The following is a 55,187-nucleotide window of genomic DNA, read 5'->3' on the forward strand; positions in this document are numbered from 1 at the left end:
CGCTCTAGCCGGAAGGTGTCGATGGGTCCTTCAAGAGGGTGCACGATGGTGGCATACCCAATCTCGGCAAATTTGTGGGTGAGGAATTCCGCCCCGGTCATGCGCCCGCCGTTGGTGAGGTTGAGCTCGATTTCATCACCCTCGCCGTTAATGATCTGGTCCAACTCGTTCAACGTGACGATGACTTGGGTGCGCACCGCAGGCTTGGAACCGCCTGCTTTGTTGAAGAAGATGTCGTTGGCGGCTTGAAGCAGGTCGGTGGTGTTGGTGGATTCGAGGACACCGCGCATGTTGGCGATCGTGGTGGCATCGTCGGTTATGGAGAGGGTGTTGGGGCCTTGCGTGCGGTAGGTGATGCGCACGCCTGGTTTGGCTATGCGTTTGGAGCGGAGTTCTTTCAGTCGTGTGGCGGCGACGGTGGGGATGCGGTGTGCGGGGGTGGCGGCGAGTTTGATTCGCAGGTTCCAGGCGTCGAGGGTTTTCTTCACCTTCGCGGTGTAGGACTCGATGAGGGTGAGGGTGCCCAGGCTGTGGCGTTGTTGAAGGGCTGCGGTCCGGGCTTTGCGTTGCTTGCCGCTAAAGCGGGTGGGCCCGAAATACACCTGGTTAAGGTTTGCAAGCTCGGCGGCATCGGAAGCAGAAGCGCCGAGTGCGCGGAGCTCGTCGGGTGAGCCAGGAATGTTTTCCACCAGCGCAATCCCCGAATTGCGGAGGCGGATGTAGGTTTCGATATCCCCCATGGGCACAGAGACTAAAACAGCACCGTGGGCCCCGCAACCGGAGGAATTAAATTCCTGCTCAGAGGCAGGGTTAACGCCGACTAAGGGCAGGGAAAGGGATTGGTTGGGGGAACGGCAGCTGTGGGGAGGGACGGAACGAGAAAAGCCCCTCAGGGAGGGGCTAGACGCGGTGTTAACCGCGGTCGACGGCGCGGTTGCGCAGGGCGCGGGCGAGGCGGTCACGCTGCTCGGTCACGGCGCGACGCAGGCCACCGGCCAGGTCGCGAGAGAGGAATTCATCGGCGCGGTCGAGGGTCTCCTGGCTGACATCCCAGCGCGGGAACAACCCGGTCACCGTGGTCAGAGCAATCTCGTTGGACTGCGCGGACCAAATCTTTTCCGCCACGTCGAAGAACTCCGCACTCGGCAGGAGCTCGTCGGCGCCTACGAACGTCAGGCCCGCGAGCTTGGACTCCAAGTCGCGGTTGCCCAGTTCGCCGGCGACAATCTCGTCCCACACCGCGCGCTTGTTGTCCTCGGTATTAACCGCGGCCAACGCCTTAAGCGAGGCCTGGTAGCCTGTCGCGGTGTTATCGCGCTTGAGTTCCTCAGCCACCGCCGTCATGGCGGCGCCGGCGGCTTCGGGACCGGTGACGTCGGCAAGCGAGCCATCAGCGATGAGCGCGGTGAGCGCCTTCCAGCGCAGCCTCGCATCCGAGGAGGTCTTGAGGAGCTCCTGGAAGAAGGTGCGGGAGGCGTCGTGAAGCTTGATGCCAGCCAGCGCCTGGGTGAAGACGATGGAGCGCGCGGTGTTATCGGAGCGGGCGCCTTCAAGGAGGGCGTCGGCAAGCTGCGTATCCTCCTTTGCCCACTCTGGGTCGGCGTAAGTGGACTGGGCCATGGCAGCTTGGGAGAGGATGCGCTCCAGCACGGCGAGCTCGGTCTCCGCTGCCGCACCGCGGGCCACGAGCGCCACGAAATCGCGGGCGCGCATCGAGCCCGCGCGGGTCATCTCCCACGCGGTGGACCAGCACAAAGTGCGGGCCATGGGGTCCTCGAACTTCTCGATATTCTCCAACAGGAACTCAAGGGAACCCGCATCCAGCTCGATGAGGCAGTAGGTGAGGTCATCGTCGTTTGTCAGCACGAAGTCGATGTCCGCCTGCTTGCGGCCGATGAGTTCCGGAACCTCGGTGGAGGCGCCATCGATATCCATCTCGATGCGCTCGGTGCGCACCACCTTCTCACCCTGCAGCGCGTAGACGCCGACGGCGACGCGGTGCGTGCGCAGGGTATCGCCGCGCTGGGTGAGGTGGGCCTGTGTGATGGTGCCGGACTCGTCCGTCTCCAGCGCCACACCCAGCGTGTTGACTCCTGAAGTTTTCAACCACTGCTGCGCCCAGAAGGATAGGTCGCGCCCTGAGGCCTCCTCGAGGTGGCGCAGCAGATCCCCGAAGGTGGCGTTCGACCACTGGTGCTCCTGGAAGTGGCGGCGCACCCCGGCAAAGAAGTTCTCGCGGCCCACGTAGGCCTGCAGCTGCTTGAGCACCGACGCGCCCTTAGCGTAGGTAATGCCGTCAAAGTTCTGCTCCACGGTCTCAATGTCAGAAGCATCTGTGGAAATCGGGTGCGTCGTGGGCAGCTGATCCTGCTGGTAGGCCCAGGCCTTCTCCACGTTGGCAAAGGTCACCCACGCGGTGTCGTACTGGGTCTCCTCCGCCTGAGAAATCGCCGCCGACCACGTGGCAAAGGATTCGTTGAGCCACAGGTCATCCCACCACTGCATGGTCACGAGGTCCCCGAACCACATGTGCGCCAGCTCGTGCAGAATGGTGTCCGCGCGGCGCTCATACTTGTAGTGCGAGGCTTGCGACGTAAAGACGTACTCATCGCGAATGGTCACGCAGCCGGCGTTCTCCATTGCGCCGGCGTTGAACTCCGGCACGAAAATCTGGTCGTACTTGCCAAAGGGGTAGGCAAAGCCGAAGTTGCGGTGGTAGAAATCGAAGCCCTGCTTGGTCTCCGTGAACAGGCGCTCGGCGTCGAGCGATTCCAGCAGGGAGGGGCGGCAGTAAATCCCCAGCGGCACCTCAACGGACTTAGCCGGTGAGCCCTCCGGGTGCTCCGCCAGCGTGCCTGTCCACGTATCCGTCACGCCGGCGTACGGGCCCGCGCACAGCGCAATCAGGTAGGTCGACAGCGGGTAGTCCACCGCCGCGCGCACGGTATTGCCCGAACGCGTGATGGGGGAGTTCGTAATCACGGTCCAGTGCTCCGGAACCTCAAAAGCCAGCGAGTACGTCGCCTTCAAATCCGGCTGGTCAAAGCAAGCGAAGACGCGCTTGGCGTCGGCAGTCTCGAACTGGGTGTAGAGGTAAGCCTCGCCGTCGACCGGGTCAACGAAGCGGTGCAGTCCCTCGCCCGTGCGTGAATAGCGGATTTTCGCCACGACCTTCAGCTCATACTCCGCCACCTGTAAACCCGATAGCGGGATCCCGTACGTCGGGTCATAAGCGCTGGTGGGCAGGGGAGCGCCGTTGAGGCGGACCTCGAGAAGCTCGTCGCCGCGCAAGTCAATAAACGTAGAACCGGCCTTCTTAACTCGGAACTTCACCACCGTGGTGGAGGTGAAAAACTCCTCCCCGGTGAGGTCGAGGGCAACGTCATAGTGGCTTACCTCCACCATGTCGGAGCGCTGCTGGGCTTCCTCGCGGGTGAGGTTAATCGAGGTCATAAGGTGCATCTCCTCTTTCTCTGTACCTAAAGTCTCTGCACCAGCGTAGTCACACGCCTAGGGTGGGGTGCCAAAGACCACAGAAACAAAGGAGATTTACCGTGGCTCAACAAGTGACGTTCTGGTTCGACTGCTCATGCCCCTTCGCGTGGCTGACCTCGCGCTGGATTAAGGAGGTGGAGAAAGTCCGCGATATCGAGGTGACCTTCCAGCCGATGTCCCTCTCCGTTCTCAACAAGGGCCGTGACCTGGATCCGGAGTACATGAAGATGATGGAAGCCAACTGGGGTCCTGCCCGCGTGGCGGCCAAGATTGCCGTGGAGGCCCCGGACAAGGTCGATGCCTTCTACACCGCCATGGGCACCCGCATCCACACGGAGGGCCAGGGCGGCAAGAAGGGTTACGGAGCCTACGACGACATCATCAAGCAGGCGCTTGACGACGCCTCCCTCCCCGCCACCTTCGCCTCCGTGGCCAACACCGAAGAGATGGATGAGAAGCTTACCGAGTTCCACAACCGCGGCATCTCCGAGGTCGGCGATGAGGTCGGCACCCCGGTGGTGAAGTTCGGCGATACCGCCTTCTTCGGCCCGGTCATTACGCGCGTTCCCACCGGCGAGGAAGCTGGCGAGCTTTTCGACGCCTCCGTGCGCCTCGCCCAGTTCCCGTACTTCTTCGAGCTCAAGCGCTCCCGCACCGAAGAACCCCAGGTTTAACGCGTGCGGTTGCGCATTGCCGCCACGATGACGCAGACCAGGACGATAGGGGTGAGCACGAAAGCGGGAAGTCCCGCGATGTTAATGATGGGCAGATAGCTCTGCGCCTGGTATTCCTCCCACTCGGCGGCTAGCCACGTGGCCCACGAAGCGCCCGCAAGTATCGCTAGGACGCCGGCGGTGATTCCGCCGGCGGTGCGTGGCTTATGCAGGAGCCACCACAGACCCACGCCGAGGTGGGCCAGCGTCATCACTGCTGCCAAGAGAAGTGGCAGGATGAAGACGTTGTCGGTGAAGAAACCGGCGGCGAATAAACCTGCGCCGACAAGGATTGCGCCGACGTAAAGAAAGCAGACGCGTGTGGTCATGGGCATAGCGGGGTCCTTCCTAGGGGAGTAGACGTGCCCCACCATATCAATTTTGAGTTATTGCTAAAACGGGTCGGCGGGCGTGCCCGCTGACCGCTAAGATGTGGGCCATGCGCGTTTATTTAGGAGCAGACCACGCAGGGTTCGAGACGAAGAACGTCATCGCCGAACACCTGAAGAAACAGGGCCACGACGTCATTGACTGCGGTGCCCATGAGTACGACGCCGAGGATGATTACCCGGCTTTTTGCATTGAGGCCGCGCTGCGGACCGTCAACGATCCGGGCTCGCTCGGCATCGTGCTGGGTGGTTCCGGCAACGGCGAGCAGATCGCCGCTAACAAGGTGAAGGGCGCGCGCTGCGCCCTGGCGTGGTCCCCGGAGACCGCACGCCTGGCCCGCGAGCACAACAATGCCCAGCTCATCGGCATCGGTGGCCGCATGCACTCTGAGGAGGAGGCACTCGCCATCGTGGACGCTTTCCTTGATCAGGAATGGTCCCGTGCCGAGCGCCACCAGCGCCGCATCGACATTCTTGCCGAGTACGAGCGCACCAACATTCCGCCGGAGCTTCCGGAGGCTTAGTTCATGTCCTTGGGGTGAGTGCCGCCGCGGCCCTCTTCCCCAAGGTCGAGAACGGTGATGGCGGCCATCTCGGAATCATCAAGCTCAAAGCCGAATACATCGAAGTTCTGCGCGATGCGCTCCGGGTTTTCGGACTTCGGGAACACGATGACGCCATTTTGTAGGTGCCAGCGGATGATCACCTGAGCGGGGGAGACGCCGTATTTCTCGGCGGGCTCGGTGATTTCCGGCTGCTCGAAGAGATCCGTCTTGCCCTGGCCTAGTGGGCCCCAGGCTTCGATATGCACCTGGTGGGCGCGGAAGGCATCGAGCTCGCGCCAGCGCTGCAGGTAGGGGTGCAGCTCTACCTGGTTGACCACGGGGGTTTCATCAGTCTGGGTTTCCAGCTGGTCCAAGTGCTCAAGTTCGAAGTTGGAGACACCGATGGACTTTGCCTTGCCGGCCTTCTTCAGCTCGATGAGCTGCTTCCATGCCTCGACGTAGTGGCCGTTGTCCGGACAGGGCCAGTGGATGAGGTAGAGGTCAACGTAGTCGAGCCCCAGTTTCTCCAAAGATTCATCGAGGGCTGCGGCTGCGTCAGTTTGGCGGTCATTCCACAGCTTCGTGGTGATGAACAGCTCCTCGCGCGGGATGCCAGACTTGGCAATCGCGCGGCCCACGCCTTCCTCGTTGCCGTAGATGGCAGCGGTATCGATGTGGCGGTAGCCCACCTTGAGGGCCTCGAGGACCAGCTCTTCGGTCTTGTCGGGGTCAACCTTGAAGACGCCGAAGCCGAGCTGCGGGATGGAGTTTCCATCGTGCAATTTGATATTAGGTACAGTCATGCGGCCCACTCTACGCAGAGCTTGGTCATCCGTGCAGAAAACGATTAAAACCGCACCAACTACCTAAATTAGGTGGTTAGCGCGGCTTTTCCTTGGAGGGAATGACGGGAATCGAACCCGCGTCTTCAGCTTGGAAGGCTGAGGTATTAGCCACTATACGACATTCCCACAACCGGCAATCTTCAACTTTCAAGGTCTTGACTTTGAAAGTCTCAACGTTGAAAGCCGTTGAATCGGCGTGCCGACTACTTTAGCGCACGCGGGCGCTGAAAGGAAAATGGGAACTTAAGCGGGGTAAAGCGCGTTAGTTTGGGTAGGCGTACAAGCAAAACAACACATAGTTCGACACGCAATTCAACTCTGAGATGAAAGTGGTGCTTTCGTGAGCTCGTTATTGCTCCTTATCCTCGTCGTCGGTGGTGGCGCATGGTTACTCTCCTCGAGAAGCGGGAAAAAGCAGCAGGAGCTGCGAGAATCCCAACGTTTTGAGGACGCGATGGCGGATGCCCGCCGGTGGACCGAGCGCCTTGGCGGTCAGGTGATGAACTTGAGTGGCACGGATACTGCCTCCCAGCAGGCCATGGCGGATGCCTCCGAGCGTTTTACCGCCGCCAACTCGGCGATTTCCCGCGCCACAACCGCAAAGCAAGCGCACCTCGCGCGAGAGTCCGCGCTGGAGGGGCTGTACTATGTGGCGGCCGCGCGCGAGATTATGGGCATGGACCCAGGCCCCGAACTCCCGCCGCTGGAGGGTCAGCGCCAGGCCGGCAAGGTCACGGAAACCCGCACGGTGGAAGCAAACGGGGAGACGCTGACGGCGTCGCCAAGCGCATCTGCGCAAACCCCGAACTACTACCCGGGCGGTGTCGTGGCTGGGCGCCCAGTCCCGGCCGGTTGGTACTCGCGCCCGTGGTGGGCTGATGCGTTGACCACCGGCGTGTGGATGGTGGGTTACTCCATGATGTTCAACGCCATGTTCGCGGGCATGTCCGGCGTCGGCTACTCCGCCGCGGCGGCTGAAAGCGGCGACTGGGGTGGAGACCTCGGCGGCGCTGAAGGCATGGACGGCGGTGCCCTGGACGGAGCCGGTGATGTGGGCGCTGGCGATGTTGGGGGAGGCGACGATGGTGGCTTCTTCGATGGCCTCTTTGGCGGCGACGGAGGCGATGGCGGAATGTTTGATTTCGACTTCGACTTCTAAGCGGTTAAACATCCTCTGACATGCATAAATGAACCTAAAATGGGGCCGGTGTTGGGATAGTCAAGCGGCTATCGGTACACTAGCCCCAGTATGAAGCGCAGCTGCGTTCGGAGCTTCCGGGCGCAGAGGCTTTCCATACGGGGCGTGGCGCAGCTTGGTAGCGCACCTGCTTTGGGAGCAGGGGGTCGCAGGTTCAAATCCTGTCGCCCCGACGTATGGGGGCCTGGACACGCATCCAGGCCCCTTCATTACATTTTTAGACGATCACAATCAGGAGAGTTTCTCGTGAAGACCACCGTAGACAAGCTGAGCGATACCCGCGTCAAGCTCACCGTCAACGTTCCGTTCGCTGAGCTGGACAAGGAAATCGCTCAGGCCTACGCGGCGATCGCGCAGCAGGTTTCCATCCCGGGCTTCCGTAAGGGCAAGGCTCCGCGCCAGCTTATCGACGCCCGCTTTGGTCGTGGCCCCATCCTCGAGCAGGTAGTCAACGACATGCTGCCGTCCCGCTACGAGCAGGCCGTTACCGAAAACGATCTCAAGGTTATTGGTCAGCCGGAGATCGACATTGCCAAGCTGGAGGACAACGACTTCGTCGAGTTCACCGCTGAGGTAGATATCCGCCCCGAGTTCGAGGTGCCGGACTTCTCCAAGATTTCCGTTAAGGTGCCGGCGCTGGAGACCTCCGAAGAGGACGTCGACAAGGCGCTCGAAGACCTGGCTTCCCGCTTCGGTGAGCTCAAGGACACCAAGCGCAAGATGAAGACTGGTGACTACGCCATTATCGACATCACCACCGAGGTTGACGGCACCAAGCTGGATGAGGCTTCCCACGAGGGTATGACCTACCGCATCGGCGACGACAACCTGATCAAGGGGCTCGACACCGCTCTGCGCGGCATGAAGACCGACGAGGACAACGAGTTCACCACCACCATCCAGTCCGGTGAGCACGAGGGCGACGAGGCCACCGTGAAGGTCCACGTCCAGCAGACCAAGGAGCGCAAGCTGCCGGATCTCGACGACGAGTTCGCACAGATGGCCTCCGAGTTCGACACCATTGACGAGCTGCGCGAGGACACCAAGACCCGCGTCGAGGAGTCCAAGAAGTCCGAGCAGGCTGCCGCCATCCGCGATGAGGTCCTCAAGGCCGCGCTTGCCGACGTTGACTTTGAGCTCCCCGCCTCCGTGGTGGACGAGCAGGTCCACGCTCAGCTGCACCAGGTCATGGGTCAGCTGGCTCACGACGAGAAGGCACTGGCACAGCTGCTTGAGGCGCAGGGCACCACCCGCGAGGAGTTCGACGCTGACGCTCGCAAGTCCGCTGAGGAATCCGTGCGCACCCAGCTCTTCTTGGACGCACTCGCTGAGGTTGAGGAGCCGGAGGTGTCCCAGCAGGAGCTGACCGACCACATCCTGTTCACCGCCCAGTCCTACGGCATGGACCCGAACCAGTTCATCCAGCAGCTGCAGTCCAGCAACCAGCTGGGCAACCTGTTCTCTGACGTGCGCCGCGGCAAGGCCCTGGCTATGGCTATCTGCCGCGCTGAGGTCACCGACGAGGCTGGCAACAAGGTTGATGTTGACCAGTACTTCGGTGAGATCGATGAGGACGAGGCTGAGGCTTCCGAGGAGAAGTAATCTCCCGCTTGTAAAACGCCGCTGCCACATGTGTGGTGGCGAGCGCGCGTGAAACCCCGGATTCAGGTAACTCAAGGATGAGCCTGAATCCGGGGTTTGTGTCATTGTGAACGCCCTCTAGGAGTCTTTGAGTACTTCGTAGAGGGCGTGATGGGTGTTGGCTGGGGATACCGCTAGCCGTTCGTGGCTCTAAAGGCCTTGTCGGTTAGCTGCAGGAAGCGCATAACGTAATCCTTGACAAAGTCTGCGGTGCGTTCATTGAGATGTCCGGACTCTTCGAAAAGGGTGGGGGATTGACCCAGAAATACTTCGGGCTGACCCGGAAGCGGCATATCGAAGTAGGACAGGGCGAGGCGAAGGTTCTTCTGTGAACTGTAGCCGCCCATACGGCCTACAGAGTGGCTAATGATACCTGCGGGAAGGTTCTTCCACGCCACATCTGAGTTGGGTTTAGAGCCGATGTCCACTGCGTTTTTGAGGCAGGCGGGGATAGTGCGGTTGTTCTCTGGCGTAATGAAGAGGATCCCGCTCGAGTTCTTGATGGACTCGCGAAAAGTGGTGTACTCAGCCGGAGTGGGCTTGTCCGTGACGGCGGGGTCATCGTAGTCGAAGTCATAGAGCGGCAAGTCACGGATTTCCACGATGTTTGCCTCGTAGTCTTCAGGGATCATCGTGAGCACCTCGTGTGCAATCTTGCGTGTAAATGACCCTCGCCGCAGGCTGCCGACGATAACGCTGATACGTGGGGTGGTCATGGTAAACCTTCTTTCTTAGTTGGGTGTAGGGAGACGTGGTCAGGGGAGAAAGGGCTTGCAGCCAAAGGCCGGTGGTGGGCCGGCAGCGTGGGCGGCAGTGAGGAAGCCATCTACTTTGTCTCCTTCTTCATGGCGGAAGTACAGCTCGATGAGCCCTAGAAGCCCCCCGAGGACGGCCTCTCGTGCGGCGGATGTATTCAAAAGCCGCATGGCTGCGGGTTGGTTTCCTTCGCGGATGGCTTCAAACAGCGCGATGGTCTCAAGCCAGCTTCCTTGGTCCGGTCGCGGAAAAGGTTTAGAAATCCCAGTCATCATCACTCGTTTCTTCAGCAGTACCAATGACATAGGAGGAACCAGATCCAGAGAAGAAGTCATGGTTCTCATCTGCTCCGGGGGCTAGGGCGGCGAGGATTTCTGGGTTCACTTCCGTTTCTTCGGGCGGGAAATAATCCGGGTAGCCCAAATTCATGAGTGCCTTGTTGGCGTTATAGCGAACGAACACGGCTACGTCATCCATGAGTCCCAAAGGCTCATATAGCTCGCCGGAATAGTCCAGCTCTAGTGCATAAAGCTCTTCGAGCAAAGAAATGGTGAAATCATGCATTTCCTTCTGCCGTAGCGGGGTCGTGGATTCCAGACCGCGCTGATACTTGTAACCCGAGTAGTAGCCGTGCACTGCCTTATCACGCAGAATGAGGCGAATCATGTCTGCCGTATTTGTCAGGGTGGCGTGGACAGAAAAGTGCAAGGGAAGATAGAAACCCGCGTAGAGAAGCAGCGAGGAAAGCAGCGTCGATGACACCTTGCGTTTGAGTGGATCCGGCCCAAAATAGTGCGCGAGCACTTTCTTGGCGCGTGCCTGGAGAAGGTCATTATTCACCGCCCAGCGGTATGCTTCATCAATTTCCTTTGTACTGCTCAGGGTAGAAAACACTGAAGAGTAAGAACGGGCATGGACTGACTGCATGAAGGCGATGTTGGTATACACGGCCTCCTCGTGTTCGGTGCGGGCATCTTGAATCTGACAGATTTCACCCACGGTGGCCTGGACAGTATCCAGGGTGGTGAGTCCCGTGAACACCCGCATGGTGAGGTTGCGTTCCTCGGGTGTCATCCTCTGCCATGCCGGGAGATCATTAGAAAGCGGGACCTTCTCTGGCAACCAAAAGTTAGCGGTGAGACGGTTCCACACTTCAAGATCCTTGTCATCGCTCACCCGGTTCCAATTGATGGCGCGGATGCGGGCTGAAGGATCATGCCGGTAGCTCGGCGGTGTAACTGAAATGCTGGTTAGTTCAGCACTGTTCGATGTTGAAGACATAGCTTCCTTCTTTCTGAGTGAATGGTTGTAGACAAGGGGAGGACCGTGTTCCTACAGAGCACAGGAAACGCAGCCTTCGACCTCGGTTCCCTGGAGTGCAGGTTGGCGTAAACGGATGTAGTACAAGGTCTTGATTCCGGCTTTCCAGGCATAGATTTGTGCCTTGTTGATGTCCCGCGTGGTGGTATCAGCGGTGAAGAACAAAGTCAGGGAAAGCCCTTGGTCCACGTGTTGGGTGGCCATAGCGTAGGTGTCGATGATTTTTTCGTACCCCACGGTGTAGGAGTCATCGAAATACTCCAAGTTGTCGTTGGTCATTTCCGGTGCGGGGTAGTACACGCGCCCCAAGCGGCCTTCCTTGCGTATTTCAATCTTGGAGGCAATCGGGTGTATGGACGCGGTGGAGTCATTGATGTAGGAAATTGATCCAGTGGGTGGAACTGCCTGCAAGTAGGCGTTGTAGATGCCGTCTTGCATCACTTGGTTCTTGAGGCGTAGCCAATCCTCGCGTTGAGGAATCTGCACGCCAGCCTCATGGAATAGCTGTTTTACGTGGTCAGTGGCCGGCACCCAGTCTTGGTCGATGTACTTGTCGAAGTAGGCGCCAGTGGCATAGGTGGATTCTTCAAAGCCAGTGAATCGTTGACCTTTCTCAACCGCGAGTGCATGGGATGCACGGAGCGCATGATAGGTCACGGTCAGGAAATAGATATTTGTAAAGTCCAGTGCTTCGGCGCAGCCATAAGGAATACGCTTGGAAGCCAGGAAACCGTGGAGATTCATTTGACCCAACCCGATGGCATGCATGGATGCATTACCGTGAGCGATGGAAGGAACAGCTTCGATATTTGTTAGGTCTGAGACCTTCGTGAGAGCGCGCACCGCGGTTTCAACAGTTTCCCCAAAGTCCGGTGATTCAAAAGCTTTAGCGATGTTGAGCGACCCTAGATTGCAGGAAATGTCCTGGCCAACGGTGGTGTAGTTACCTGAGGCGCCGTAGGTGGATGGCGTATTGACCTGGAGGATCTCACTACACAGATTGGACATATTGATATGTCCTTTGAGGGGATTAGCGCGGTTGACCGTATCCTCAAAGAGTATGTAGGGGTATCCAGATTCAAACTGAAGCTCAGCCAGCGTGGTGAAAAACTCGCGGGCTTTAATGGTCGTGTGAGAAATTCGCGGATTGGCAACCAACTCGTCGTAGTACTCGGTGATGGACATGTCAGACATGGCTACGCCGTACTCGCGAGCGATGTCATACGGGCTAAAAAGATGCATATCCTTGTTCTCTTTGGCCAGCCGGAAGGTTATATCTGGAATAACAACCCCCAGCGAAAGAGTCTTGATGCGGACTTTCTCATCGGCATTTTCCCGCTTGGTATCCAGGAAGCGAAGAATATCTGGATGGTGCGCATGCAGGTAGACGGCTCCAGCGCCCTGCCGGGCGCCCAATTGGTTGGCATAGCTGAAGCTATCTTCGAGAATTTTCATGACTGGGACTACTCCGGAAGCCTGGTTCTCAATCTTTTTGATCGGGGCTCCGGATTCGCGCAGATTGCTCAGCAACAAGGCCACTCCACCACCGCGCTTTGATAGTTGCAGTGCAGAGTTCACGCTGCGGCCAATGCTCTCCAGATTGTCTTCGATTCGCAGGAGGAAGCAGGAGACCATTTCGCCGCGCTGGGCTTTGCCTGCGTTGAGAAAAGTAGGGGTGGCGGGCTGGAAGCGTCCGGTCATGATGTCATCCACCAGCTTTTCTGCGAGCTCTTCGTCGCCCTGTGCAAGGTATAAAGCTGTGGTGGCGACACGTTCTTCGTAGCCTTCTAGGAATCGGGAGCCATCAAAGGTTTTCAGTGCATATGAAGTAAAGAACTTAAATGCGCCGAGGAAGGTGCGGAACTGGTGCTTAGCTTGATGTGCTCTGTCGTACATGGCGCACAGAAAGGCGTCATCATAAAGCTCAAGGAAATCCCGCTCGTAGTACTCGTTATCAACCAACCATTCCAAGCGTTGCTTGGTGGAATCGAACTGATGCATGCGGGGAGCGACATGGTGCGTGACATAGTCTTGTGCTGCCTGAATGTCCTTGTCAAACTGGATTTTTCCAGAAGCGTCGAACAAGTTCAGCTGCGCGTTGAGTGCGTGGTAGCTTTTGCGCTTGCCGACACCGCCGGCATTGTCTGCTGAAGCAGTGCGGGGCGTAGCGCCAATAGTCTGTGTGGGGGTGGCATCAAGAGGCCACATTGTGTTGTCCAATCTGTGTGATGCGGATGTGTTCTTCATCTTGTGGGGGATTAATGGGGTGTCATCGTTAGCTGCTTTTGCTGCTCCCAAAACTTTTGAAGGCCCTGCTTTACGGCGGCGATGTCCTTCTGGGTGCCGAGAAGCTCGAAGTGATACAGCTCCGGTACGTGGCACTTGGCGGAAATGATGCGTCCGGCGACGCAGTAAGCACTTCCGAAGTTGGTATTCCCTGAGGTAATAACGCCCCGGATAAAGGAGCGGTTGATTGGGTCATTGAGGAAGTCGATGACCTGTTTGGGGACTGCGCGTTTGAGCGAGCCTCCGCCGTAGGTGGGAACGATGAGTACGTACGGGTGTGAAACCTGGATCATCCCGGTTTTCTTGGGGCGCAGTGGAATGCGCACCGCGGGTCTATCTAAGCGTTCGACGAATCTTTTTGTGTTTTCTGAAACGCTAGAAAAATACACCAAATCTGGTGAGTCTGACATAGCAATCCTGCTCATCCTGGCCTTAGCCATAAGTGGGATAGGTGATATTCGAAAAGACTAACTACGCAATGGCGTAGTTGCAACTACGGCCCAACGTAGTTTTGAAAAGGGCAGGTGAGAGTAGGATTAATGCAAAGGGGAAGGTCTAACGGCTGTGGTGTGCTACAAACACTGCGTCGGTAGCTGGGCGTCCAAGCACTACCCACTGAGTGCTGCCGGCCACCTGTATTTCGAGAGAATCTGAAAAGGGCGCTCCCTCGCGCGTGCTAAGAACAGCCCCTGTGACAATGCCGCGCTCTTCAAGGAACTTCAGCAGTTGTGGGTCGGAATCAGAAATGCGTTCCACGGTCACTTGCGGTTGCGCACCGCTGTCGGTGAGACGGTGCGCACTGGGGATTGTGATCTGTCCATCAACCGTAGGGATAGGATCGCCGTGCGGATCCCTAGTGGGGTAATTAAGGAACTTATCTACACGTTCTATGAGCATGTCGGACACCGCGTGTTCGAGATTTTCGGCTTCATTATGGACTTCGTCCCACGTGTAGTCCAATGCTTGAACCAAAAAAGACTCAAGCAATCGGTGGCGGCGCACCATGACCAATGCGTACTGCCTGCCAAGTTCGGTTAACTCCACAGAGCCATAGGGCGTGTGTGACACGAGCCCTTGCTTCGACATTTTGCGCACTGCATCGGAAACCGAGGAGAGCTTGAGTCCCAACTGTTTCGCTATAAGTGTGGCGGTAACGGGCTCGGACGACCATTCCTTTAGCCCCCAGATTGCTTTCAAATAGTTCTGGGTACTGGTGGATAGCTCGGAAACAGACATGAGCAAATGTTAACCCAGCTTCCGTATGCGCCTTTGGTGCTGCGCCCCAACGCTCATAGCGAACAGAGGCCAAGTTTGAGAGGAATGCCGGTAAGGTGGGGCCAGTTAAAGCATTCTTCACTTGAAGGAGAACCATTCATGTCTGAGAAGATTTCAATGAACTCGTCGTCTACGGGTATGAATCTGAGCGATAGCGTGTATGAGCGCCTGCTGCGCGAGCGCATTATCTTCCTGGGAACCCAGGTGGATGATGAGATTGCCAACAAACTGTGCGCCCAGATCCTCCTGCTGTCTGCAGAGGACCCCACGCGCGATATTTCGCTTTATATCAACTCGCCGGGTGGCTCCGTTACCGCGGGCATGGCAATCTACGACACGATGAAGTACTCGCCGTGCGATGTGGCTACCTATGGCATGGGCCTGGCTGCTTCGATGGGCCAGTTCCTCCTGTCTGGTGGCACCAAGGGCAAGCGCTACGCGCTGCCGCACGCCCGCATCATGATGCACCAGCCTTCCGCTGGTGTGGGTGGTACCGCTGCAGATATCGCCATCCAGGCTGAGCAGTTCGCGCAGACCAAGCGTGAGATGGCTGAGCTGATTGCTGAGCACACTGGCCAGACCTTCGAGCAAATCACCAAGGATTCGGACCGCGACCGCTGGTTCACCGCCCAGCAGGCCAAGGAATACGGCATCGTCGACCACGTCATTGAGTCCGTTAACGGTCCTATCACCAACTAGGGAACAAGGAGCTTTATCACCATGTCTAATCTTCAGATGCCTTCTTCCCGCTACGTTCTGCCGGAGTTCATTGAGCAGAACGCACAGGGATCCAAGACCACCAACCCGTATTCCAAGCTCTTCGAAGAGCGCATCATCTTCCTGGGCACCCAGGTCGATGACACCTCCGCCAACGACATCATGGCGCAGCTGCTGGTCCTGGAGTCCCAGGATCCGGACCGCGACATCACGATGTATATCAACTCCCCGGGTGGCTCCTTCACCGCGCTGATGGCCATCTACGACACCATGCGCTATGTGCGTCCGGACGTGCAGACCGTCTGCCTGGGCCAGGCTGCTTCCGCTGCGGCTGTTCTGCTGGCCGCCGGTGCCCCGGGCAAGCGCGCCGCTCTGCCGAACTCTCGCGTGCTGATTCACCAGCCGCGTACGCAGGGCACGCAGGGCCAGGTCTCTGACCTTGAGATCGAGGCCAACGAGATCGAGCGCATGCGCCGCCTCATGGAGGAGACCTTGGCCGAGCACACCGGCCGCACCGCAGAGCAGGTGCGCATCGATACCGACCGCGACAAGATCCTTACCGCGCAGGAAGCCGTCGAATACGGTCTCATCGATACCGTCTTTGATTACCGCAAGCTCAACGCTTAACTGAGCAGAATTAAAGCCCCGCTATCCGAAAGGAAGCGGGGCTTTAGTCGCGCTTAGGCCTCGTAGGGCGGCAGGATGGCTTCGGGGGACTCGGGAAGGATCTGGCCGCCGTCGATAATGAGGGTCTGGCCGGTGATGTAGCCTGCCTCGCGGGAAGCGAGGAAGGCCGCCGCGTTGCCGATATCGCGCGGGGAACCTAAGCGGTGCATGGGGACGGAGCGCGCCATCTGGTCGAGGTACTCCTGGCCCTGGCCTTCAAGGCCTTCGGTGAGGATATTGCCTGGCAGCACTCCATTGATGGTGATGCCATCGCGCGCCACCTCCAGTGCCGCAGAGCGCATGAAGCCCTGTTGTGCGGCCTTCGACGCGCCGTAGTGCGCCCAGCCCGGGTAGCCGGTGTGCGAGCCGGTGATAGACGTCGTGATGACGATGCGCCCGTAGCCCGCCTTCTTCATGTAAGGCAGCGCTTCCTGCACCACGGTGAAGGTACCGTGCGTGTTGATGGCGAACATGGTGTCCCACTGCTCGTCGCTCATGTCCTCGAGCGGGCAGTTGGGAAAGACACCGGCGTTGGAACAGACAATGTCGATGCGGCCATAGCGCTTGACGACGTCCCTATAAAGGGTGCGGACGGAGTCGCGCGAGGTGACGTCGACAAGCAGGGCGTCCGCGCCGAGTTCTTCGGCGGTTTTGTGTGCGGCTTCTTCGTTGAGGTCAGCGATGATGACGGTCGCGCCGGCCTCGCGCAGGGCGCTGACGATACCGCGGCCGATGCCGGCGGCACCGCCGGTGACGATGGCAACCTGGTCCTGAAGATCGAACATGTGAAGCTCCTTAGCGGTTGAGGGTGGCTCTGAGTCCCAGCCTAGGCCGCTACCGGTTGTGGCGTGCTGTGCTTTGTGGTCGCCGTGTAGGCACGCACGCCGATGAGGGAGAGCGCGGCCAGCACCGCGGTAACACCAGCGAGGGTGTAGAGGCCCGTCGGGGTCCAGCCTGTTTCGAGGAGGTAGCCGGCCAGGATAGGCGCGAGGGTGGCGCCGACGCGGGCGATGCCGATGGCGGCGCCCGTTCCCGTGGTACGCAGTGCGGAAGGGTAGGCCTCTGGGGTGACGGTATAGAGGCCGGAGATGCAGGCGTTGAGGCTAAGGCCTACGCCGACACCGAGGGCAAACATGAGGGTGGGCACGGCGGTGGAGTTGATGAAGCCGACGAGGACGACAGAGGAGACAAGACAGAAGGCGATGAGCAGCGGGCGGGCGTCGATGCGCGTGGTAAATAGGCCGAAGAGGATGGCGCCGATAGCCCCGCCGAAGGAGAGCATGATGCCGCCGATGATGCCTTGCTGGGCGGTCAGGCCCTCGGCGGTAAGCAGCTTCGGGGTCCACTGTGAGGTGAAGTTGTAAGCAAACATGATGAAGCTGAACGCCAGCCAGAGCTTGATGGAGGTGCGCAGGAACTGTGGGGAGATGAGGTCCGTGTAGGACGCCTTGTGGCTGGTGCGGGGACGGACGCTGACCTCGCCCTTGAGGCCGAGTTTGGCGGTGATGGTGCGCACGGCGTCCATGCGGCCGCGGGCGGCGAGGAAGTCGGCGGACTCGGGGACGACAGCAACCGTGAGGAGAAGGGCCACGACGGTGAGTGCTGCGCCGACCCAGAAGATGGGCTGCCAGCTATCGAAGGTTGATGCGATAACACCGCAGAAGGAGGCGCCAAGGCCGTAGCCGGAGGCGTAGATGGCGACGGCCAGTCCGCGGAAGCGCAGGTTGGAAGACTCGCTGACGAGGACGGTGACGCAGACGAGGACGCCGCCGACGCCAATGCCGGTGATGAGGCGGAAGATGAGGAGAAGGCTGAACGTTGGCGCGAGGGTGGTGAGAATGAGGCCGACGAGGTCGATGATGAGTGAGACGGTAATCAGCGTGGTGCGCCCGAGGCGGTCAGCTAGCGGCGCGAGAAAGAAAGAGCCGAGGCCGATACCGATGAGCGCGGCGGAGAGGAGCCAGCCTAGGGAGGAATCGGACAAGGCGAACTCTTCGCTGACAGGTCCGGCGCCGAAGGCCATGGCCACCATGTCGTAGCCGTCGAGAGCGTTGAGGAAGAGGGCGATGGCGATGATGAGCCACTGGCGCGCGCCCATGGGGGAGCGGTCGATGAGTTCGCGGATATCCATGAAAGTCTTTCTGCTGATGGAGAGGTTTCGATGTAAGTTAGTGAACCGCTCTGTCTATGTCCATTAACTGCCGTTTTAAATTCAGTGGCGCGCCGCCGCGCGAGGAATAGCGCTCGGGTCTGGGCGGTTTACTAGAGTGGAATAGACTGCGGTAAAATCGCTCCACCCAACCCCAGAGAAAAGAGTTGAAAGGCCTTCATGGCACGTATGCAAGAAAGCGCTGACCTGCTCAAGTGTTCCTTCTGTGGAAAGAGCCAGAAGCAGGTGAAGAAGCTTATCGCCGGCGGCGGCGTCTACATCTGTGACGAGTGCATCGAGCTCTGCAACGAAATCATCGAGGAGGAGCTCGGCGCGGCTCAGGCTGAGGCGAACGAAGAGAAGGAAATGCGCCTTCCGCGTCCTTCGGAGATTTCGGCTTTTCTGGATAAGTATGTCATCGGCCAAGACCAGGCCAAGCGCGTGTTGTCGGTGGCTGTGTACAACCACTACAAGCGCATTAAGGCTGAGGAAGCCGCGGGCTTGGAAGGTCGTCGGAAGAAGACGCAGGATGAAGAAGTGGAGATTGCCAAATCCAACATCCTGATGCTGGGCCCGACGGGCTCCGGCAAGACCTACCTGGCGCAGACCCTGGCGCGTTTGCTCGACGTCCCCTTTGCCATCGCGGATGCCACGAGCCTGACCGAGGCCGGTTACGTGGGCGAGGATGTTGAGAACATCCTGCTCAAGCTGCTGCAGGCTGCGGACTTTGATGTGGAGCGCGCGCAGCACGGCATCATTTACGTCGATGAGGTGGACAAGATCTCCCGCAAGTCGGAGAACCCCTCGATTACCCGCGATGTGTCCGGTGAGGGCGTGCAGCAGGCGCTGCTGAAGATCCTCGAGGGAACCGTGGCGGCCATTCCGCCGCAGGGCGGGCGCAAGCACCCGAATCAGGAGTTCATCCAGCTGGACACGACGAACATCCTCTTCATCGTGGCCGGTGCTTTCGCGGGCTTGGACAAGGTGATTTCGGAGCGCGTGGGCAAGAAGGGCGTGGGCTTCGGCGCCAAGCTGGAGACCAAGGATGAGAAGGAATCCGTCGACTTCTTCTCCCAGGTGCGCCCAGAGGACTTGGTGAAGTTCGGCCTCATCCCGGAATTCATCGGCCGCCTGCCAGTTGTGGCCACGGTGGATAACCTGGACCGCGAATCGCTGGTTAAGGTACTGGTGGAACCGAAGAACTCCCTGGTCAAGCAGTACCAGCGCCTGTTCAGCATGGATGGTGCGGAGCTGCACTTTGAGGATGCGGCGCTGGAGGCAATCGCCGAGCTAGCACTCGAGCGCAAGACCGGTGCCCGTGGCCTGCGCGCCATCATGGAGGAGCTGCTCGTTCCCATCATGTATGACCTCCCGGACCGCGAGGACATTGCCAGCGTCCACATCACGCAGGACTGCGTGACTGACGGCGGCGAGCCGGAGTTCGTGTACTCGGATGAGGCGAAGGAATCCGCCTAAACGGCATCTTATAAGAGGCATCTTCACGGCTGAAGATGCCTCTTGCGCTGTCTAAAAGGCGTTTTCAGGCCTAAAAACGCCGTCTGTCAGATGCCATCTTCGTGCTGGGGGGCAAAGGAACCAGATGAGTGGGACCATTTAGCTATGGCGCGAGATCGTGACCTGGGATTATGCACGGGCCGGCGGGTAAATGGTTCCTTTACTGTGGTTTCATTGCCCGCCTGGTGCTGGGAAGAGGGTTCTACTCGTAGAGGTCCCGGGACACGTCGCCTTCGTCCTCGGTGGAGTAGACGTCCAAGGGCGCGGATTCGGCTTCCAGCTCGGTCTCGTTCTGCTTGAGGTAGGACTCAAAGCCAATGTCGGGGATGTTCGCCGTGAGGAAGGCCAGCACGGCATCGACGGCCATGCGGTGCAGACCCTCGGTGTTGTTGTGGGTGTGCATATCGATGTCGAGCAGATTGCTCATCATCGCGTGATTTGTCACCCGGTACATCGTCAGCGCCGAAATCAGAGTGAAGATATCGTTCGCAGAAATGCCCGGGCGGAAGGCGCCGGAATCTTGGCCCAGCATAAGCAGCCTGTCGAGGTGGAGGGAGATCGCTGAAACGTCGACAAGCGCGTGCGAGGACTCCAGCACACTGTGAGAGGACTCCATCGTCAGCATCCGGATGGCCTCCGGGTTGTCCACGTGCTGGCGGAACATCCAGTCCACCAAAGTGCGCACGCCCTCTACCGGGACCGCGGAATTGATTTCCAAGCTGCCCTCCGGAGGGTTGAGCCGCTGGGCAGCTGCAGCCAATGCCTGCTGGTAGAGGCCCTTTTTATCCCCGAAGTAGTAATGGATCATGCGCTTGGACATTCCAGATAGCTTCGACACGGTTTCGAGCTTGGTATCGGCATAACCGTGCTCAGAAAACTGCGCTATCGCAACATCGATCACGTGCTCAACAGAGCCGGAGTCGACCGTTGCAGTCTCAGTGCTCATGGAAAGTCCCGTCTAGTCGATGAATATGCGTACAGTTGTCCACTATGCCGAAAAAAGACGGCCATGGAGTTCAAGTGCAAAGAACTCGCATCTTTCGGGGGTAAAATCACACCCCATGGGGGCGAAAAACGGGACTAGGGTGGGGAAGTGAGTACCCAGCCGAAAGGATTCACACATGACTGCTTCTCAACCCGTCAAGATCACCGTGACCGGCGCAGCCGGCAACATCGCGTACTCCCTGCTGTGGCGCATCGCTGCCGGCGATGTCTATGGCAAGGACACTCCAGTTGAACTCGCATTGCTGGAAATCCCGGACGCCGTTGGTGCCGCTGAGGGCGTGGCCATGGAACTTAATGACTCCGCCTTCCCGCTCCTTCGCGGCATTACCGTCACCGATGATCCGGAGGTGGCCTTCAAGGACACCAAGGCCGCTTTCCTCGTGGGCTCCCGCCCGCGCACCAAGGGTATGGAGCGCGCTGACCTGTTGGAGGCTAACGGCGCTATCTTCACTGTGCAGGGCAAGGCGCTGAACGCCGTCGCCGCACGCGACGTTCGCGTCCTCGTCGTGGGCAACCCGGCCAACACCAACGCCTATATCGCCGCGAACAGCGCTCCGGACCTGGACCCGAGCCAGTTCAGCGCGCTCATGCGTCTGGACCACAACCGCACGCTGAGCCAGGTGTCCCTCAAGACGGGCGTGCCCACCGCGGAGCTGACCAAGGTTGCCGTTTGGGGCAACCACTCCGCCTCCCAGTTCCCGGACCTGACCTACTCCAACGCCGAGGTAGATGAGACCTGGTACAAGGAGGAGATGATTCCGAAGGTGGCCAAGCGCGGCGCCGAGATCATCGCCGTGCGTGGCCGCTCCTCGGCAGCCTCCGCAGCATCCGCCGCGGTGGATCACATGCACGATTGGATCCATGGCACCGAGGATTGGCGCACCGCCGCCATCGTTTCGGATGGTTCCTATGGCGTGGACGAGGGGCTCGTCGCAGGTTTCCCCACCGTCTCCCGCGACGGAAAGTGGGAAATCGTCCAAGGCCTGGAGCTTAGTGACTTCCAGAAGGAGCGCATCGAGGCCTCCGTGCAGGAGCTGCGTGAGGAGCGCGAGGCCGTAGCCCACCTGCTGAAGGGCTAAGCCTCCAGCACCAAGTTATCGATGAGTCGCACCGGCCCCACCTGCGCTGCAACCAGCGCCAAGGCGGGCCGGTGTTGTGTATCTACGGGCTCGAGCGTGGCTGGGTCCACCACGGTGAGGTAATCCACCGTCACGCCGGGGGAGGTGGCGAGCTGGGCCTCGGCTTCTTTGAGCGAGGCGCCATCCTGCAGCGCGAAGAGCGCCTGGGATAGGGCGACCGCCTGCTCACGCTCGGCGGCACTGAGGCGTGCATTGCGGCTGGACTCGGCCACGCCGTCCGTTGCGCGCACGATGGGCACGCTGATGATGTCCAGCGGCACATCGAGGTCCGCCACCAGGCGACGGATGATGGCTACTTGCTGCGCATCCTTTTGCCCAAAATAAGCGCGGTCCGGTGCGACAAGGTGAAACAGCTTGCTCACCACGGTGGCTACGCCGTCGAAGTGGCCGGGGCGTGAAGCGCCTTCCAAGACCGAGCCCATCTCACCCGTGCGCACCCACACCCGCGGGGTACCGCCCGGGTACATTTCCTCCACGCTGGGGGCGAAGACCGCATCGACTCCCAACGAGTCCAGCAGCGCGGCATCCGCGTCGAGGGTGCGCGGGTAGGCGCGGTAGTCTTCGCAATCGCCCAGGTCCGTGAACTGGAGGGGGTTGACAAAGACCGAGCACACCACGGTGTCGTTGTCTTCGCGGGCGCGGCGAATGAGGGAAGCGTGGCCGTCGTGAAGCGCGCCCATCGTGGGTACCAAGCCCACGGAGCCGGACGTTGCCGCGCGGAAGGCACGGAGTTCGGATTTAGTTGTGAGGATCTGCATGGCTTAAGACCTTAGTCCTCGAAAGACTCCTCGGCGTTGGGGAAGGAACGTTCACCCACATCTGCGACATAGTCCTTCGCTCCTTCCAGCAGCGCGCCGCGCAGATTCGCGTAGCGGCGCACAAAACGCGGCGCCTTGGGACCGCCCAGGCCGAAGGCATCGGTCCACACCAGAATCTGACCGTCGGTCTGCGTGCCAGCGCCGATGCCGATGGTGGGGATGGGCAGCTCCTTGGTCACCTGCTCAGCAAGGGCAGCCGGGACCATCTCCAGCACCACGGCGAAGGCGCCGGCCTCGGCGAGGGCGCGGGCGTCGTCGTGAAGCTTCTCCGCACCGGCACCCCGGCCTTGGACCACGAAGCCGCCCAAGGCGTGGACCTGCTGGGGTGTAAAGCCAATGTGGGCGCAGACCGGGATGCCGGCGGCGACAAGCGCGGCAACAATCGGTGCGCGCTCCGCACCACCCTCCAGCTTCACGGCCTGCGCGCCGGTTTCCTTCATGACGCGCACCGCGGTCTCGAGTGCCTGGGAGGGGCCGTCCTCATAGGAGCCGAAGGGAAGGTCCACCACCACGAAGGCACGGGAGGTCGATGCAACCACCGCGCGGGCAAGGGGGATCATCTCATCCAAGGTGAGCGAGAGCGTGGTTTCGCGGCCCAGGACCACATTGGCCAGGGAATCGCCGACGAGCAGGAGATCTACCCCGGCTTCATCGAAGATTTCGGCGGTCATGCAGTCATAGCTCGTCAGGCACGCGAAGGCCTGAGAGTTTTCTTTAGAGCGGGCGAAATGGCGGGTGCGGAGGCGGGCGCGGTGGCCAGGGTTGTGAGACATGCCCTTACTCTAGACACGGCGCTGGTGCCAGTTGACGCACAGGGTAGAGTTGGCCAGGTGACTGATCAGAATAAAGAGCAACTCGTTGGCACCAACCGCGCGGACCAGCTTCCCAAGTCCTGGGAGCCGCAGGCAGTAGAAAAAGACCTCTACGAAGGCTGGGTAAGCGCCGGTTACTTCACCCCGGATGCTTCCTCGGAGGCGGAGCCTTATTCCATCGTGCTGCCGCCGCCGAACGTCACCGGCCAGCTGCACATGGGCCACGCCCTAGACCACACTCTGATCGACTCCATCATTCGCCGCAAGCGCATGCAGGGCTATGCCACCCTGTGGCTGCCGGGCGCTGACCACGCCGGTATCGCTACCCAGACCAAGGTGGAGGCCCGCCTGCGTGAGCAGGAGGGCAAGAAGCGCTGGGACTATGAGCGCGAGGAATTTATCAACAAGGTCTGGGAGTGGAAGGAAGAATTCGGTGGCACCATCCAGAACCAGATGCGCGCCATCGGTGACTCGGTGGACTGGTCCCGCGAGCGCTTCACCCTGGATGATGGCCTCTCCCGCGCCGTGCAGACCATCTTCAAGACCCTCTACGACGAGGGCATGATCTACCAGGCTAACCGTCTGGTCAATTGGTCCCCGGTGCTGGAGACCGCGGTGTCCGATATCGAGGTCGTGTACAAGGACGTCGAGGGCGAGCTCGTGTCCATTCGTTATGGCTCGCTGAACGACGACGAACCGCACCTCATCGTCGCCACCACCCGTGTGGAGACGATGCTGGGTGACGTCGCCATCGCCGTCCACCCCGATGACGAGCGTTACGCCCACCTGGTGGGTAAGGAGCTGCCGCACCCCTTCCGCGATGATTTGAGCCTGAAGATCATCGCCGATGATTATGTGGACATGGAATTCGGCACCGGTGCCGTGAAGATCACCCCGGCGCACGATCCGAATGACTACGCCATGGGCCTGCGCCACGACCTGGACATGCCCACCATCATGGACACCACCGGCCACATCGCGAACACCGGCACGAAGTTCGATGGCCTGACCCGCGAAGAAGCCCGCGTGGAGATCCGCGAGGCGCTGCGCGAGCAGGGCCGCATTGTCAAGGAGATTCGCCCCTACGTCCACTCCGTGGGCCACTCGGAGCGTTCCGGCGAGCCCATCGAGCCGCGCCTGAGCCTGCAGTGGTTCGTGGCCGTGGAGAAGATGGCGAAGATGTCCGGTGATGCCGTCCGCGAGGGCGATACCACCATCCACCCGAAGTCCCTGGAGCCGCGCTACTTCGAGTGGGTCGATGACATGCACGATTGGTGCATCTCCCGCCAGCTGTGGTGGGGCCACCGCATCCCGATCTGGTACGGCCCGGAGGGCGAGGACGGCCAGCGAGATATCGTCTGCGTCGGCCCCGACGAGGAAGCCCCAGAAGGCTACGTCCAGGACCCGGACGTTCTGGACACCTGGTTCTCCTCCGCGCTGTGGCCCTTCTCCACGATGGGCTGGCCGGAAAAGACCGCCGATCTGGAGAAGTTCTTCCCCACGAACGTGTTGGTCACCGCCTATGACATCCTCTTCTTCTGGGTCGCCCGCATGATGATGTTCGGCACCTTCGCCGGCGCCCACACTCCGGAGTTGCTCGGTGAGGGTAAGGACGGCCGCCCGCAGGTTCCGTTCACGGATATCTACCTGCACGGCCTGGTGCGCGATGAGCAGGGCCGCAAGATGTCGAAGTCCTTGGGCAACGGCATCGACCCGATGGATTGGGTGCGCGACTATGGCGCGGACGCACTGCGCTTCACCCTGGCCCGCGGCGCGAACCCGGGCGTGGACCTGCCGCTGGCTGTCGACGCCGCCGCTGCCGGCCGAAACTTCGCCACCAAGCTCTTCAACGCCACCAAGTTCGCGCTCATGAACGGCGCGGGCGTGGCTGAGCTGCCGGCACGCGACGCGCTGACCGACGCCGACCGCTGGATCCTCGACCGTTCCGAAGAGGTCCGCGCCAAGGTGGATTCCTACCTGGATGATTACCAGTTTGCCAAGGCCAACGAGCTGCTCTACCACTTCGTGTGGGATGAGCTGTGTGACTGGTACCTGGAGATTGCCAAGACCCAGATCCCGCGTGACTTCGATGGGGCGAGCGCCGAGGAGCAGGCTACCGGACGTACGACCCAGATCGTTCTGGGCCGCGTTCTTGATCTGGTTCTGCGTTTGCTGCACCCGACGATGCCGTTTGTCACCGAGGTCCTGTGGAAGGCCCTGACCGGTGGGGAGACCATCGTCACCGCGCAGTGGCCTACCCAGGAGCACACCAACGGCGGCGCCGAGAAGGACGAGGTAGCCGCCCGCCGCATTCAGGACGCAGACAAGCTCATCACTGAGCTGCGCCGCTTCCGTTCCGATCAGGGTGTCAAGCCTTCCCAGAAGGTCCCGGGCCGCCTCGACTTCGCCGCGGCCGACCTGCAGGAGCAGGAAGGGCTCATCCGCAACCTGGCCAACACCACCGAGCCGGGTGAGGACTTCACCGCGTCCGCCTCCATCGAGGTGCGCCTGTCCCAGGCCACCGTCGAGGTCACCCTGGACACCTCCGGCGCCGTCGACGTCGCCGCAGAGCGCAAGCGCCTGGAGAAGGATCTGGCCAAGGCCCAGAAGGAGCTGGACCAGACCGGCAAGAAGCTGGGTAACGAGGCCTTCCTGTCCAAGGCGCCGGAGGCCGTCGTGGAGAAGATCCGCGTGCGCCAGCAGGTGGCTCAGGAAGAAGTCGAGCGCATCACCGCACGTCTGGAGGGGCTCAAGTAGTGGCGGGGGAGAAAGACCGCGAGGAATTTGAGGTCGTCGATGCCCTCGCGGAGGGCACCGACGGTGGGCCGGTCGAAATCACCGACTCCGGCCTAACACTCAACCTCGGCGGCGAGGAAGACTACGAGGAGGCAGCGCCCGAGCAGGCCACACCAGAGGAGCTCGCGGAGCTGGCTCAGGTGACGGCGGAGCTTAACGCTCGCGCCCCCGAAACCATCATTGAGCCCAGCCTCGAGCGCATCGAGATGCTCATGGATCTCCTGGGTAATCCGGAGCGTTCCTTCCACGTCATCCAGGTCGCCGGCACCAACGGCAAGTCCTCGACCGCTCGCATGATCGATTCGCTGCTGCGCTCCTTCCATCGGCGGGTAGGCCTAGTCACCAGCCCCCATCTGCAGCTGGTGACCGAGCGCATCGGCATCGACAGCCACCCCATCCACCCGCGCGACTTCGTGCGCATCTGGCGCGAAATCAAGCCCTATGTGGAAATGGTGGATTCCCGCTCCGACATCCCCATGTCCACCTTCGAGGTGCTCGTCGGTATTTCCTACGCGGCCTTCGCCGATGCGCCCATCGACGTCGCCGTGGTCGAGGTCGGCCTCGGCGGCACGTGGGATGCCACGAACGTGGTCAACGCGGAGGTAGCCGTGGTCATGCCGGTGGGTCTCGACCACACCGATTACCTCGGTGACACCATCACCGAGATCGCCGGTGAAAAGGCCGGCATCATCAAAGCCCGCGAGCACGACGCCGACGACGTGCTCACGCCGGGGGAGAACATCGCCATCATCGCCGAGCAGGAGCCGGAGGCCATGCGTGTGTTGCTGCAGCGCACCGTCGACGTAGGCGCCGGCGTAGCGCGCGCGGGCTCCGAGTTCGCCGCGCTGGAATCCCGCATTGCCGTCGGCGGCCAGCAGCTCACCATCCAAGGTCTCGGCGGCCTCTATGAGGACATCTTCCTGCCGCTACACGGCGAGCACCAAGCCAAGAACGCGGCCGTCGCTTTGGCGGCGGTGGAGGCTTTCTTCGGGGCGTCGTCAGGCAATCAGCTCGACATCGCCTCCGTGCGCACCGGCTTTGCCAAGGCCATTTCCCCCGGACGCTTGGAGCGCGTGCGCACCAGCCCCACGACGTTCTTGGACGCCTGCCACAACCCACACGGCGCTAAGGCCCTAGCCGCAGCGCTCGACCGTGACTTCAACTTCGCCCGCCTCATCGGCGTAGTGTCCATCTTCGCCGACAAGGACGCCGCCGGCATCCTCACGGCCTTGGAATCCGTTCTCACGGAAGTCGTCATCACGCAGAACACCTCCCCGCGCGCCCGCGATGCCTACGAGCTGGCGGAGCTCGCCCGCGACATTTTCGGTGAGGAGCGCGTGTACGTCGAACCAGAATTGCCCAGCGCCTATACCCAAGCCGTGGAATTGGCGGAGGAGGCCGACGTGCAGTCCGGATCTGGCATCGTGATCACCGGCTCGGTAGTCACGGCAGGTGACGCCCGCGCACTCTTTGGAAAGGAGCCCGCATGAGCCCACGCAAACCCGTCCCCGAGGAGGAGATCGGCCCGCTCGGACTAGGCCAAGCGCCGGCCAAGGATCCCCTCAAGCAATTCGGCGGCATGGTGGTGGCCAGCTCCCTCACGCTGGAACTCATCACCTTGGTTCTGGCGCTGCCGATGCTGTACAAGCTCTACGACGGCACCCTGTGGACCCCGTTCAACTATGGCGTGGTCATCGGATTTATGGTGCTGCTGTTAGCGTCCTTCCCGTTCATGAACAAGCCCTGGATCGTCGGGGTATTGATCGTGTTCCACGTCATCGGCATTGTTCTTGGTTTCATGGTCCACTGGTCCGTGGCCACGATCTTCATCATCTTCGCCCTTCTGTGGGCTCTGGCGGCGTATATGCGCTCGGTGCTCGTTGCCCGCATGGACCGCGGCTACCTCACCACGCAGCACCTGACTGAGAAGTAGGCCGCCGCAGTGTATATCCGGCCGGAGCTGCGCGCGGGCGCAGCATTCATGTCTTTGTGGGATCCGACCAACCCGCTGATCCGCCGCGCCGGGCGCGTAGTTCCAGCGCTGTGGCCCGCCCCCTATATCCAGGGCGTGCGCACGCAGCGGGTGAGAAACGCCGAAATCCGCGCGACCATCTATAGCCCGGAGAACCCGCGCGGCGCCGTGCTGTGGATCCACGGTGGCGGGCTGCTCATGGGCCATCCGCGTCAGGACGTCAAACACCTCAAAGAGACCGCCGCGGAAGTCGGCGTCACCGTCATCGCGCCGCGCTATCGCTATGCCCCGGAAAACCCCTATCCGGCCGCGCTTGACGACGTCCACTCGGCCCACCACTGGCTCCTCACGCATGCGGAGGAGCTGGGAATTAGTCCGGATCGGATTGTCATCGGCGGCCAAAGCGCCGGGGGAGGGCTCGCCGCCGCCCTGTGCCAGCGCCTTGTGGATGAAGTCGGAATCCAGCCGGCGGGGCAGTGGCTGTTCTGTCCGATGCTGGATGACCGCGCAGCGTCCACCGACCGCAACCCCATCTGGGATGCGGATTCCAACGCGCAGGCCTGGCGCTACTACACCAATGGCAACCCGGACGCGCCCTATGCCGTGCCCGGCCGCCGCGCGGAACTGTCTGGCCTACCGCCGGCGTGGCTGTATGCGGGCAGCAGCGAGCTTTTCTACGGCGAGATTGTGGACTACGCCGAACGCCTGAAGTCCGCAGGCGTGCCCACGCAGTGCGAGGTTGTGGATGGCGGCGTCCACGCCTTCGAGTTGTGGGCTCCCTATACTGCGGAGGCGAAGCGCCTGCTCATGAACTCTCGCGTCTGGCTGCAGTCGACGCTGAACGCGCTAGACTAGCCGGCATGCTCTTTCTTCTCTACGGTCTTTCCGCACTGCTGTGCATCGCCGCGCTCGTGGCCAAGCTGTATTTCGGAGGCTTCGCGTTCCCGCTCGCACTGTTGATCCCGGCCTTCGTCTTCCTCGTCGTCGGCATGCTCAAGCAGCAGTGCGATGAACGGCCGGTGGAGTTTGCGGATCTGGAAGAGTGGCACCGCGAGGAGCTAGAAAGCTTGCTAGAGAGCGGTCAATACGGCACGGCGGTGCGTCAAGTGCAGCTGTGGTTTCGTGGTACGAGCCATGAGCGCGCGGAAGAAATCGTGCAACACCTCACGTAGCGCTTAAAATTAGCCCCACTGTCAGGACGCGGGAGCACCTGTTCTGTACTATGTGCCCTATGACTGAACGTACACTCATTCTCATCAAGCCGGACGGCGTGAAGAACGGCCACGTGGGCGAGATCATCTCCCGCATCGAGCGCAAGGGCCTGAAGCTCGTCGCCATGGATCTGCGCGTCGCCGACGAGGAGACCGCAAAGAAGCACTACGCCGAGCACGAGGATAAGCCTTTCTTCGGCGATCTCGTTGACTTCATCACCTCCGCACCGCTGGTTGCGGGCGTTGTCGAAGGTGAATCCGCCATCGCCGCATGGCGTCAGCTCGCCGGTGGCACCCACCCGGTGGAGAAGGCCACCCCGGGCACCATCCGCGGTGACTTCGCTCTGACCGTTGGCGAGAACGTCGTCCACGGCTCCGACTCCCCGGAGTCCGCCGAGCGCGAGATCTCCATCTGGTTCCCGAACCTCTAACTATGATTACCGCGCTGAGCGCGTAACGAAGCCCGAGCATAGCGCTCGGGCTTTTGTCATTTCTGACCCTTAACCCGAACCCGTCCTGTGTGCTCGAGCGCAGATCCGATCAGGTACCGGTTAGTCGAACGACAGCAGCGTGCGCAAGGCCGCAAAAGCGTCTTTGTGCACCTGATGGGTGACGGTGCGGCCGCATTGCTGTCTGGATAGCAAGCCGGCTTCCCGCAGGCGCGCTAGGTGGTGCGAGACCGTGGGCTGACTCAGCGCAGTGAGCTCGGTGAGTTCCGTGACGCTCATGGGCCCACAGCCTTCATCACACAGGATGGACAAAAGACGCAGGCGGGCAGGGTCTGCCAGCACTTTGAATTGCTGCGAAAAATGCCTCGCCTCGGCGTCGCTGAGCGGGCCTGTGCTTAAGGAGCAACACTCAGTGCTGGGCGCGCTGGTTTCGGGCGTGGAAGAGGAAGCCATGCGATCAGTATAGGGGTTATCCTTGCACCCTACGTTATATTGACGCGTATCAATACGTGCTGTATATTGCATGTTTGTATTGTCCATTGTTTAACGTCGAAGGAGGGGGACATGGCTGTGTCGCAGCGCCCGAAGTTGTCTTTTCTTGACCGATTTTTACCCATGTGGATCATTCTGGCGATGGCTGCCGGACTGCTCATTGGCCACTTCATTCCCGGGATTGGCCAAGCCTTGGGCGCCGTTGAAATCGGCGGGATTTCCATCCCGATCGCCATTGGTCTCCTCGTCATGATGTACCCACCCTTGGCCAAGGTTCGCTACGAGAAGACCAAGGAAATTGCCACGGATGGCCGCCTCATGGCGGTATCGCTCGTCCTCAACTGGCTGGTGGGGCCGGCGTTTATGTTTACCCTGGCGTGGCTGTTCTTGGCGGACCAGCCGGAGCTGCGCACCGGCCTCATCATCGTGGGCCTTGCTCGCTGTATCGCCATGGTGCTTGTGTGGTCGGACCTCTCATGCGCTGACCGCGAGGCAACGGCTGTGCTTGTCGCCCTGAACTCCATCTTCCAGGTCGCTATGTTTGGTGTTCTGGGTTGGTTCTACCTGCGCGTCCTCCCCGGATGGCTGGGCCTGGACACGACGAGCGCTGACTTTTCCTTCTGGGCCATCGTCAAGGCCGTACTCGTCTTCTTGGGCATACCGTTCCTGTTGGGTGCGCTGTCTCGCGTGTGGGGCGAAAAGGTAAAAGGACGGGAATGGTTTGAGAACCGCTTCCTCCCAGCTGTATCGCCCCTGGCCATGATTGGTCTGCTGTACACAATTGTGTTGCTCTTTTCCCTGCAGGGCGAGCACATTGTGGAGCAGCCAGCAACGGTAGTGCGCGTGGCCGTGCCGCTGGTTATCTACTTCGTGGGCATGTTTGTGCTGTCGCTGGGCGTAGCAAAGGCCGTTGGCATGAATTACGCGCAGTCTGCCAGCGTGGCGTTCACTGCAGCAGGAAACAACTTTGAGCTTGCTATTGCAGTATCCATCGGCACCTTCGGAGCGATGTCTGCTCAAGCCCTTGCCGGAACGATTGGTCCTCTTGTTGAGATTCCAGTCCTCGTTGGTCTGGTCTATTTCATGCTGTGGATTGGCCCGAAACTCTTCCCAGGAGATGACACTCTTCCGCACTAGCGCGTGCGTGCAGCGTCCATGCTGCGCACCCCGGCTTCGGTCAGCGTGATGTTGAAAGTCCGCTCACCATTCCACTGGATGAGGCCAGGTAGCTTCACCACGCCGGCCTTCTCGAGCTCACGGAGTTCTTCTTCGAGTCCCTCCTCGTAGCCGAGCAGCTGCCCCAGTGCAGGGATGGTGGTGGTATTGCCAGTGACTGCACCGGCGGCGACCAGCCCGCTGAGGACTTCCGGGTGAGCTTCTACCGCGGTGATGCTCTCTTGAGTGACGCCTTCGAGGCTTCCTTGTTCGGTGATGGCCTTGATGCGTCGCTTGCCCACTCGGTAGGAGGTGGTACCGAAAGCGCGGCCGCCGAAGATGAACGCGGGGATGGAGAAGGCAGTAAGTCCAGCGGCGATAAGGATGGGGTTGGGTGAGATATCGCTGAGAACCCCGGTGGACTGAATTCCCTCAGTGATGAGAGGGGAGAAGATGGCAAGCACCGGCAGAAAGTAGGCGAGAAGAGGGTAATCGCCCGCCCGGTACTCTTCTTGAGCAGCTTGGACGAACTTTGGCTTGCTGCGAATGATGCGGATGGCGCCGTAGGCCATGGCGATCCAAAGCACCGCATAGACCGGGACCGCGTAGGGATAAGGGAAGTCAACGACGCGAAGGCCTGAAGCGATGCCCGCGGGCGCGGCCACGGTCACAATATCCCGCAGCGCGATCTCGTTGCGGGCGCGCGCCTGCGCCACAGTGCGTGGGGCGTGTACAGGTATTTTCCGCTCTGCAGGTGTGTTTGTGGGCGTGCCGTCGGACATAGCGGCGATACTAACATGTGAGCCTTAATCGAGCTCTGTGCCAGAATAGAAGGCGCTGACAACTTAATAAAGACGATGAGAATTTTTCAAAGACTCACCACCGTGTGGCGGCAACCTGCGCCCGGGGTGAGCACAACGTCAGGAGATTAGCCACTGATGGCATCCAAGAAGAAAACAAAAGAAGAACGTATTGAATCGACGTTGGCTGCGGCTGTAGCGGGGATTGACTGCGAGGCACTCGCCCCCAAGACTCGCCTTTATGCCTTGGCCAAGCAGGTGGGCGTGGCTTCCAAGGAATTGGTGGCCCAGTTCGCGGAGATGGGAATCAAGAAGTCCGCACAGTCCACGCTTACGCCGGAAGAGGTGAGCCAGCTTATCGACGCCCTCGTGCCCGCCACCGAGGGCACCGACCAGGCTGCAACCACGGCCGATGCTGAGCAGACCCCCGAAGCACCTGTCGAAGAAACTACTGAAGCCCCGGCTGAGGAAAAGCCGGAGAAAACCGTGAAGAAGAAGCGCGCCAAGCGTGCGGCGAAGCGCGTGAGCAAGGCAGGCAAGAAGGCTGAGTTGAAGGGGCAGGCAGAGGAAGCCGTGCCGACACAGGATGCTGAGCAGGCTGCGGAGCCGGAGCAGCTGAGCGAGGAAGAAGAAAAGCTGCGCGAGCGCGTGCGCAAGAACGTTGATAACGAGATTTCGCAGATCGTCGACAAGGTCGATGCCGAAATGCTGCACGAGGCGCTCGCCGAGGCCGGTGATAGCGACGAGGACGAGGACCTCACCCCGCTGATCACCCCGATGGCTGAGGAAGACCCGGACGTGTACGACTTCGCGCCGGTCTTCATGGCGCCGAAGATCACTCCGCTGGCCAAGCGCCAGAAGCCAGAAAAGCGCGAGGAAGAAACCGAGGAAGATTCGGCGCCGTCGAACCAACCGCGTGGTCGCCGTCGTGGCAGCCGCGGAACCTCCCGCGGCCGCGGGGCGGAAAGCCGCGGGCCAGCCCGCGAGGAAGTCGAGCGCATAGAAGAGCCGAAGGCTATCAAGGGCTCAACCCGCATCGAGGCGCAGCGCCGCCGCCGTGCGGAGCTGCGGGAGAAGGGCCGCGAGCGCCAGCACATCGTCTCCCAAGCGGAGTTTCTCGCGCGCCGCGAGTCTGTAGAGCGCACCATGGTGGTGCGCGATAAGCAGCGCACCGACGGCGCGGGCATCATCACCCAGGTCGGTGTGCTGGAGGATGATCTCCTGGTCGAGCACTTCGTCACTACGGAGACGCACCCCTCCCAAATTGGCAATATCTACTTGGGCCGCGTGCAAAACGTGCTGCCCTCGATGGAGGCAGCCTTCGTCGATATTGGACAGGGCCGAAACGGTGTGCTGTACGCAGGCGACATCGACTGGCGCGCATTGGGTATTGGCGGACGCGGCCGCAAGGTGGAAAACGCCTTGAAGTCCGGTGATCAGGTCCTAGTTCAGGTGGCCAAGGATCCCATCGGCCACAAGGGCGCGCGCCTGACCACCCAGATTTCTTTGGCCGGCCGCTTCCTGGTGTATGTGCCGGGCGGGCGCAGCGCGGGGATTTCCCGCAAGCTGCCGGCGCCGGAGCGCAAGCGCCTTAAGGGGATTCTGGAGCGCGTCATCCCGGGGGATGGCGGCGCCATCATTCGTACCGCAGCGGAGAACGTGTCGGAGGAGGACATCGCGTCCGACGTCAACCGCCTGCACTCCCTGTGGGAGGACATTAGCGCCCGCGCCGCGCACGAGAAGGCAACGAAGGGTGCCAAGCCGGTCACCTTGTACGAAGAGCCGGACCTGCTCATTAAGGTCGTGCGCGACCTTTTCAACGAGGACTTCAGCACCTTGGTTGTGGACGGCAAGCGTTCCTACAACACGGTCAGCGCCTATGTGGACTCCATGGCGCATGACTTGGCGGACCGCGTTGTGCGCTATGACGCCCGCGACCACGATGGCGAGGATGCCTTCAGCGCCTACCGCATTGATGAGCAGCTGCAGAAGGCCCTGAGTCGCAAGGTGTGGCTGCCGTCTGGCGGCACCCTCGTCATTGACCGCACTGAGGCCATGACGGTCATTGACGTCAACACGGGCAAATTCACCGGCTCCGGTGGCAACCTCGAGGAGACGGTGACCCGCAATAACCTCGAGGCGGCCGAGGAGATCGTGCGCCAAATGCGCCTGCGCGATATCGGCGGCATGATCGTCGTGGACTTCATCGATATGGTGCTGCCGGAAAACCAGGACCTTGTGCTGCGCCGCCTCAAGGAAGCGCTGGGACGTGACCGGACGCGCCACCAGGTTTCTGAGGTCACCTCACTGGGCCTGGTGCAGATGACGCGAAAGCGCGTGGGCACAGGCCTCATCGAGACTTTCTCCACCGAGTGCGAGGCCTGCCATGGCCGGGGAATCATCATTCACGAGTACCCGGTTGATGAGGATGCCGAGGAGGAGAATTCGAAGCCGCAGCGCCGTGGCCGCAAGGAGCGCCGCGCACCGCAGCGCGATCCGAAGCAGCACCCGGCTGCCGTGCGCATGCACCGCGACGAGGTGGAAGCCGCCGAGCACGAAACTGCCACAGAAAAGGAAGCTTCGCGCGACGACGAGTCCTCCTTGGAGGAGCTCGTGGCCAACGTGGTCGTCGTCGAAGAGGACGAGCCGGATACCCCGGATAGTGCCTCCATTGGCTATGCCGTAGCGGAAAGCCTGGACGCGAAGCGCTCGAAGCCGAAGTCGAAGGCGAAGCGCTCGCGCAAACCGCGCCGGGCAACGCGTACCTTCCAGGAGCCACAGCGCGAGGAGACGAGTGAGGGCTCGCGCGCGAAGCACGGCAAGCGCGATGAGCACGCCGGTGCGGAAAAGGCATCCACGCAGCGCTCGGAGCAGACCTATGAAGAGGCCGTCGAGGCTTTTGAGAAGTCACCGCGCCGCAAGCGCCGCACGCGCGGAAACTCTCGTTCGGATATTCGCCCGAAGCGTGAAGACTTCGCGCAGGACGAGGCCCCGGCCAAGGACGCTCAGCTAGCCACCTCTAAGAAGGAGGCCAAGGCTGAGCGCAAGGGCGCGGAGTCGGGCGAGAACACGAGCGTGCGCGCTACCCGCGGTCGCGGCCGCCGCCGAGTGGTGCGCAAGATGGCGCAGAGCCAAGCCACCCAGAGGCTGAATGAACGCGGGCAGGGGAGCGAGGCGCAGCGGCGAGAGTCTTCCGCACAGACCACAGCGTCGAAGGCACGAAAGGGCGGGCGCGGGAGGCGTCGAGTAGCACGGCGCAGGTCGCGCTAGAAAAGGCGTTTTGCCTTTTCGCCCCCTCACGGGGTAGTCTTTGACAGTCGCTGTTTAGACCATGAATGCGCTTGATGGGACGCGCTGCGGTTCCCGCACGTCTCTCGCGGATGTGGTTCTAAACGCCAATGTCCAATGTCCATTCGTTAGCGGCACCACCCAGCTGCTAGCGAGCCGAGTTTAGATAAGGGGTAGCCCTCTATGTACGCGATCGTCAAGACCGGCGGAAAGCAGTACAAGGTTGCTGAAGGTGACCTCGTCAAGGTCGAGAAGATCGAGGGTGAGCCGGGTTCCTCCGTTGCTCTCACCCCGGTTCTGCTCGTCGATGGCGCAACCGTCAAGTCGAAGGCTGCAGACCTGGAGAAGGTCTCCGTCTCCGCTGAAATTGTCGAGCAGGGCAAGGGCCCGAAGATCGACATCCTCAAGTACAAGAACAAGACTGGTTACAAGCGTCGCCTTGGTCACCGTCAGCCGGTGACCACGCTGAAGATTACCGGTATCAAGTAAGCCTTAACCGGCTCTAATTCATCCCTGAAGGAGGGGAAACCACATGGCACACAAGAAGGGTGCTTCCAGCTCCAGCAACGGTCGCGATTCCGAGTCCAAGCGCCTCGGCGTTAAGCGCTTCGGTGGTCAGCAGGTTAAGGCCGGCGAGATCATCGTGCGTCAGCGCGGCACCAAGTTCCACCCGGGTGAGAACGTTGGTCGCGGCGGCGACGATACCCTGTTCGCTCTCGCGGCAGGCTCTGTTGAGTTCGGCGTCAAGCGTGGACGTCGTCTGGTCAACATTGTTCCGGCCGAAGAGGTTGCTGCAGAAGCAACTGCTTAAGAGCTTCATGGCGTAATCCCGAGCTTTTCGCTCGGGATTTTGTCGTTTTCACGTGGCCGGCGTGGTGGGGGAGCGTGGAGAAAACTAAAGGGGCGTTGCTTCAGATCCCCGCAGTGCTCAACTAGGACGGTATGCCAGGAACCGTTAGACTAGCGGGCATGGCACGATTCATTGACCGAGTGGTTTTGCACTTGCAGGCAGGCGATGGCGGACACGGCTGCGCCTCCGTCCACCGCGAAAAATTTAAGCCGCTCGGCGGACCTGATGGCGGCAACGGCGGCCACGGCGGAGACATCCTGCTGGAGGTCTCACCCCAGATCCACACCCTCATGGATTTCCACTACCGCCCGCACCTGAAGTCCGGCCGCGGCGGCAACGGCGCCGGTGACTGGCGCAACGGCGCGCGCGGCGAGGATCTCATCCTCGAGGTCCCTGAAGGCACCGTGGTCTATACCGAGGACGGGGAGATGCTCGCGGATCTCACGGTCCCGGGAACCCGCTTCGTGGCGGCCGAAGGCGGCTTCGGCGGGCTTGGTAACGCCGCGCTGGCCTCCGCCGCCCGTAAGGCCCCGGGCTTTGCGCTGCAGGGCGAGCCGGGCCAGGCGCGCGATCTAATCTTGGAGCTGAAGTCCATGGCGGACGTCGGCCTCGTCGGTTTCCCCTCCGCGGGCAAGTCCTCCCTCATCTCCGTCCTTTCGGCAGCCAAGCCGAAGATCGGTGACTATCCCTTCACCACCCTCCAGCCCAACCTAGGCGTGGTGGACATGGGCTACGAATCCTTCACCATGGCGGATGTCCCGGGGCTCATCCCGGGAGCCGCCGAGGGCAAGGGCCTAGGCCTCGACTTCCTACGCCACATCGAGCGCACAGCGGTTCTCGCCCACGTGGTGGATACCGCTTCCATCGAGCCGGGCCGCGATCCGCTTTCCGACATCGAGGCGCTCGAGACCGAGCTGGCCAAGTACCAGGAGCTCCTGGAACAGGACACCGGCCTCGGTGACCTGCGCGATCGCCCGCGCGTCATCATCCTTAATAAAGCGGATGTTCCCGAGGCAGAGGAGCTCGCGGAATTCGTCAAGGGTGACCTCGAGGAGAAGTACGGCTGGCCGGTTTTCATCATTTCCGCGGTGGCGCGCAAGGGCCTAGAGCCCCTCAAGTACAAGCTGATGGAGATGGTGAAAGAACACCGCAAGTCACAGCCCAAGGCGGCGGTGGACAAGAACCACACCATCATTCAGCCCAAGTCCGTGGGCAAGAAAAAGAAGGGCTCCTTCGCGGACTTCACCGTCCGCCCCAACCCCGAGGTGGAGGGCGGATTCATCGTCGAAGGCGACAAGATCGACCGCTGGATTCGCCAGACCGACTTCGAAAACGACGAGGCCGTGGGCTACCTTGCGGACCGCCTGGCCAAGGCCGGTGTCGAGGAAGAGCTGCACCGCCAGGGCGCGGAGGAAGGCTGCCCGGTCACCATCGGGGACATCACCTTCGAGTACGAGCCGATGGCCGGTGGCCGCGCCACCGACGCGGGCCGCGGACAGGACGGCCGCCTCATGGGCACCGACCGCGTCTCCGCCGCTGAGCGCAAGCGCGCCTCCCAGGCGCGCCGCGGCCTCGTGGACGAGTTCGACTTTGGCACGGACGGGGAAGTCACTCGCGAGTCCGCGAACCGCGATCGCTGGCAGGGTTAGCCCGGTATACTGAGCCGGTATGTCATCCGAACACGACAACCAGCTCGACTATCCTCTTCCCCTCGAACCCTTCGAGGGGCCAACCCCGGATATGGACTATCCGGAGACGACCACGCTATCGGAGAAATCCAGCGGTTTCTCCTCGCCGCTGCGCGAGGAGATCTCTAAAGCCAAGCGCATCGTCATCAAGATCGGATCCTCGTCGCTAACGCGCGATGACTTCGTGACCTCCACCGAGAAGATCGACAAGATCGTTGACGCCGTCTGCGCACGCATGAACGTCTCCGACATCATCATCGTCTCCTCCGGTGCCGTGGCCGCCGGAATGGGCCCGTTGGGCCTGACCACCCGCCCCACCGATTTGGCCACCAAGCAGGCGGCAGCCGCGGTGGGCCAGGTGCACTTGGCCTACGAGTGGGGTGTGTCCTTTGCCCGCTATAACCGCACCATTGGCCAGGTGCTGCTGACCGCGTCGGACGTCGGCAAGCGCGATCGCGCCCGCAACGCCCAGCGCACCATTGACCGTCTGCGCCAGATGCGCACGGTGCCCATCGTCAACGAGAACGACACCGTGGCCACCTCCGAGATGCACTTCGGTGATAACGACCGCCTTTCTGCGCTCGTGGCCAATCTGGTCGGCGCGGATGCCCTCTTCCTTTTCTCTGACGTGGACGGCCTCTACGACAAGAACCCGGCCGAGCCGGACGCCAAGTTTGTGGAGGAGGTGCGCACCGGCAAGGATCTCAAGGCGGTCGTGGCTGGTGACGGCGGCAAGGTCGGCACCGGCGGCATGGCCACGAAGGTCTCCGCTGCCCGCCTGGCCACGCGCGGCGGCATCCCGGTGCTGTTGACCTCGGCGGATAATATTGGGCAGGCGCTTGACGACGCCTCCGTAGGCACCGTCTTCCACACCCGTGAGGAACGACGCCTGTCCGCCTGGAAGTTCTGGGCTCTGTACTGCGCGGATACCGGTGGCTCCCTGCGCCTGGACGAGGGCGCCATGGAGGCCGTGGTCCGAGGTGGAAACTCCCTGCTGGCCGTGGGCATTACCGACATTAAGGGCGAGTTCAACGCCGGTGAGATCGTGGACATCATGGGGCCCAAGGGCCAGGTCATCGGGCGCGGCGAGGTGGGCTATGACTCCACCACACTGCACAACCTGCTGGGCAAGCACACCGATGAGCTGCCGGAGGATATGCGCCGCCCGGTTGTCCATGCCGACTACCTGTCCAACTTCGCCTCCCGTATTTAATGCGCTATTTCATGGGCCCCGACGTGTGGGCGGCAACTGTGGCAGATATCGACGCAGCCGGACACGAGCGCGTCGAAAGTTTGGCGGAAGCCGAGGTCTTTGTGAATACCGCCTCGGACCCGGCGCAGACCCCGGAGATTCCGGAGAACATCAAGTGGGTGCAGTACTGCTTCACTGGGGTTAACCGCCACATCGATGCCGGGCTCATCCGGCGCGATGGCCTGCCGTGGTGTAACTCCGCGGGTGCTTTTGCCAAGCCCGTGGCGGAATCTGCACTGGGGCTCATGCTCTCCCAGGCGCACCACCACAAGGCTTTCGCCCTCGCGAAGTCCTGGTCGGTGGCGCGTGAGCTCGATGAATCCCAAGCCTGGCTCTATGAGCAGCAGGGGCCAACGCATGTGGTCATCGTGGGCGCGGGAGGCATCGGCAAGCAGCTCATGGCCTACCTCGCGCCCTTCGGCGTGCACATCACCGCGGTGAACCGCTCGGGCCGCCCGGTAGAGGGAGCGGACGTGACGTTGCCCATCGAGCGCGCCGACGAGGCCTGGGATAAAGCGGATTTCGTCGTGAGCATCCTGCCGGCGACGGCCGCCACGGAAGCCTTCTTCGACGCAGCGGTGTTCCGCGCCATGAAGCCTTCGGCGGTGTTCGTCAACGTCGGCCGCGGCAGCACCGTGGTCACGGACGATCTCGTAGAGGCTCTGCGCACGGGCGAGATTGCCGGCGCGGGCCTGGAGGTCATGGACCCGGAGCCGCTTCCGGATGGCCACCCGCTCTACGATCTACCCAACGCCACGCTGACGCCGCACATGGCGGCCTCAGATCACGTGGCCCAGTACCACCTGGGTGCTATCTTCAATGCCAACGCCGCCGCGTGGGAGCGCGGCGAGGATATGCCCACCCGCGTCGACCCGGACGCCGGCTACTAGCTAAGGAGGATGTACATGAAGTACGCCATCGAACCACACTCCTGGGAGGAAACCATCGAGGTGCTCGACGCCGCGGGCTTTGAGCGCGCCCCGCTAGATGAGGCCTCCTTCCTCATCTACACCGGCGATGGCACTGACTTCCCGGACCCGCTGCCGGAGAACATTGGCTTCGTGCAGATTCCTTCGGCGGGCGTGGACCACGTGCTTGAAGTGATGAAGGGGAGCAGCGTGCCGTGGTCGAACGCCGCCGGTGTCTATGACAACACGGTAGCGGAATCCACCATCGCGCTGCTCTTGGCGCAGCTGCATGCGCACCGTCGCGTTAACGGCACGTTTGATTCCTATGCAGAGATGGAGGCGCACACTTCCTATCTTTATGACGACAAGACGGTGGCCATTATTGGCGCCGGTGGCATTGGCAAGCGTCTGATCAGCATGCTCTCCGGCTTTGGGCCGCGCATCATCGCGGTGAACCGCTCCGGCAATCCTGTTGAGGGCGCGGAGGAGACTTACCCGATTTCTGAAGTGGACAAGGTCTGGCCTCAAGCAGACTACTTCGTCCTTATCGCCCCGCTGACCCCGGAGACCCGCCACATGGTGGACGCGGAGGCTTTTAAACAGATGCCGGATCACGCGGTCGTGGTCAACGTGGGCCGCGGCCCGCTCATTAACACCGAGGACCTCGTCGCGGCACTGGAGGCAGGGGAGATCGCGGGTGCGGCACTCGACGTCACCGACCCTGAACCGTTGCCGGAGGATCACCCGCTGTGGCAGGATAAGCGCGTAGTTATCACCCCACACATTGCCAATACGCAGCGCTCCGTGCGAGAAAAGATTGGCGCGCACACCGTCAAGGTGGCCAAGGCTTTCGCGGCGGGGGACAAGCTGCCTACTCTGGTTGACCCGAAGGCAGGCTATTAATGGAGAACCCCGATATCCGCGTTGGTGATGCGGAGCGCTCTGAGGCCCTGGAGCAGTTGAGCCAACACTTCGTCAACGGTGCGTTGGGCCCGGATGAATTTGAGCAGCGCACCGGTGAGGCTGCCGCGGCGCGCACGCGCGGAGACGTCGCAAAGCTCTTTGCGGACCTGCCGGAGCTTTCCACCCCACGTGCTACAGCACCCGCCACCCGCCACGAGGCGGAGCTAGAGGATATGCTCTCCCGCGGGCGCAAGGTGCAGATAGCGGATTCCGTCATTTGGTCCGTAGCGATGATCGCCCTCTTCCTTGGGCTTTTTGTCTTCGACTGGAGCTATTTCTGGATCTCGCCCGTCATCGCGTTCTTCGCTTCCTGGGCTGCGCGCGGGGTGCTGAAGTTAAGCGAGTCGGATGAAGAGCTCTTCGATGAGCTTTCCGAAGGGGAAAAGAAAAAGCGCGCTGAGCGCCTGCGTGCTGCCGCCGAGCGTCGCCGCGAGCTCGGGGCCTAAGACTGGCGTTGCTTAAAGCCCATAGCTGCACAGAATCCCTGACAAGCAGGCAGACCTTCCGTACGCTGGTATGGCATGAGCAACACCGAACGTGAAGAAGTTCTGTCCAAAGCCCGCGCCGCCAAGGCGGTGGCGCCGCAGTTCGCGCAGCTGCCCACCCCGCGCAAGAATGAAATCCTCAACCGAGCCGCGGAAATCCTCATCGCGCACACCGAGGACATCCTCGCTGCTAACCAGCTCGATATCGAGGCCGGCCGCGCCAACGGCATGTCCGAATCCCTCATCGACCGCTTGTCGCTTGATGCCGCCCGCATCGAGGGCATTGCCGGCGGCCTACGCCAGGTAGCTTCCCTCCAGGACCCGGTAGGGGAGATCCTGCAGGGTCGCACCATGGATAATGGCATCCAGATGAAGCAGGTCCGTGTGCCGCTCGGCGTGATGGGCATGGTCTACGAGGCCCGCCCGAATGTCACCGTCGATGCCTTCGGCTTGGCCCTGAAGTCCGGCAACGTGCCGCTTCTGCGCGGTTCCAAGTCCGCGAAGAACTCCAACGCCAAGCTCGTCGAGCTCCTACAGGACACCCTCGTGGAGTTTGATCTGCCGCGCGAAGGCGTGCAGCTTCTGCCTTGTGAGTCCCACGATTCTGTGCAGGACCTCATCACCGCCCGCGGACTGGTGGACCTGGTTATCCCGCGTGGCGGCGCGCGCCTTATCAACGCCGTGGTGGAAAACGCCACCGTCCCCGCCATCGAGACCGGTACCGGCAACTGCCACTTCTATGTCGATGCCTCCGCTGACCTGGACAAGGCCGTCGACATGGTGATCAACGGCAAGACCCGCCGTCCCTCTGTGTGTAACTCAACGGAGTGCGTGCTGATCGACGCTGCCCTTGACGACGCCTCCAAGCTCCGCATCATCACCTCCCTTCAGGAGGCAGGCGTGACCATCCACGGCGATGTGAAGGAGCTCGAGGCCTTCGGCGTTGAGGACGCCGTGGAGGCCACCGACGAGGAGTGGCGCGAAGAATTCCTCTCCATGGATATCTGCGCCAAGGTGGTCGACGGCGTCAACGGCGCCATCGCGCACATTGCCGAGTACACCACCGGCCACACCGAGGCCATTGCGGCCCAGGATGCTGACGTGCTGCTGACCTTCGCCAACGAGGTGGATGCCGCAGCGGTCATGCTCAACGCCGCCACCGCGTTTACCGATGGCGAGGTCTACGGCATGGGCGCCGAAATCGGCATCTCCACCCAGAAGCTGCATGCGCGCGGCCCGATGGCGCTGCCGGAGCTAACATCCACCAAGTGGGTGCTGCAGGGCACCGGCCAGACCCGCCCCTAGGGACAGCTAGAAAAGCTACTCGAAAGCTACTCGAAAGCTACTCGAAAAGAATTTTTCGAGGCTGACCTGCGCAAAACAATCTACTCGAAAACTTTTCGAGTAGATTGTTTTGCCTTGCGCGGGGTTCGTGCTGCGCGCCGGGGGAGCACTGGGTATTCTAAAGCGCGGTAATAACAAAGAACTGAATGGTGCCTTCTCCCATGCTGTCCCGCATTGCTTCCTCCGTGGCCGCCGCCGTCATGGCCGTGTCCGCCTTCATTGTCCCGCAAACCATCTCTGCACCCGCCGCGCACGCTGACGAACAGTGCCCCGCAGTGGTCGTCGTCGCCGCGCGCGGCTCCGGCCAAAACGGTCAGGTCTACCCCACGCAGTATTCGAACCAGGGCGGCCGCGCCTCCAATGGATGGGAGGGCGAATCCATCCGCGCCATGCTGCAGGGCGCCGAGGCACGCTACCAGGCCACTCACGGCGGAAATTCGCTGATGAAGGACGTCTACGTGCTGGGGCTGGAGCCGCAGTACTATCCGGCGACCTACCCGGAATACTCTGTTCCGAACGAGTCGGTTCCGAACACCGCGGCTGACCTCGTGCGCCTGGCCACGCAGTACGCCAACCCGGTCATCAACACCGCGGTCTCCGCCATCAACCAGTTCATGTACTCCGTGCAGACCGGCAATCGTGGCGTGACCAGCGCGATCAACAGCTATGAAGCCGCCACCGGTTGCCACCCGCAATACATCCTGTCCGGCTACTCCCAGGGCGCCATGATCCTGGCCAACCACGAGGTGGAACTGGCCCACCGCGGTCAGCTCGCAGGCGTCGTGACCTTCGGCAACCCGCTAACCCGCGCCGGGGACCCGGCCGTCGTCGGCGCAACCCAGGGCGCGGGCGGCCCGATGGGTTACTTCCCGCAGATGCGCGCCAACGTCAGCCGCGTGGACTACTGCCTGCCGCTCGACGCCGTGTGCGACCTCTCCGCCCAGACCCTCTACGCCGCCAAGCCCACCGGCGGCTCCCATGGCCAGTACTTCTTCACCAACCACCAGTGGGATAACCAGGTCTACGATTCCATCGGCCGCATGGTAGATGGCGTTCGTTTCCGCTAAACAGGAAAGAATGAAGTCTCTTTCTTTTCGTGTTTCCTGTGTAGCTGCCGCCCTTGGTACGGTGGCGTCCCTTCTCAGCGCGCCGGTGGCCTCGGCGAGCGGTGTCGGCACGTGCCCCGACACCGTGGTGCTTGTCGCACGCGGTTCAGACCAGAACGAGGAGCAGGGCGAATACGTAGGCCCGCAGCGTTACTCCGAGCGTGCGCCGGAATCCACCGGCTTTGAGGGACGCAACTTTGCCGCCCTGTTCCATCAGGTAGAGCAGCGCCACCCCGGCACAATGGATGGCGTTTATGTTCTGGCTTTGGGGCCGGAGGCGTACCCGGCCGCGATGAACCTGCCGCCTTTGGCGCAGGAGGGTGAAGACCTGGGCCCGCTTCAGCTTGTGCAGCGAGCGCTCGGGATTCTCCATGAGCATTCCATCGGGGAAATGGCGTATTCGGTGACGTTTGGAGCTGCCGACAGCCTGCGCACCGGCGCCCGCAATGCGCCGAAGGTGGTGGACAACTATGAGGCCACCACCGGCTGCCACCCGCGTTGGGTAGCCGCTGGCTATTCGCAAGGAGCGCTCGTCGCGACAAGCACGGAGGAGTACCTCGCAGAATCCGGGCGCCTGCATGGTGTGCTCACCTTTGGCAATCCCTTGCACCAGGTGCCGTGGGCTAAGAACCGCACCGGGCTGCCGGCGCAGCGCTACGTCGATTATTGCCTGGAAGGGGATTTCGTCTGCGATTTCTCCCTCGACGCCGCTAACCGCGCCCTGGCCACCAAGGCTGAGCGCCATGCCTCCTATTTCTTGGCGGAGCCTTCCGGGCAGGACATGCAGGTCATCGACTCCGTGGCCGGTATACTCACCAGCCATGACTAGTCCGCAACGCATCGGCATCATGGGCGGCACCTTTGACCCCATCCATAACGGTCACCTCGTCGCCGCCAGCGAGGTAGCCCACCGTTTCCGCCTCGACACGGTGGTCTTCGTCCCCACCGGCCAGCCCTGGCAAAAAGCCGATAAGCAGGTCACCGCCGCCGAGCACCGCTACCTGATGACCATGGTGGCCACGGCGTCGAACCCGCGCTTTACTGTCTCCCGCGTGGACATCGACCGTGAGGGGCCCACCTACACCATCGATACGCTGCGGGATCTGCGCGGAATCTTCCCGGACGCCGAGCTTTACTTCATCACCGGCGCGGATTCGGTGGCCTCCATCATGAGCTGGCGCAACTGGGAGGAGATGCTGGAGATGGCCCACTTCGTCGGCGTGACCCGTCCCGGCTATGACCTGCGCAAGGACATGCTGCCGCAGGATTCCCAGGATGATATCGAGCTGATTGAAATCCCCGCCATGGCCATTTCCTCTACTGATTGCCGCGCCCGCGCGCAGCAGGGCCAGCCGGTGTGGTACCTCGTGCCGGATGGGGTGGTGCAATACATTGCCAAGAACCACCTCTATGGTCCGCACCCGGAAAAGCCCCTGTAACGTCTGCGCCTTTCCGGTAGTCGGGCGGGGGAATTCGACTAGGAAAATGAGCCTTGTCGTGTAAGACTAGAGTTCTTAAGCAGAAAAGTACTTGTGTAGGGATTGTCATGTCGATTACTGATGAAGCACGCCGCATGGCGGAAACCGCCGCCTTGGCTGCGGATGAAAAGCTGGCCACCAACATCGCCGCTATTGACGTTTCCGACGTGCTGGCGATTACCGAGGTCTTCGTCTTGGCCTCCGCCGATACCGAGCGCCAGGTGGGGTCCATCGTCGAGGAAGTTGAAGACGAGCTGACCAAGAAGGGCTTTGAACCCAAGCGCCGCGAAGGCAATCGCGAGAACCGTTGGGTCCTGCTCGATTACGGCCCCATCGTGGTCCACGTCCAGCGCAACGACCAGCGCGAGTTCTATGGCCTGGACCGCCTGTACCACGACTGCCCGCTTCTCGACATCCCCGGTCTGGACACCCCGGAACGCCCCGGCGAGTGGTCTGATGAAGTCAACCCGCGCGATGTTGAATCGATCGATGAGATTCCCCTGGCCCAGCCAGAGCCGGAAGACGACGAATTATGACCCGCCGCCTCCTCCTCATCCGCCACGGCCAGACCACCTATAACGCCACCGGCCGGATGCAGGGGCACTTGGACACCGAGCTATCAGAGGTAGGCTACTCGCAGGCGCGCGCGGCTGCTGACCTGCTCGAAGGCAAAAATATCACCGCGATCGTCTCCTCGGATCTCATCCGTGCGCGCGACACCGCGGAGATCATTGCTCGGCGCTTGGGGCTTGAGGTGTCCGTCGATAAGCGCCTGCGCGAAACCCACCTCGGTGAGTGGCAGGGGATGACCTCCGCTGAAGTAGATGAGCAGTTTCCTGGGGCGCGTGCGCTGTGGCGCCACGACCCCACCTGGGCGCCGCCGCAGGGCGAAAGCCGCGTCGATGTGGCCAACCGTGCCCGCCCCGTGATTGATGAGCTCATGCAGAATCACCCGCAGTGGGATGAGGGGGCGGTCCTCGTCGTCGCGCACGGCGGTGCCATTTCCGCGCTGACCTGCCACCTTCTGGGCCTGGAGCACCACCAGTACGGGATCCTGTCTGGGCTGAAGAATACGCACTGGTCGCAGCTGACCGCACGGCCCGAATTTGATGCTGCACGCCCGCTGTCCCCGCTGGAATTCACCCCGGAGAACGTCGGCCGCGCCCAGTGGTACTTCGACGGCTGGAATATGGGTGGCGCCGTCATCGGGGGCGCGGGGGCGGACGTCTAGTGATCCGCGTTGTTACCGATTCCGCCGCGGGCTTGCCGGCGGATATCGTCGAGGAACTCGGCATCTGCGTCGTGGACCTGCACGTCATGGAAAGCCATGGCAAGGATGGCGCGGAGCTGTCCACGTCCGGTTTGACTGCCTTTGAGCTGGCTGCTTTATACGGGCGGCAGATGGAGCGCTCCGGTGATGATGGTGTGCTGGCCATCCATCTCTCGAAGGAGCTGTCCTCGACGTGGTCGGCGGCGGTGACCGCTTCCGGCGTTTTCCCGAACACCGTGCGTGTTATTGATTCCGGCACTGCCGGCATGGCGATGGGCGCGGCTGCTATGGCGGCGGCCAAGCTTGCGCAAGAGGGCGCTTCGCTCGACGAGTGCTATGCCGCGGCCATCAACACCCTTGAGCGCGGGCATACCTTGGTCTACCTCAGCTCGACGGAGGAGCTTCGCCGCTCCGGGCGCATGTCCGCGGCCACGGCGATGCTGTCCACCGCACTCCTGGCTACTAAACCGATCATGGCCATTCAGGGCGGCAAGCTGGAGATGGTGGGCAAGACCCGCACCCAAACCAAGGCCTTTACCAAGCTCGTGGACCTGGTGGCCTCCCGCGCCGAGGGCAAGCCGGCCTTCATCGCGGTGCAGTACAACGAGGACAAGGTCTCGGCCCGCCGGCTGGAGGACTTGCTGCGTTTGGCCTTGCCGGATTCCTCTTTCATGCTGGTGCCGCTTACCGACGTCCTCGCAGTCCACGTCGGCCCCGGTGCCATCGGCGTCTCCGCGGTCTTTAGCTGACGGCGGAGCCGAGCTAAAGACGTTGTTGACGCCTGCAACAAGTTATCCACAGGCTGCGGCTTAAGCCCTCGACGGGGGTGTGGACGCTGCGTAGCGTCGCGGGCATGAACGCCATTGCTGATCGCCTTCGCGACCTCACCCGCCCGACCGGGGAAGAAGAACTGCTCAACGTCGACTTTCCGCGCGTGCGCGTCCCGCCCTGGTTGGCGCTGGCTGTTGTGGGCGTGGCCGGCGTTGCACTCCTGGCCTGGCTGGGGGCGAGTCGCAGCGCGGAGAACCCCTATGAGGTTGCCGCGCCGAGCAGCGAGGTGGCGGCGGATATCGTGGTTGCGGTCGTGGGTGAGGTAGAGCATCCCGGGCTCGTGACCTTGGCACCGGGCGCGCGCATTAACGACGCCCTCGAGGTGGCGCGCCCGCGCGTGCCCACCGATAACCTCAACCTGGCGCAGAAGCTTAACGACGGCGAGCAGATCACCGTCGGCGCTCCACCCGCTGCCCCAGGCGCTGCGGCCGAAGACACTATCTCCCTCAACTCCGCCAGCGAGGAGGAGCTGACGGAGCTTCCGGGTATTGGCCCGGCCACGGCGGCGGCGATCATCGCGCACCGCGAAGAGGTCGGGAGCTTTAGCTCCGTGGAGCAGCTCATGGACGTCTCCGGCATTGGGCCGGCGAAGTTCGCCAAGCTGAAGGACAAGGTCCGGCCGTGAGGGAGCTGCGGCTCGTGCCCGCCGCGGTGGTGGCGTGGCTGGCCACGCTCGCCGTGCTTTTCGGCCATCCGTGGTTGTTGGGCGGGCTGGTGTGTTTCGCGCTAGCGCGCGGTCAGTGGCGCGGGCAGGGCATCCTATGTGCGGCGAGCGGAGTCATCTTCGCCACCCTGGCTTATGTGCGCTCGGTGCGCGCCGCGGCGTTCCACTTCGGCACGGAGGTGACGGGAAAGCTCGCCGCCGACCCGGTTCAGACGGCATCCGGGTGGATGGTGCGCCTGCGCGTGCCGGGCTACCCGGCGCAGCTGCCGGTCTTCCTCAAGGAGGAACCGGAGGCCTTCGGTGGCTCGCTGGTGACGGTGCACGGTCACCCCGGCCCCTCGGATCAGGTAGGGGTGGGCACAACCGTCTTTAGTGGTGAGCTCACCGCGCACGCCCACAGCTGGACGGCGACGGTCGCGGAAAACTTCCGTGCCGTGTGTGACAACGGCCTCATCCCCGGCATGGTCTTGGGCGATACCAGCCTGCAAAGCCCCGAGGATAAGCAGCTCTACATCGACACGGGTCTATCGCATTTGAGTGCTGTGTCCGGCTCCAACGTCGCCATCGTGTGCACCGCGGCCGCGTTGGTGGTGCCGGGGCAGAGGGTGAGGGTGGGGGCGTCGGCAAGCGCGTTGGCGTTGTTCGTGGCACTGGTGGGGTGGGAGCCCTCCGTCCAGCGCGCCACCGTCGCTGGGCTGGCGGGGCTGGCGGCGGTGCTCAGCTCCTCGAAGATGGAGCCGCTCCATGCCCTGGCTCTTGGCGTGCTCTTTCTGCTCGCGGCGGACAGCGACCTAGCGGTCAGCTTCGGCTTCGCGCTCTCCGTCGCGGCTACCGCCGGCATCGTAGTACTCAGCCCGCTGCTATTGCGGGTGCTGGGCACGGGCATCGTGGCCCGGGCCTTTGCGGTCGCCATCGCCGCGGACATCGTGACCATGCCGCTCATCGCGCTGATGTCCGGGCGGGTCTCGGTGGTGTCTGTCATCGCGAATGTGCTGGTGGCCCCGGTCGTGCCCGTCATCACCGTCGTGGGGCTCATCGCCGCCGTTCTGGCGCAGGTGGGGTGGGGCAGGCCGCTGGTGATACTTATTGAGCCGCTGGCGGATTGGATCCACTTCGTCGCCGCCTCCATGCCGGTGACCACCGTGGCGGCGGGGCCCGTCGCGATGCTCCTGCTTGGCGGGTGGGTCATTGCGGCGTTGCTAAGATGACAGGCATGTCTTCTGCCCCCGTGCACCTCATCCTCGGCGATGATGAATTCCTGGCCGAGCGCGCCCGCCTGTCCATCCAACAAGGCGAGGTAACCAAGCTCAAGGCCTCCGAGGTCAGCGAGGGCGAGATCCTGGAAGCCACCAGCCCCTCCCTGTTTGGGGAGGACCGCGTCATCGTCATCAGCGACGTGGAGAGGGCCGGTAAGGAGGTCACGAAGATCCTCCTCGACGCCTGCGCTAATCCCATGCCCGGTATCACGCTCATTTTGATGTACTCGGTGACGGCGAAGACGCTGAAGAAAAAGAAGAAGCCGCCGGAGCTCATCGCGGCGCTGCGCAAGACGGCCGAGGTGCATGAGGTCTTTTCGCTTTACCCGAACGAGCTCGCGCAGTGGGCCACCCGTGAGTTCGCCTCGCACGGGGTGCGGCCTACACCGGATGTGGTGCAGGCGCTTCTCGACGGTGTCGGCTCCGACCTCCGCGAGCTCGCCTCCGCCATCTCGCAGCTCGTCTTCGATACCGGGGGCAAGGTAACCCGCGAGGCGGTGCACGCGTACTACGTGGGCGTGGCCGAGGTGGCCAACTGGGATATCGCGGATGCCGCCGTGGCCGGCCGCGTGGAGGCGGCGGTGTCCACGTGCCGTCGGGCGCTGCAGTTGGGGGCGAGCCCCGTGGCCATTGCATCTGCCCTGGCGAACAAGGTGGGCAACATCGCGCGCCTCTACACCGCGCGCGGGGATCAGTATTCCCTGGCCTCCCAGACCGGCATGGCGCCCTATGCCATCAAGCTCACCCACCCGGTGGCGCGGCGCTGGTCGGGAGAGAATATCACCAAGGCCGTGATCCTCATGTCGGAGCTGGATGCCGCGGTCAAGGGTCAGGGCGGGGACGAGGACTTCGCCATCGAGGCGGCCGTTAAGCGGGTGGCGGAGCTGGCGCGCTAGACTAACCCTCCATGGATGACATCCAGAACTTTGCCACCAAGCTTTTCGATTTTGCCCGCAACGGCGATGCCACGCTGCTCGAGTACATCAAGCAGGGCGTCAACGTGGACATGGTGAACCAGGACGGGCAGTCCTTCATCATGCTCGCCGCCTACCACGGCCATGCGGAGCTGGTGCGCCAGCTCGCCGCGGCGGGCGCCGACGTTAATCTCCTCAACGATCGCGGCCAGTCGCCGTTGGCCGGGGCTATTTTCAAGAAGGAAGACGCGGTGATCGACGCCCTTCTCGACGCCGGCGCCGACCCCACTGCCGGCCAGCCAAATGCCCTCGACTCGGCTCGCATGTTCGGACGTGAGGACCTTCTCGAGCGCCTGTCATGAGCTGGTCCGCGTTTGCGGCCATCCTCCTCATGAACCTCGTCGGCGCGGCGGCACCCGGCCCCGACATTGTGCTGGTGACACGCTATGCCACGCGCTCGCGCCGCCACGCCATCGCGGCGTCGACGGGCATTCAGGTCGGCGTGCTGTTCTGGTGCACGCTGACTGTGTTTGGCGCGGCCGCTTTGCTGACCGCCTTCCCGGGAGTTCTCTCCCTGATTCAGGTGATTGGCGGTTGCTTCCTCGTCTTCATGGGCGTGCTGTCCATTCGCTCCGGGCTAGAGCTGCGCAAGCAGCCGCCGGTGGATGAGGAGGAGGCCGCCGCCCGCTTGGGTTCGGTGGGCAAGGTCTTCCGCACGGGGTTGGCCACCAACCTGTCCAACCCAAAGATCGTGCTTTTCCTCGCCGCCATGATCGCCCCGCTGCTGCCGCCGCACCCGCCGGTGTGGCTTTCGGTGGCCTTGGTGTTGAGCCTGTCCCTGTCGAGCTACCTGCTCTTCGTTGTCCTCTCGGCGGTCATCTCGACCCGCGCGATCCGCCGCCGCCTGTTGGCCGCCGGCCCGTGGATCGACATCGGTTCCGGTGCCTTCTTCGTGGTGGCCGGCTGTGCGTTGGTGTGGGCCGGTATCCAGGCCGCCTAGGACTGATCGAGTAGTTCTTTGAGCCACTGGGACCACGCCGCGACCGTGGCGGAGCGGCGGCGTAGGGTCGTCTCACTCAGGCCAAGGTTGGCCGCGCGCATGAACCCGGCCGCCTCGGCCTTGCTCAGCGCGCAGTGCTTATCGACGACAAACCGCACCATCTCCCGGAACACCGGCCGCGAGGCCAGCGCCTCAACGAGGGCGAGGTTGCGCTCGTCGCGCGTGCCGCTGAGCTTGGTCAAACCTAAGTAGCGGGCGGCGTTGGTGTAGTAATCAGCCTGGCGCGGGGTAAAGCCGAAGGCCTCGGGCATCTCCGCCTTCGGCACGGGGTTCTCCAGCAAGCTGATGACGCGGGCAAAGGAATCCGCCTGGGGGAAGGGAACGCGCGTGCCCTCGACCTTCGTGTGCTCCAGAACCTCGCGCACCGCCGCATCAGTCACACCGGACTCGCCCAAAACGTAGCGCGCCGCGCTCACCAGCTCGATGCTGCGGAAGTCCTCCGGCTGCCTAAACGCGTAGCGGTAGAAGTGAAAGATGCCATTGGAATAGACCAGATACACCGGCACCACTTCTTTATCCAGTGCCAGCGAGAAGCGGCGGAAAGGGAAGTAGAGCTGGCGGATGTTGAAATCGGGGGAGACGTGGTTCTTCGCTTCCACGAGTACGAGGTGCTCGGCGGATTCGAAGCCGGCGTCGATCTCCATCTGGGCGCGGTCCACCTCGATATCGCGTCCGCCGACCCGCATGGGCAGCGTGAGCGTCGACATGCGCCCGCTGACGGTCGGTACCAACTCACCGCCCAAGAAATCATCGAGCATGCCGCTTAAGTGTGCTGCGGTCAACGCTGCGGCCTCCGAGGTCAAGTTCTCGAAGTCAATGGACTGGATGTGCCCCGGAACCGGCATCGACTTCAGCGGCCCGGCCTCCTCCGGGAAAGGCTGGTACAGGTCAAAGCGGCCAATCAGGTAGGCATCGCGGCGAATCGGCAGCATGGACAACCCGTGCTGGCGAAGCACCTCGGGGCGCGCGGCGGAAAAATCGTGCTTGGCCATCAACCGCGGCTCGCGCCCGGAAAGCTCCTTGAGCTTCGCGGCGGGCAACACCACATAGCCCTGGTCCGCGATGTCGGCGGCGAGGTGGGGGTAGACGAGGTCCCAGGCGGCGTCGTTAAGCATAATTGCGCACGAGCACCTCATCGACCTTGCCGCGCTTCGACGCCACGGAATTCACCGCGCGCGTAGCGCCGACAATCTCGACGCGATAGTCCGCGTACAGCTCCTTGATGAAGTCCGTCGCCGAATTCGACAGCAGGAACTTTACCCCGCGGGCATTAAGGGCATCGCAGGTTTCCTTCAGCCGAATCTGGTCCGCGCGCCCAAAACCACCCGACTGGTAGCCGGTGAAATTGCTGGTGGGGTTGACCGGATCATAGGGCGGATCGAAGTAAACGAAATCCCCCTCATTGGCCTCCACCGCGGCATAGTCGCCGTTAAAAAACGTCACGTCGTGGGAGGACAGGTACTCCGATACAGCGCGCAGATTGGGCTCATCACAGATCTTCGGGTTGGCATAGCGGCCAAACGGGGCGTTGAACTGACCCGAGTTATTCACCCGATAAAGCCCGTTATAACAGGTCTTATTGAGATAAATCGTGCGTGCAGCCCGCTCCACGGGACTCAAATGCGCAAAACCCGGCTCGCGGTCGCGGGCGCGCATTTCGTAGAAGAAATCCGAATCATTCGGATAGCCCTTTAAAAGGGCAATGAGCTCGTCCACGTCATCGCGGACCACCTCGTAGACGGTGATGAGCTCGGTGTTCAGGTCATTGACCCGGGCGCGTTCGGGCGCCAAAGAAAAAAGAACCGCCCCGCCGCCCAAGAAAGGCTCGACATAAGCGTCGAAGCTCTCGGGCAGCATGGAGTGGATAACGGGTAGCAGTTGGCGCTTTCCCCCCACCCACTTCAGGAGCGGTTTCATTTAGGCCATCTTGTTGAAGGCGGTGGCCATACCGGACTTCTTGTTAGCCGCGGTGTTGCGGTGGAAGACGCCCTTAGACACGGACTTGTCCAGTGCGCGGGAAGCAACGCGCAGCTGCTTCTCAGCGGCAGCCTTGTCGCCAGCGGCGACGGCCTCGCGGAACTTGCGGATCTCGGTACGCACGGCGGAGCGTACGGACTTGTTGCGCTGACGAGACTTCTCGTTGGTCAGGATGCGCTTCTGCTTGGACTTGATGTTTGCCATCGTTTACCTCTTATCGTCGTAGGAATGCTTTACCGAGGAAGGCGGACCCAAGGTCCTGACCGCCAGCGAGCCCCGGCATCCCAAGAAATTTATCAGGGCGCAGGCTAAATCCCCAAATCACGCCCAGTGATAGCGGGAGCGCAGGCGGTTGGCAATGCGCTCGAAGCGCCGCTCCGGGAAGAGCGTGCCCTGCCGGCGGCACTGTTCCTCCGAAATCTCCAGCACTCGATCCATCCGCACCCAGCATTGCCGGCCGGTTTCATCCCACTCGCCGGTGCCGATATCGAGCCACTCTTCTTTGTTCGCGTGGCCCGGGTTGGAGGAAATAAGCAGACCTAACACCGTGGTGCGCGTGCGGGAAACAATCAGCACTGCGCGCTCGCGCGGCGGGGATTGCTTGCCATCGGAGGGCGCCCACACCCACACGACTTCCCCGGAGTCAGCCTGCCCGTCCATGTCCGGGGTGAAGAAGACGCTGCGCGGGTGGGCGGAAGCGGCCTCGACGCGGATATCGGCGGCCTTGCGGGGTTCCGTCACGGAATCGTTTTGGTTCAACCCCAAGCGTTCGGTGATGCGCTCGAGGCCGGCGTCGACAGGCTCGGGGCCTCCGATGCCGAGAATGCGGGCCAACCTAGACATGTCGTCTATTCTAAACGCATGTCTACAAACTTCGCGGCTACTACGTTTACGGATCCGTCCAAGATCCGAAACTTCTGCATTATCGCCCACATCGACCACGGCAAGTCGACGCTGGCTGATCGCATCCTGCAGTTGTCGCAGGTGGTAGAGGAGCGCGACATGCGCGACCAATACCTCGACAACATGGATATCGAGCGCGAGCGCGGCATCACCATTAAGGCGCAGAACGTGCGCCTGCCCTGGATTCCCCAGTCCGGTCCCCTGAAGGGGGAGGAGATCGTCATGCAGATGATCGATACGCCCGGCCACGTGGACTTCACTTACGAGGTCTCCCGCGCGCTGGAGGCGTGTGAGGGCGCCATCCTGCTTGTCGACGCCGCCCAAGGCATCGAGGCCCAAACCCTGGCCAACCTTTACCTGGCCATGGAGAATGACCTGGAGATCATCCCGGTCCTTAACAAGATTGACTTGCCCGCGGCCGACCCGGAGAAGTACTCCCTGGAGATCGCCCATATCATCGGCTGCGAGCCGGAAGAGGTGCTGCGCGTCTCCGGTAAGACCGGCGAGGGCGTGGCGGAGTTGCTGGACAAGGTTGCGGAGCTTGTCCCGGCGCCCACCTCCGAGTTCGGGCCCGATGCCCCGGCCCGCGCCTTGGTCTTCGACTCGGTCTACGACACCTACCGCGGCGTGGTGACCTATATCCGCATGATGGACGGCAAGCTCACTCCGCGCCAGAAGGTCACCATGATGTCCACGGGTGCCAACCACGAGCTGCTGGAGGTGGGCATTGTTTCACCGACCATGCAGAAGTGCGAGGGCCTGGGCCCGGGCGAGGTGGGCTACCTCATTAC

56 protein-coding genes, 2 tRNA genes and 1 pseudogene (1 of these 59 running past the window's edge) are annotated in these 55,187 nt (G+C 61.9%); 37 read left to right on the forward strand and 22 right to left on the reverse strand.

The genetic code is table 11. The features are described 5' to 3' along the window. Both HMPREF2760_RS11255 and pepN read right to left on the reverse strand, forming a co-directional pair. Positions 1–740: pseudogene (locus tag HMPREF2760_RS11255) on the reverse strand (HNH endonuclease); the annotation flags it as partial. 172 nt (positions 741–912) lie between these two features. Continuing rightward, on the reverse strand, positions 913–3,453 hold the full coding sequence (gene pepN, locus HMPREF2760_RS11260) for an aminopeptidase N (RefSeq protein ID WP_070597433.1): 2,541 nt from the start codon (positions 3,451–3,453) through the stop codon (positions 913–915). Positions 3,454–3,554: 101 nt separating this feature from the next. Here pepN and HMPREF2760_RS11265 point away from each other — a divergent pair, with 101 nt between their 5' ends. Then, positions 3,555–4,169 (forward strand): mycothiol-dependent nitroreductase Rv2466c family protein, encoded by a 615-nt coding sequence (locus HMPREF2760_RS11265; protein WP_070597434.1) that lies wholly within the window; start codon positions 3,555–3,557, stop codon positions 4,167–4,169. Here HMPREF2760_RS11265 and HMPREF2760_RS11270 read toward each other — a convergent pair. After that, entirely contained in the window at positions 4,166–4,537 is a 372-nt protein-coding gene (locus tag HMPREF2760_RS11270; RefSeq protein ID WP_070565211.1) for a hypothetical protein, read from the reverse strand. The two genes, HMPREF2760_RS11265 and HMPREF2760_RS11270, sit on opposite strands and share 4 nt — an antisense overlap. Positions 4,538–4,647: 110 nt before the next feature. On the opposite strand from HMPREF2760_RS11270, the gene HMPREF2760_RS11275 reads away from it, so the two are divergent. Beyond that, on the forward strand, positions 4,648–5,121 hold the full coding sequence (locus tag HMPREF2760_RS11275; RefSeq protein WP_010191143.1) for a ribose-5-phosphate isomerase: 474 nt from the start codon (positions 4,648–4,650) through the stop codon (positions 5,119–5,121). Here the strand turns inward: HMPREF2760_RS11275 and HMPREF2760_RS11280 are convergent. Both HMPREF2760_RS11280 and HMPREF2760_RS11285 read right to left on the reverse strand, forming a co-directional pair. Next, a complete protein-coding gene (locus HMPREF2760_RS11280; RefSeq protein WP_070597435.1) occupies positions 5,118–5,945 on the reverse strand; it encodes an aldo/keto reductase in 828 nt (275 codons plus the stop codon). The genes HMPREF2760_RS11275 and HMPREF2760_RS11280 overlap by 4 nt on opposite strands. 93 nt (positions 5,946–6,038) lie before the next feature. Then, positions 6,039–6,113: transfer RNA gene (locus HMPREF2760_RS11285), tRNA-Gly, on the reverse strand. Between the two features lie 214 nt (positions 6,114–6,327). Here HMPREF2760_RS11285 and HMPREF2760_RS11290 point away from each other — a divergent pair. The 3 genes from HMPREF2760_RS11290 (at position 6,328) to tig (ending at position 8,787) form a co-directional block, all read left to right on the forward strand. Further along, positions 6,328–7,146 carry a hypothetical protein gene (locus HMPREF2760_RS11290; RefSeq protein ID WP_070597436.1) on the forward strand — a complete coding sequence of 273 codons (819 nt, stop codon included), beginning with the start codon at positions 6,328–6,330 and terminating at the stop codon, positions 7,144–7,146. 138 nt (positions 7,147–7,284) lie between these two features. After that, positions 7,285–7,358, forward strand: a tRNA-Pro gene (locus HMPREF2760_RS11295). A 73-nt stretch (positions 7,359–7,431) separates the two neighbouring features. Continuing rightward, the gene (gene tig, locus HMPREF2760_RS11300) at positions 7,432–8,787 is read left to right on the forward strand and encodes a trigger factor (RefSeq protein ID WP_070524649.1); all 1,356 of its coding nucleotides are present in this window, start codon (positions 7,432–7,434) and stop codon (positions 8,785–8,787) included. 173 nt (positions 8,788–8,960) lie between these two features. On the opposite strand, the gene HMPREF2760_RS11305 is transcribed toward tig, so the two are convergent. The 6 genes from HMPREF2760_RS11305 to HMPREF2760_RS11325 all read right to left on the reverse strand — a co-directional run bounded on the left by HMPREF2760_RS11305 (position 8,961) and on the right by HMPREF2760_RS11325 (position 14,424). Continuing rightward, positions 8,961–9,542, reverse strand: a complete 582-nt coding sequence (locus tag HMPREF2760_RS11305) for an NADPH-dependent FMN reductase (RefSeq protein ID WP_070524650.1) — start codon at positions 9,540–9,542, stop codon at positions 8,961–8,963. A gap of 39 nt (positions 9,543–9,581) precedes the next feature. Continuing rightward, entirely contained in the window at positions 9,582–9,854 is a 273-nt protein-coding gene (locus HMPREF2760_RS12795) for a hypothetical protein (RefSeq protein WP_034655492.1), read from the reverse strand. After that, positions 9,838–10,863, reverse strand: a complete 1,026-nt coding sequence (nrdF, locus tag HMPREF2760_RS11310; protein WP_012715216.1) for a class 1b ribonucleoside-diphosphate reductase subunit beta — start codon at positions 10,861–10,863, stop codon at positions 9,838–9,840. Before nrdF ends, HMPREF2760_RS12795 begins: the two co-directional genes overlap by 17 nt. Positions 10,864–10,914: 51 nt before the next feature. Further along, positions 10,915–13,110 (reverse strand): class 1b ribonucleoside-diphosphate reductase subunit alpha, encoded by a 2,196-nt coding sequence (gene nrdE / locus HMPREF2760_RS11315; RefSeq protein ID WP_070597437.1) that lies wholly within the window; start codon positions 13,108–13,110, stop codon positions 10,915–10,917. 50 nt (positions 13,111–13,160) lie between these two features. Continuing rightward, positions 13,161–13,628, reverse strand: a complete 468-nt coding sequence (nrdI, locus tag HMPREF2760_RS11320) for a class Ib ribonucleoside-diphosphate reductase assembly flavoprotein NrdI (protein ID WP_005324049.1) — start codon at positions 13,626–13,628, stop codon at positions 13,161–13,163. A 115-nt stretch (positions 13,629–13,743) separates the two neighbouring features. Continuing rightward, on the reverse strand, positions 13,744–14,424 hold the full coding sequence (locus HMPREF2760_RS11325; RefSeq protein WP_010190918.1) for a metal-dependent transcriptional regulator: 681 nt from the start codon (positions 14,422–14,424) through the stop codon (positions 13,744–13,746). A gap of 138 nt (positions 14,425–14,562) precedes the next feature. Between HMPREF2760_RS11325 and HMPREF2760_RS11330 the strand changes: the two genes are divergently transcribed. Next, positions 14,563–15,162, forward strand: a complete 600-nt coding sequence (locus HMPREF2760_RS11330; protein WP_010190917.1) for an ATP-dependent Clp protease proteolytic subunit — start codon at positions 14,563–14,565, stop codon at positions 15,160–15,162. A 21-nt stretch (positions 15,163–15,183) separates the two neighbouring features. Next, on the forward strand, positions 15,184–15,807 hold the full coding sequence (locus tag HMPREF2760_RS11335) for an ATP-dependent Clp protease proteolytic subunit (RefSeq protein ID WP_070447792.1): 624 nt from the start codon (positions 15,184–15,186) through the stop codon (positions 15,805–15,807). A gap of 53 nt (positions 15,808–15,860) precedes the next feature. Here HMPREF2760_RS11335 and fabG read toward each other — a convergent pair whose 3' ends face one another. Together fabG and HMPREF2760_RS11345 are read right to left on the reverse strand one after the other, a co-directional pair. Further along, the gene (gene fabG, locus HMPREF2760_RS11340; RefSeq protein WP_070519458.1) at positions 15,861–16,631 is read right to left on the reverse strand and encodes a 3-oxoacyl-ACP reductase FabG; all 771 of its coding nucleotides are present in this window, start codon (positions 16,629–16,631) and stop codon (positions 15,861–15,863) included. Between the two features lie 41 nt (positions 16,632–16,672). Beyond that, positions 16,673–17,977: an MFS transporter gene (locus HMPREF2760_RS11345; RefSeq protein WP_070597438.1), complete on the reverse strand. Its 1,305-nt coding sequence runs from the start codon at positions 17,975–17,977 to the stop codon at positions 16,673–16,675. A 198-nt stretch (positions 17,978–18,175) separates the two neighbouring features. On the opposite strand from HMPREF2760_RS11345, the gene clpX reads away from it, so the two are divergent. After that, positions 18,176–19,471 carry an ATP-dependent Clp protease ATP-binding subunit ClpX gene (gene clpX / locus HMPREF2760_RS11350; protein WP_070519462.1) on the forward strand — a complete coding sequence of 432 codons (1,296 nt, stop codon included), beginning with the start codon at positions 18,176–18,178 and terminating at the stop codon, positions 19,469–19,471. A gap of 241 nt (positions 19,472–19,712) precedes the next feature. Here clpX and HMPREF2760_RS11355 read toward each other — a convergent pair whose 3' ends face one another. After that, a complete protein-coding gene (locus HMPREF2760_RS11355) occupies positions 19,713–20,456 on the reverse strand; it encodes a TetR/AcrR family transcriptional regulator (protein WP_070519465.1) in 744 nt (247 codons plus the stop codon). A 175-nt stretch (positions 20,457–20,631) separates the two neighbouring features. On the opposite strand from HMPREF2760_RS11355, the gene HMPREF2760_RS11360 reads away from it, so the two are divergent. Next, complete coding sequence (locus HMPREF2760_RS11360) at positions 20,632–21,594, forward strand: malate dehydrogenase (protein ID WP_070530427.1); 963 nt, start codon at positions 20,632–20,634, stop codon at positions 21,592–21,594. Here HMPREF2760_RS11360 and panC read toward each other — a convergent pair. Further along, complete coding sequence (panC, locus tag HMPREF2760_RS11365) at positions 21,591–22,412, reverse strand: pantoate--beta-alanine ligase (RefSeq protein WP_070519469.1); 822 nt, start codon at positions 22,410–22,412, stop codon at positions 21,591–21,593. The two genes, HMPREF2760_RS11360 and panC, sit on opposite strands and share 4 nt — an antisense overlap. 11 nt (positions 22,413–22,423) lie before the next feature. After that, positions 22,424–23,245 (reverse strand): 3-methyl-2-oxobutanoate hydroxymethyltransferase, encoded by an 822-nt coding sequence (gene panB, locus HMPREF2760_RS11370; protein WP_070519471.1) that lies wholly within the window; start codon positions 23,243–23,245, stop codon positions 22,424–22,426. Between the two features lie 57 nt (positions 23,246–23,302). Between panB and HMPREF2760_RS11375 the strand changes: the two genes are divergently transcribed. The 6 genes from HMPREF2760_RS11375 to ndk are packed head-to-tail and all read left to right on the forward strand — an operon-like array spanning position 23,303 to position 29,694. After that, complete coding sequence (locus HMPREF2760_RS11375; protein ID WP_070597439.1) at positions 23,303–26,041, forward strand: valine--tRNA ligase; 2,739 nt, start codon at positions 23,303–23,305, stop codon at positions 26,039–26,041. Beyond that, positions 26,041–27,570, forward strand: a complete 1,530-nt coding sequence (locus HMPREF2760_RS11380) for a bifunctional tetrahydrofolate synthase/dihydrofolate synthase (protein WP_070597440.1) — start codon at positions 26,041–26,043, stop codon at positions 27,568–27,570. The genes HMPREF2760_RS11375 and HMPREF2760_RS11380 overlap by 1 nt, the downstream gene beginning before the upstream one ends. Continuing rightward, positions 27,567–28,013, forward strand: coding sequence for a DUF4233 domain-containing protein (locus HMPREF2760_RS11385; protein ID WP_070530438.1), 447 nt, complete (start codon positions 27,567–27,569; stop codon positions 28,011–28,013). The genes HMPREF2760_RS11380 and HMPREF2760_RS11385 overlap by 4 nt, the downstream gene beginning before the upstream one ends. A gap of 48 nt (positions 28,014–28,061) precedes the next feature. Continuing rightward, positions 28,062–28,907 (forward strand): alpha/beta hydrolase, encoded by an 846-nt coding sequence (locus HMPREF2760_RS11390; RefSeq protein ID WP_070597461.1) that lies wholly within the window; start codon positions 28,062–28,064, stop codon positions 28,905–28,907. A 5-nt stretch (positions 28,908–28,912) separates the two neighbouring features. Beyond that, positions 28,913–29,224 (forward strand): hypothetical protein, encoded by a 312-nt coding sequence (locus HMPREF2760_RS11395; RefSeq protein WP_070597441.1) that lies wholly within the window; start codon positions 28,913–28,915, stop codon positions 29,222–29,224. 59 nt (positions 29,225–29,283) lie between these two features. After that, positions 29,284–29,694, forward strand: coding sequence for a nucleoside-diphosphate kinase (gene ndk / locus HMPREF2760_RS11400; protein ID WP_070519481.1), 411 nt, complete (start codon positions 29,284–29,286; stop codon positions 29,692–29,694). 120 nt (positions 29,695–29,814) lie between these two features. On the opposite strand, the gene HMPREF2760_RS11405 is transcribed toward ndk, so the two are convergent. Further along, positions 29,815–30,165 (reverse strand): ArsR/SmtB family transcription factor, encoded by a 351-nt coding sequence (locus HMPREF2760_RS11405; RefSeq protein WP_046648980.1) that lies wholly within the window; start codon positions 30,163–30,165, stop codon positions 29,815–29,817. A 111-nt stretch (positions 30,166–30,276) separates the two neighbouring features. Here HMPREF2760_RS11405 and arsB point away from each other — a divergent pair, with 111 nt between their 5' ends. After that, a complete protein-coding gene (gene arsB / locus HMPREF2760_RS11410; protein WP_070597442.1) occupies positions 30,277–31,341 on the forward strand; it encodes an ACR3 family arsenite efflux transporter in 1,065 nt (354 codons plus the stop codon). Here the strand turns inward: arsB and HMPREF2760_RS11415 are convergent. Next, complete coding sequence (locus HMPREF2760_RS11415; RefSeq protein WP_246823690.1) at positions 31,338–32,141, reverse strand: hypothetical protein; 804 nt, start codon at positions 32,139–32,141, stop codon at positions 31,338–31,340. The genes arsB and HMPREF2760_RS11415 overlap by 4 nt on opposite strands. Positions 32,142–32,297: 156 nt before the next feature. On the opposite strand from HMPREF2760_RS11415, the gene HMPREF2760_RS11420 reads away from it, so the two are divergent. The 20 genes from HMPREF2760_RS11420 to HMPREF2760_RS11515 all read left to right on the forward strand — a co-directional run bounded on the left by HMPREF2760_RS11420 (position 32,298) and on the right by HMPREF2760_RS11515 (position 51,456). Further along, a complete protein-coding gene (locus HMPREF2760_RS11420; RefSeq protein ID WP_070597444.1) occupies positions 32,298–35,429 on the forward strand; it encodes a translation initiation factor IF-2 N-terminal domain-containing protein in 3,132 nt (1,043 codons plus the stop codon). Positions 35,430–35,630: 201 nt separating this feature from the next. Further along, positions 35,631–35,936: a 50S ribosomal protein L21 gene (gene rplU / locus HMPREF2760_RS11425; protein ID WP_010190885.1), complete on the forward strand. Its 306-nt coding sequence runs from the start codon at positions 35,631–35,633 to the stop codon at positions 35,934–35,936. A 43-nt stretch (positions 35,937–35,979) separates the two neighbouring features. Then, positions 35,980–36,258: a 50S ribosomal protein L27 gene (rpmA, locus tag HMPREF2760_RS11430; protein ID WP_070597445.1), complete on the forward strand. Its 279-nt coding sequence runs from the start codon at positions 35,980–35,982 to the stop codon at positions 36,256–36,258. A 158-nt stretch (positions 36,259–36,416) separates the two neighbouring features. Beyond that, a complete protein-coding gene (gene obgE / locus HMPREF2760_RS11435; RefSeq protein WP_070597446.1) occupies positions 36,417–37,946 on the forward strand; it encodes a GTPase ObgE in 1,530 nt (509 codons plus the stop codon). Between the two features lie 91 nt (positions 37,947–38,037). Then, on the forward strand, positions 38,038–39,198 hold the full coding sequence (gene proB / locus HMPREF2760_RS11440) for a glutamate 5-kinase (protein WP_227486272.1): 1,161 nt from the start codon (positions 38,038–38,040) through the stop codon (positions 39,196–39,198). Continuing rightward, positions 39,198–40,127 (forward strand): D-isomer specific 2-hydroxyacid dehydrogenase family protein, encoded by a 930-nt coding sequence (locus HMPREF2760_RS11445; protein WP_070597448.1) that lies wholly within the window; start codon positions 39,198–39,200, stop codon positions 40,125–40,127. The genes proB and HMPREF2760_RS11445 overlap by 1 nt, the downstream gene beginning before the upstream one ends. A 15-nt stretch (positions 40,128–40,142) precedes the next feature. After that, positions 40,143–41,048, forward strand: coding sequence for a D-isomer specific 2-hydroxyacid dehydrogenase family protein (locus HMPREF2760_RS11450; RefSeq protein ID WP_070597449.1), 906 nt, complete (start codon positions 40,143–40,145; stop codon positions 41,046–41,048). After that, positions 41,048–41,554 (forward strand): DUF1707 SHOCT-like domain-containing protein, encoded by a 507-nt coding sequence (locus HMPREF2760_RS11455; protein WP_070597450.1) that lies wholly within the window; start codon positions 41,048–41,050, stop codon positions 41,552–41,554. The genes HMPREF2760_RS11450 and HMPREF2760_RS11455 overlap by 1 nt, the downstream gene beginning before the upstream one ends. A 75-nt stretch (positions 41,555–41,629) precedes the next feature. Beyond that, a complete protein-coding gene (locus HMPREF2760_RS11460) occupies positions 41,630–42,898 on the forward strand; it encodes a glutamate-5-semialdehyde dehydrogenase (protein ID WP_070597451.1) in 1,269 nt (422 codons plus the stop codon). Between the two features lie 185 nt (positions 42,899–43,083). Continuing rightward, positions 43,084–44,004: a cutinase family protein gene (locus tag HMPREF2760_RS11465; protein ID WP_070519502.1), complete on the forward strand. Its 921-nt coding sequence runs from the start codon at positions 43,084–43,086 to the stop codon at positions 44,002–44,004. A 10-nt stretch (positions 44,005–44,014) separates the two neighbouring features. Further along, the gene (locus HMPREF2760_RS11470; protein WP_070597452.1) at positions 44,015–44,872 is read left to right on the forward strand and encodes a cutinase family protein; all 858 of its coding nucleotides are present in this window, start codon (positions 44,015–44,017) and stop codon (positions 44,870–44,872) included. After that, complete coding sequence (gene nadD, locus HMPREF2760_RS11475) at positions 44,865–45,482, forward strand: nicotinate-nucleotide adenylyltransferase (RefSeq protein WP_070530460.1); 618 nt, start codon at positions 44,865–44,867, stop codon at positions 45,480–45,482. The genes HMPREF2760_RS11470 and nadD overlap by 8 nt, the downstream gene beginning before the upstream one ends. 107 nt (positions 45,483–45,589) lie before the next feature. Then, positions 45,590–46,057 carry a ribosome silencing factor gene (gene rsfS, locus HMPREF2760_RS11480; protein ID WP_070597453.1) on the forward strand — a complete coding sequence of 156 codons (468 nt, stop codon included), beginning with the start codon at positions 45,590–45,592 and terminating at the stop codon, positions 46,055–46,057. Beyond that, entirely contained in the window at positions 46,054–46,752 is a 699-nt protein-coding gene (locus HMPREF2760_RS11485; RefSeq protein ID WP_070597454.1) for a histidine phosphatase family protein, read from the forward strand. The genes rsfS and HMPREF2760_RS11485 overlap by 4 nt, the downstream gene beginning before the upstream one ends. Beyond that, positions 46,752–47,540, forward strand: coding sequence for a DegV family protein (locus HMPREF2760_RS11490; RefSeq protein ID WP_070597455.1), 789 nt, complete (start codon positions 46,752–46,754; stop codon positions 47,538–47,540). Before HMPREF2760_RS11485 ends, HMPREF2760_RS11490 begins: the two co-directional genes overlap by 1 nt. Positions 47,541–47,644: 104 nt before the next feature. Continuing rightward, entirely contained in the window at positions 47,645–48,247 is a 603-nt protein-coding gene (locus tag HMPREF2760_RS11495; protein WP_070597456.1) for a ComEA family DNA-binding protein, read from the forward strand. Further along, positions 48,244–49,494: a ComEC/Rec2 family competence protein gene (locus HMPREF2760_RS11500; RefSeq protein ID WP_070597457.1), complete on the forward strand. Its 1,251-nt coding sequence runs from the start codon at positions 48,244–48,246 to the stop codon at positions 49,492–49,494. Before HMPREF2760_RS11495 ends, HMPREF2760_RS11500 begins: the two co-directional genes overlap by 4 nt. Further along, positions 49,491–50,438 carry a DNA polymerase III subunit delta gene (gene holA / locus HMPREF2760_RS11505; RefSeq protein WP_070597458.1) on the forward strand — a complete coding sequence of 316 codons (948 nt, stop codon included), beginning with the start codon at positions 49,491–49,493 and terminating at the stop codon, positions 50,436–50,438. Before HMPREF2760_RS11500 ends, holA begins: the two co-directional genes overlap by 4 nt. 11 nt (positions 50,439–50,449) lie before the next feature. Next, positions 50,450–50,818 carry an ankyrin repeat domain-containing protein gene (locus tag HMPREF2760_RS11510; RefSeq protein ID WP_070530472.1) on the forward strand — a complete coding sequence of 123 codons (369 nt, stop codon included), beginning with the start codon at positions 50,450–50,452 and terminating at the stop codon, positions 50,816–50,818. Next, positions 50,815–51,456, forward strand: a complete 642-nt coding sequence (locus tag HMPREF2760_RS11515; RefSeq protein WP_070519522.1) for a LysE family translocator — start codon at positions 50,815–50,817, stop codon at positions 51,454–51,456. The genes HMPREF2760_RS11510 and HMPREF2760_RS11515 overlap by 4 nt, the downstream gene beginning before the upstream one ends. Here the strand turns inward: HMPREF2760_RS11515 and HMPREF2760_RS11520 are convergent. The 4 genes from HMPREF2760_RS11520 to HMPREF2760_RS11535 all read right to left on the reverse strand — a co-directional run bounded on the left by HMPREF2760_RS11520 (position 51,453) and on the right by HMPREF2760_RS11535 (position 54,336). Continuing rightward, a complete protein-coding gene (locus tag HMPREF2760_RS11520) occupies positions 51,453–52,631 on the reverse strand; it encodes a type II restriction enzyme (protein WP_246823691.1) in 1,179 nt (392 codons plus the stop codon). The two genes, HMPREF2760_RS11515 and HMPREF2760_RS11520, sit on opposite strands and share 4 nt — an antisense overlap. Next, positions 52,624–53,433: a DNA adenine methylase gene (locus tag HMPREF2760_RS11525; protein WP_070564686.1), complete on the reverse strand. Its 810-nt coding sequence runs from the start codon at positions 53,431–53,433 to the stop codon at positions 52,624–52,626. Before HMPREF2760_RS11525 ends, HMPREF2760_RS11520 begins: the two co-directional genes overlap by 8 nt. After that, the gene (gene rpsT / locus HMPREF2760_RS11530; RefSeq protein WP_010190855.1) at positions 53,434–53,697 is read right to left on the reverse strand and encodes a 30S ribosomal protein S20; all 264 of its coding nucleotides are present in this window, start codon (positions 53,695–53,697) and stop codon (positions 53,434–53,436) included. A gap of 117 nt (positions 53,698–53,814) precedes the next feature. After that, complete coding sequence (locus HMPREF2760_RS11535; protein ID WP_070519531.1) at positions 53,815–54,336, reverse strand: type II toxin-antitoxin system PemK/MazF family toxin; 522 nt, start codon at positions 54,334–54,336, stop codon at positions 53,815–53,817. A gap of 18 nt (positions 54,337–54,354) precedes the next feature. On the opposite strand from HMPREF2760_RS11535, the gene lepA reads away from it, so the two are divergent. Then, positions 54,355–55,187, forward strand: the start of a protein-coding gene (gene lepA, locus HMPREF2760_RS11540) for a translation elongation factor 4 (protein WP_070565201.1). The gene runs 1,015 nt beyond the window's last position; 833 of the gene's 1,848 nt are visible here — the first part of the coding sequence; it begins with the start codon at positions 54,355–54,357; the stop codon falls past the right edge of the window.

Origin of the sequence: Corynebacterium sp. HMSC065D07, assembly GCF_001810695.1 — a bacterium.
GTDB lineage: Bacteria > Actinomycetota > Actinomycetes > Mycobacteriales > Mycobacteriaceae > Corynebacterium > Corynebacterium hesseae.

Coding starts and splice junctions, on each gene's coding strand:
- pepN (WP_070597433.1), bottom strand. CDS start 3,453: ATGACCTCGATTAACCTCACCCGCGAGGAAGCCCAGCAGCGCTCCGAC.
- HMPREF2760_RS11270 (WP_070565211.1), bottom strand. CDS start 4,537: ATGACCACACGCGTCTGCTTTCTTTACGTCGGCGCAATCCTTGTCGGC.
- HMPREF2760_RS11275 (WP_010191143.1), top strand. CDS start 4,648: ATGCGCGTTTATTTAGGAGCAGACCACGCAGGGTTCGAGACGAAGAAC.
- HMPREF2760_RS11280 (WP_070597435.1), bottom strand. CDS start 5,945: ATGACTGTACCTAATATCAAATTGCACGATGGAAACTCCATCCCGCAG.
- HMPREF2760_RS11305 (WP_070524650.1), bottom strand. CDS start 9,542: ATGACCACCCCACGTATCAGCGTTATCGTCGGCAGCCTGCGGCGAGGG.
- HMPREF2760_RS12795 (WP_034655492.1), bottom strand. CDS start 9,854: ATGACTGGGATTTCTAAACCTTTTCCGCGACCGGACCAAGGAAGCTGG.
- nrdF (WP_012715216.1), bottom strand. CDS start 10,863: ATGTCTTCAACATCGAACAGTGCTGAACTAACCAGCATTTCAGTTACA.
- nrdE (WP_070597437.1), bottom strand. CDS start 13,110: ATGTGGCCTCTTGATGCCACCCCCACACAGACTATTGGCGCTACGCCC.
- nrdI (WP_005324049.1), bottom strand. CDS start 13,628: ATGGCTAAGGCCAGGATGAGCAGGATTGCTATGTCAGACTCACCAGAT.
- HMPREF2760_RS11325 (WP_010190918.1), bottom strand. CDS start 14,424: ATGTCTGTTTCCGAGCTATCCACCAGTACCCAGAACTATTTGAAAGCA.
- HMPREF2760_RS11330 (WP_010190917.1), top strand. CDS start 14,563: ATGTCTGAGAAGATTTCAATGAACTCGTCGTCTACGGGTATGAATCTG.
- HMPREF2760_RS11335 (WP_070447792.1), top strand. CDS start 15,184: ATGTCTAATCTTCAGATGCCTTCTTCCCGCTACGTTCTGCCGGAGTTC.
- fabG (WP_070519458.1), bottom strand. CDS start 16,631: ATGTTCGATCTTCAGGACCAGGTTGCCATCGTCACCGGCGGTGCCGCC.
- HMPREF2760_RS11345 (WP_070597438.1), bottom strand. CDS start 17,977: ATGGATATCCGCGAACTCATCGACCGCTCCCCCATGGGCGCGCGCCAG.
- clpX (WP_070519462.1), top strand. CDS start 18,176: ATGGCACGTATGCAAGAAAGCGCTGACCTGCTCAAGTGTTCCTTCTGT.
- HMPREF2760_RS11355 (WP_070519465.1), bottom strand. CDS start 20,456: ATGAGCACTGAGACTGCAACGGTCGACTCCGGCTCTGTTGAGCACGTG.
- HMPREF2760_RS11360 (WP_070530427.1), top strand. CDS start 20,632: ATGACTGCTTCTCAACCCGTCAAGATCACCGTGACCGGCGCAGCCGGC.
- panC (WP_070519469.1), bottom strand. CDS start 22,412: ATGCAGATCCTCACAACTAAATCCGAACTCCGTGCCTTCCGCGCGGCA.
- panB (WP_070519471.1), bottom strand. CDS start 23,245: ATGTCTCACAACCCTGGCCACCGCGCCCGCCTCCGCACCCGCCATTTC.
- HMPREF2760_RS11385 (WP_070530438.1), top strand. CDS start 27,567: ATGAGCCCACGCAAACCCGTCCCCGAGGAGGAGATCGGCCCGCTCGGA.
- HMPREF2760_RS11390 (WP_070597461.1), top strand. CDS start 28,062: ATGTCTTTGTGGGATCCGACCAACCCGCTGATCCGCCGCGCCGGGCGC.
- HMPREF2760_RS11395 (WP_070597441.1), top strand. CDS start 28,913: ATGCTCTTTCTTCTCTACGGTCTTTCCGCACTGCTGTGCATCGCCGCG.
- ndk (WP_070519481.1), top strand. CDS start 29,284: ATGACTGAACGTACACTCATTCTCATCAAGCCGGACGGCGTGAAGAAC.
- HMPREF2760_RS11405 (WP_046648980.1), bottom strand. CDS start 30,165: ATGGCTTCCTCTTCCACGCCCGAAACCAGCGCGCCCAGCACTGAGTGT.
- arsB (WP_070597442.1), top strand. CDS start 30,277: ATGGCTGTGTCGCAGCGCCCGAAGTTGTCTTTTCTTGACCGATTTTTA.
- HMPREF2760_RS11415 (WP_246823690.1), bottom strand. CDS start 32,141: ATGTCCGACGGCACGCCCACAAACACACCTGCAGAGCGGAAAATACCT.
- HMPREF2760_RS11420 (WP_070597444.1), top strand. CDS start 32,298: ATGGCATCCAAGAAGAAAACAAAAGAAGAACGTATTGAATCGACGTTG.
- rplU (WP_010190885.1), top strand. CDS start 35,631: ATGTACGCGATCGTCAAGACCGGCGGAAAGCAGTACAAGGTTGCTGAA.
- rpmA (WP_070597445.1), top strand. CDS start 35,980: ATGGCACACAAGAAGGGTGCTTCCAGCTCCAGCAACGGTCGCGATTCC.
- obgE (WP_070597446.1), top strand. CDS start 36,417: ATGGCACGATTCATTGACCGAGTGGTTTTGCACTTGCAGGCAGGCGAT.
- proB (WP_227486272.1), top strand. CDS start 38,038: ATGGACTATCCGGAGACGACCACGCTATCGGAGAAATCCAGCGGTTTC.
- HMPREF2760_RS11445 (WP_070597448.1), top strand. CDS start 39,198: ATGCGCTATTTCATGGGCCCCGACGTGTGGGCGGCAACTGTGGCAGAT.
- HMPREF2760_RS11450 (WP_070597449.1), top strand. CDS start 40,143: ATGAAGTACGCCATCGAACCACACTCCTGGGAGGAAACCATCGAGGTG.
- HMPREF2760_RS11455 (WP_070597450.1), top strand. CDS start 41,048: ATGGAGAACCCCGATATCCGCGTTGGTGATGCGGAGCGCTCTGAGGCC.
- HMPREF2760_RS11460 (WP_070597451.1), top strand. CDS start 41,630: ATGAGCAACACCGAACGTGAAGAAGTTCTGTCCAAAGCCCGCGCCGCC.
- HMPREF2760_RS11465 (WP_070519502.1), top strand. CDS start 43,084: ATGGTGCCTTCTCCCATGCTGTCCCGCATTGCTTCCTCCGTGGCCGCC.
- HMPREF2760_RS11470 (WP_070597452.1), top strand. CDS start 44,015: ATGAAGTCTCTTTCTTTTCGTGTTTCCTGTGTAGCTGCCGCCCTTGGT.
- nadD (WP_070530460.1), top strand. CDS start 44,865: ATGACTAGTCCGCAACGCATCGGCATCATGGGCGGCACCTTTGACCCC.
- rsfS (WP_070597453.1), top strand. CDS start 45,590: ATGTCGATTACTGATGAAGCACGCCGCATGGCGGAAACCGCCGCCTTG.
- HMPREF2760_RS11485 (WP_070597454.1), top strand. CDS start 46,054: ATGACCCGCCGCCTCCTCCTCATCCGCCACGGCCAGACCACCTATAAC.
- HMPREF2760_RS11495 (WP_070597456.1), top strand. CDS start 47,645: ATGAACGCCATTGCTGATCGCCTTCGCGACCTCACCCGCCCGACCGGG.
- holA (WP_070597458.1), top strand. CDS start 49,491: ATGACAGGCATGTCTTCTGCCCCCGTGCACCTCATCCTCGGCGATGAT.
- HMPREF2760_RS11510 (WP_070530472.1), top strand. CDS start 50,450: ATGGATGACATCCAGAACTTTGCCACCAAGCTTTTCGATTTTGCCCGC.
- HMPREF2760_RS11515 (WP_070519522.1), top strand. CDS start 50,815: ATGAGCTGGTCCGCGTTTGCGGCCATCCTCCTCATGAACCTCGTCGGC.
- HMPREF2760_RS11520 (WP_246823691.1), bottom strand. CDS start 52,631: ATGCTTAACGACGCCGCCTGGGACCTCGTCTACCCCCACCTCGCCGCC.
- HMPREF2760_RS11525 (WP_070564686.1), bottom strand. CDS start 53,433: ATGAAACCGCTCCTGAAGTGGGTGGGGGGAAAGCGCCAACTGCTACCC.
- rpsT (WP_010190855.1), bottom strand. CDS start 53,697: ATGGCAAACATCAAGTCCAAGCAGAAGCGCATCCTGACCAACGAGAAG.
- HMPREF2760_RS11535 (WP_070519531.1), bottom strand. CDS start 54,336: ATGTCTAGGTTGGCCCGCATTCTCGGCATCGGAGGCCCCGAGCCTGTC.